Origin of the sequence: Reichenbachiella agariperforans, from assembly GCF_900142205.1 — a bacterium.
Lineage (GTDB): Bacteria > Bacteroidota > Bacteroidia > Cytophagales > Cyclobacteriaceae > Reichenbachiella > Reichenbachiella agariperforans.
Map to the genome: position 1 here is coordinate 1 of NZ_FRAA01000009.1, position 57,671 is coordinate 57,671.

Sequence of the window (57,671 nt, forward strand, 5' to 3'; positions counted from 1 at the left end):
ACTGCTTTCAACGAGTCCTGACGAGCAAAACTTAATCCTTCGGATAAACCACACTTTCAGCCAATATCATTCGACTTCAATCCTCTCTAAAAGCAGCGAAATGTCCTCGCCGATTTTCATATGAACTCTAACGCTTGGCTAAGAAACGTAGGGGAGTTTGAAATGCTGCCCTTTCGGTTTGCTCATTAGCCAAGCCAAATATTTTTATAATTTACTTTATTTTTTCATTATCAAAATTTTGGATTGGCGGACTATCCAAAAGCTCTGAACTTTCGAGCACCACCAAACCCCTATGTTTTCTTAGCCTTTGTTGTATGCCGTGCCATTTTTCCTTTTGTAGTAGTCTGTTTCAGGTTACTAGAGCCATACTCTTTGACAAGTTTTGGTTTTGTGCGGTTGATTTGAGCGACTTGGCAATGTGTATGGCTGTATGTTATAGCAGAAAGCCTTTTTTCAACCCGTATTCAACACCTTTCTCCCAATCCGAACTTAAATGTTCTCGAACTGTATTGAATAAGTGTTCTACTACATCTTCGTGAATTGGGTTCTTTTTATAGTCATCGGCATACCTAAATTCACGGTCGGTATTCTTCTGTTTTCTAAGGACGTAGATTTGGTCAACCTTATATTTTCCTAAGTTTACCTGACTAGTAAGTTTTAACCATTCAGAAACCACTATATAAATACCATTTGGGTTCTTGTTTTTCAGTTGTTCAGCTGCAGTTGATGAGCCTTCAAGCATTGTCTTGTCCAAATAAGTCTTACACTCGATCGCAACAGCTGGTATTTGAAGCGTTACTTCTTCAATGTCTGTGCTGCCATGTACTTGCATCTTAGTATCGATGTTAACGCCAATTACAAAGTCATGGTCTTTCTTTTCAATTTTGGTATAAGGCTTAGTTACCATTTCCCTAAAATTTGGGGCATTAAAGAAAACGTCTTTAAAAGCGTGAGCCTTTCCTAATTGAGCATGCTCAGAGAATTCAAAAACTATGTCTTTGAATAAATAATAAATGAATTCTTCTAAAACACTTGAATGCAGATTCGATCTGGAATCAAATTGTTCTGCATATTTCTGTTCATCAATGAAATCTTTATATTCAGTAAACAACCTAACCCTTTCCTTTATGGTCTCAGAATCTGTTTCTTTTATTTCAATATGAGGACCTTTGAGGTCTTCATTTGCCTTATTCCATTTGTCGTATTCTACACGTATTTCCTTTACATAGGAAACTGATGTCGCATCACGGTATTTAGTGCCGTGATTTTCTTTCTGTTTTAAATTGTCTCCGTGAACGTACATTCCAATTCTTTTATTGGTTCAGATTTAAAAACCTGGTAAATATTTTCTGCGATAGCTTTTGCCATTAATGGAGGTACAGCATTACCGATTTGGTTGTATTGACATAAGTGCTTTTCTTCTGTTCGTCCTTCTCGTGCCAACAGCTTGTGGCTAACAACTGTTGGCTTCCCTTTGAAAACAAACCAATCAGGGAATGATTGAACTCTAGCCCCCTCTCTTGGAGTAAAGTTTCTGTTTTTAAAGGGATGAACAAAATTGGCGTAAAAAGAAGCGGCTATGGTATGACATGGTTTTTCAGGGTATAGTCTTCTATTATTTTGGTCATAAACTTTCGTTGAAATCTCTCCATTTCCATTTCTCTTGTGAGGTTTCAGGTGGTCAGGTACATCAGAAACCGAATGACCCCAAGACATTGATTCAAATCTTTCAACCATACGCTTAGAGTGGTTCATAGCTTTGTTATTATATACCTTTTCAGAGCCTTTTCTAAGTAAAACCTGATAATCATTTGTTGGGGTTTTGTCATATGGCATTTCCTCAGAACCTTCTCTAGCTTCAATATCTGGTAAATCAGATATCGCATCCCATAAAGTAGGGCATTTTTTTAATCCTTCACCAAATAGACTTGGGGCAGTATCTGATACAGAATGCGTAGGGGAAGGGTGCGGATTTTCCAAGGGCGTCTTTGTTGCAATTACAACCAAACGCTTTCTGATTTGTGGTACACCATAATCCGTAGCACTTAGAATTTTATCATAAGTAAAATATCCAAGTTCTTCGAGTTCTTTTTTGATAATATCTATCACAAATTCCTTATCCGCAGTTTTTGCCTTTGTTATGTTAGGAACATTCTCCATAATCATAACCTCAGGATTAAATATTCTACCAAGTCGCACGAATTCTTGAAAAAGTGAATTTCTAGGATCTTTTGGGTCGCCTGCATTTCGATTGCAAATTGAGTACCCTTGACATGGAGGACCACCTAAGATAATATCAGGCTTTTCCTGAAAAGCCCTTAACAAATCTTCATCGCTATATTGCTGTATATCACCTACCAAAACATTAGCACCTTTATGATTGTGTTTAAAAGTATCAGCTGCCCATTGGTCATATTCAATTCCCCCAATTATTTCATAATCTCCTGTCAGTTCAAATCCAAGACTAAATCCACCTGCACCTGAAAAACTGTCTAATACTTTAATTTTCCTTTTAGTCATGTGCGTTCGATTTAGTTGTTTTTAAATATTTAATTTGCTCTTCAGCCACTTTTAAGGCTTCTATTCCTAACTCCTCATCTTTTAATTCATAAGTGATTTTGTCACTTAAAAATCGAATAGTTAGTTGGTTGCAGTCAAGTTGAAATACTTCAGATAATATGGAAACCATTTCTTTAACTGGATGTCGTTCATTCCTCTCTATTTTGCTCAATGTGGATTGATCAATGTCAAGAAAAGCCGCAAGTTTTCTTAAAGGCATTCTATGCTCTTCTCTTAAACCTCTTATATACTCACCGAACGTTTCCATAATTGTTTAGAAATATTATTCTTGACAAATTTGTCAAATAAATTTATGGTATACTAATTATTTGAGTATAATTTGATAGTAATATTCTGAGCGTGGGGAGATTTTAGCTCTTTTGGTTTTTGGGGTGGGTTTTGTGCGTTGGCAAAAACCAAATGTGCTAAAATGTGCGGTGGGTTTTTCTCCGTTCTCGAATGGCATACAACGTCGACTGTATGTTTAGCTTTAGCGTCGTTGATTATTTGTAAGCTGACCATTCAGTCATCTAATTAAAACAGCTTACAAGTTAATCAATGAAATATACGCAGTGTTATTGTTCGTTTGAAAATTGGAATCTACCGCTGCATTTCGCTGTTTTGTTCTGAAAAAATATGAATTATAGACGGGGCTATGAATCGTCTTTTTGAAGAAGAGAGGTGCCTTTTTAACTGCTTATCCCTTGAAATTGTGGTGATTTTCGCCTAACTTCAATCTCAAGTTTTGTCAACGTGTCCACGTTTTGAAAGACTGCTTTCAACGAGTCCTGACGAGCAAAACTTAATCCTTCGGATAAACCACACTTTCAGCCAATATCATTCGACTTCAATCCTCTCTAAAAGCACCGAAATGTCCTCGCCAATTTTCTTATGAACTCTAACAATTCAATAAACACACCTTTGTGGTGTTTACTTCGGTTGTATCAAAGCGAATCTAATGGATTTTTGATATCTCGCAAACTTGAGGTGGCAGCATAGGTATACATTTGGGTGGTTTCTAGAGAGTTGTGTCCCAATAATGTTTGAATAGTGCGTAAATCTGTGCCTGCTTCTAACAGATGTGTTGCAAAACTGTGACGCAGCATATGTGGTGTAACGACCTTTAATATTTTTGCATTTCTTGCAGCGACTTTTATAATTTTAGCCAGGCTAGTAGCGCTGTATTGAATAAACAACAATCTTAAAGACAACTGATTTCAGATTCTAATCCACGCAAATAGTGCATTAATATTTTCTTAGGAAGTACCCATAGGATACCTAAAAACCCCTCCAATATCTATCGATTATGAGGCACCAAAAAAAGCCTGTTTTTGTCTTTTCAAAAACCCGTGCAGGCTTGTCTCAAAGTCTGCACGGGTTTGACCTAAAGTCTGCGCAGATTCGGAGCAAAGTCTGCGCGGGTTTGATCTAAAGTCTGCGCGGGTTCAGAGCAAAGTCTGCACGGGTTTTCTAGCAAACCTGTACAGGTTTAGCATAAAGTCACAGCAGGTTTGTGGCAAAGTATCAGTAGGTTTTTGGTAAAGCTTCAGTAGGTTTAGGACAAAGTCTGCGCAGACAGATCAAAAAAGGTGTAACTATAAAAATCTGAAATCCATATTATACGTAGATGCCCGTCTTGAGCTCAACGAATTTAACAGTAGGTATGCCGCCCCTCTGACTCCTCTGGTCGTAGTGTCCGCTACGACCCTTTTATAAAGTAGAGCGTCTGCTCGATTATAAGTAGCTGAACACCAAGTCCCCTTCCTCTCCTGTATACTGTCTGGCAACCCACTTTCTGCATTTGCTTTATCCTGCAAAGTCTCCTTGATCTATCTAGATCTGAAACGCTTAAAATCTCTAATCACATCTGACAGCTCTCCCTCAGACACACTAATAATCAAATGATCATAACAATGCTTCAGACTTGACAATAGGCTTTCTTTGAATCGTCTCGTATAAATATATCTACCCAATTCACAACAGTAAAAGTCACACTGTGAACCGATGACCACTGATCACGAATTGCATATTGTCTATCCATCAATACAAGATAAATGCATTCTACAAAACGTCAACAACGGGCGAACGCCCTTGTCTGTATTGGATCTCAGCGGACGAATTATTAGGTTTGTTCGGAAAGCAATGGATTATAACTCCTCCAATTAGTCTGTAATGATGAGTTTCGAATAATGATGTCCAAAACCCAAATGATTGTTCAGATATGACCTTTCCTGAAGAAAGAGAAGCTTATAGTTGATATTATACTTTTTAAGTATTTGTTCTATTCGTTCAAAGGTGGAAGCAAATTCACCCTCCTGAAGTTTTTTTTTGGAAAAGTAGACAGTGTTATTTTCTTTGCCTGTAATCATCTAAGTCTGTTTTTCCAGATTCCCTTAATTACTTTTCCGACTTCTAAAAATTCCTCTTTAGTAAAAGTGTCCGTTTTAGCGTTGTTACACCAGTAACAGGAATAAACTAGATTCGATACATTTGAATATGGAAGATTAGGCTCTAAACGTTCAATTTCTAGCTTTCTACCTCTGTTTCTTTTTGTCAGTTGTGGGTGTTTATTCCATAAATGTTCAATCTCTTTTTCCGAGATTTCGCAGTAATAGCACTTTTTGTCTGTGGACTCATGCCAGTTTCGGAAGTCTTTAAAATCAACTTCTTTACATTTTTTTAGCCACTTATCACGGATTGAGGTTAGGTAGGTTCGTTTGTCTTTTAATTCATCCCACCATGGTGCAAATTCGCTTCGAGAGATTTCCATTCGTTTTTCAATTTCGGAATAGGTGAGTCGGTCAATAACCGCTAACTGTAAAAACTCTTTTTGCTTATCTGTCATTTAAAAAAATTATTCACCACAACGGTCTCGGCTATGAGTAGTTGCGTGGGTTAGCACTTAACTTTACAAGTACACACCAAGTTGGAAATTCCGCAGGAATTTCCAAAGTAGGCGAGAACAAGCAATTACTTATAGCCATTGTTACCTGCTGGCTTTTTTTATTAAGAAAATACTTCTTTATCGTCAGAGAATGATTTGAATTCCAATGGATTTCCACTAAAATCAAAAACGAACATTGTCATTTGCTCACCAACTTTTCCTTTGTATCTCGTTTGAGGTTTAACCACAAATTCAATGTTTTCGGATTCCAATTTCTTTTGAATCTTTATAAATTCACTTTTCTCAAGTAAACATCCGAAGTGAGGAATTGGGACGCTGATTCCGTCTACTTTCCCACAGTAATCCAATTCAGGAATTCTATCACTCACGTGTGCAGATAGTTGATTGTCAAAAAAATTAAAGTCAATCCAAGATTCAGTCGACCTTCCTTCTTTACAACCCAAAATATCCACATAAAATTTTCGGGTAGATTCAATGTCTTTTACTTTAAAAGCGTAATGAAAAGCACTCATAGTTTCTTTATGTTATTTTTTTCGTTCATTTTTTTCAGCTTGCAGGTAACGCCCCTGTATCAATCGTGGCGTGTGATTTAGTTTAAGTTTCGACTACAAGATAGCCAAATCTCTGATTTGCGTTATCCCTTTTTGATTCCATAGTGCTAATCTGAGATATGGCGGAGCTTCTAGAATGCAGAGAGTTTTCATTTACAACTGAACCACCATGATTTGATCACAGCATGTTGTGAGTCGTTTTTTAGGCTGTTCCAACATGAAGATTACTTCCAATAGCTCTCAAAACTTTTAGAACAGTTTCGAACTGTGGTTTAGCTCCTTTTGAAAGAGCTTTATAGAGGCTTGGTCTGCTTAATCCCGTTTCTGCAGCTATTTTAGACATTCCTTGCGCCTTCGCAATATGGCCGATCGCAGTTAATATATCTGCGGAATCACCATCTTCCAGAACGGAGTTAAGGTATTCAGCAATCATTTCGTTATCGTCTAAATACTCTGCAATATCGAATTTTGATATTTTGTTAGTCGCCATGATTATTCAATTTCGTTTTTGTAATCCAACCAAAGTTGTTTCGCTTTATCAATGTCCTTTTGTTGGGATGATTTTTCACCACCGTTCAAAAGAAACACAATTCTACCGTTCACATCTTTTAAATACACTCGGTATCCCTTTGCATAGTGAATTCGAAGTTCACTAATTCCTTGTCCAACTGGTTCACAGTCTCCAAAGTTGCCATGTTCTTGTATTCGCTGAATTCTGAAAAGTATTTTAGCCTTGGCTCGTTTGTCTTTGAGCTTTCTTAGCCATTTATCGAATTCACCCGTCTTTTCTATAGAATACATACGCAAATGTATTCACTTGGATACAGCTATGCAATTGATTTATTGAAATGTAACGAATGAAAATCGATGACTCACCACACCCTAGTATGTGACACCATGTCGCATATCCGCAATGTATCTTTAACTAATCTAGTAGATTTTTAATGGTTGCCAAACCTTTGACTGCTACATGGGTGTAAATTTCTGTGGTTCGTAACGAATTATGCCCCAGCAAGGTCTGAATGTAGCGCAAGCCTGTGCCAGACTCTAGCAAATGCCTGAAGAAGGGGGGAAAGTATGGGGCGCGAATTCTAGCTATTGAAGCTGCTCTTGCCAACTGCCAACTCCCCCACCGCGCTCAATGTCGAATATTAATTTTAATCCCCAGTCATACAGACTGCCCCGAAGAGACTCCCCTATTTGCTAATTGTCCAAAGCCCCGTCATCTACCCAGCAGGCGAGCATGGCGATCTCTTCGTCTGATATTTCGCCATTGCGTGGCATGGTCTTGCTCTGTGTGAGGCTTTTGATATCCGCTGCTTTTTCCTGAATGTTGTCAAACTGCCCAAAGTCTACGATCCCCGTACCCGCTACATGACAACCACTGATCGCGCAGTTGTTTTGGATGATCGCGCTAATACTCGTCGCATAACTAATCCCCGAGGGGACGTAGACACTTTGTTCGGTGCTGCAGCCCGCTGCATCTGTGACACCCAGTATGTGTTCGCCATTGGCTAAGCCAGTCAGTTGGGGATCGATCCCTCTGTCCACGCCATCCCATGCGTACGTCAGCTGACCCGTACCTCCACTAGCTGTGACCGAGATCGCTCCGTCACTCCCTCCACAGCCTGCATTTTGTGCTACTGTCATGGATATCTCAAATGAAGGCAGGTCAGAGGCCACAGTCAGGGACAGCATCTTGGTACATTGGTTGTCATCACGGACGATGGCGGTGTATGCTCCTGCGCTCAGCCCAGTAAAATCTGTCGTCTCTCTAAAAGACACGCCATCCAGACTGTATTCGTATGGAGCACTCCCTCCACTCGCGAGTAGCGAGACAGTCCCTGCCTCCGTACAGCTCACTGCGCGCTGTGATACTACGGCTAGACCTAGGTCAGATACGGCACAGTCCACAGCTTCCTCCTCTTTGTCGCATGCGCTAAAAAGCACTGCAAGAACTGGAACTAATAATCTTAATTTCATAAGTATCGATTCTAGTATAATTAATCAATATAGGTATTCAACTTTTGTCATTCATGATGCCAACAGCAGTGCTATTGGCCAGACACCAACTGCATCAGTACACCACAGGTATAGGCACCATAGGTACCCAGTGCATAGCCCAGTACGGCCAGTAACACCCCCACTGGCGCCAGCGACGGATGAAAAGCCGACGCTACGACGGGTGCAGAAGCTGCGCCACCGACATTGGCCTGACTCCCCACTGCCACGAAAAAGAAGGGAGCTTTGATGAGTTTAGCCACGACCAGTAGCAATAGGATATGCACCAGCATCCAAACAATCCCTACGAGGAATAGCCCCGGAGAGTCTACGATCGCGATGACATTCATTTGCATCCCGATAGTCGCCACCAATATATAGATAAACAAACTCCCTACTTTGGAAGCGCCTACCCCTTCGAGCTGTCTACATTTGGTAAAAGACAAGCCCAAACCTATGGTGGTCGCAATCACTACCAGCCAAAAGAAGCTACTCGTCAAACTATACTTTGCCAACTCAGGAAAGTTAGCCCCGATCCATGGCCCTATCCAATCCGCCAAAGCATGCGAGATACCCGTCACGCCAAACCCTACTGCCAAAACGATCATCAGATCCGTCATGGTAGGGATTTTGGATATACTAAGTTGATAATCCTCGATTTTATTTTTCACCCCCTCGATCGCCGAAGCATCAGCCTTCAAAAAGGCATCTATCTGCTTAGACTTACCTGCCCCGATCAATAGTACAGCCAGCCACAGGTTCGCTACGATCACATCCACAGTCACCATCTTAGAGAACAACTCCTCGTCTACCTGAAAAACCTCAATCATCGCTGCCTGATTGGCACTACCACCGATCCAGCTCCCCGCGATGGTGGTCATGCCACGCCAGATGTCATGAATATCACCTCCCACTACATCGGGGGCTACCCACGCAAAAAACATGATAGACAAAGGGCCACCTATCATAATACCCACCGTTCCTGTCAAGAACATAATGATCGCCTTGCTACCCAGTTTCATCACCTCTTTGAAGTCCGTGCTCAGTGTCAGCAATACCAAACTCGCTGGCAACAGATAGCGTGATGCCACAAAATACAACTGAGAGTCCTCTCCCGATATGATGCCCATGGAATTAAAAATGGAAGGCAAAAAGTAGCACAGCAGTACCGACGGTACGTAGGTGTAGAACTTTTTCCAAAAGGGAATTTTCGAGTTGTTTGTCACAAAAATAACTCCCAATAATATCATTAGTAAGCCAAAGACCACTGCGTCATTGGTGATCAAAGGTTGCGTATCATTCATTTCCATAAGTTGTTTTCTTTATTAATTCGGACAGTTCACTTAGTATCATCGCCGTAGCACCCCACACCACTCGTTCTTGGATATCAAAATAGGGTGCTTCGATCTGTACCCCCTCATAAGGCTTGATCCACATTTTCTTTCTCAAATCGGCATTCTGAATATCAGCCAGATCCACTTCTAGTATCTCCTCCACCTCTATTTGATCCTTGACGAAAACGGGTTTTTCGGTCACATAACCTAGATAAGGTTCGATGTTAAAATTGCTCGGAGGGATGTAGTGACGGCTCAGTTTGCCAATCATCTTGACCTGCTGTGCAGGTACGCCTATCTCCTCGTGGGTTTCTCGCAGTGCCGTCACCGCTAGGTCGCCATCTTCCTCCTCTTGCTTGCCTCCGGGCAGTGCGATCTGCCCGCTATGGACGCCCTGGTAGACTGGACGGACGATCAGCGGGAACTTGACCTGCCCATCCTCAGGGTAGAACAGGATCAAAACAGCACTCTCTCTCGGCGGTGTCTTGTGTGCAAAAGTCCGCTTGACCTCTGACATCCGCGCAGGTGCCATGATATGCTGTGCCTTTATCCCCGGCAGCCCTACTTCCAATACTTCACGTAACGAACTAACAAATCTCTCGATCAAACTAGACTCCTTTTTGGGTTATTGCGACTCTTTTATGAGTGGTGAGAACAAACCTATTAAATATAATTATTAAATTAGGTCGGGCTACCTTCAAAAACATGTCAGACCATCTCCCCTACTACATCTATATCGTCTTTCTACTGACGACTCTTGCGACCTTTGCCTTCCTTCACTTCGGTTTTAAAAGTGCCGAACCCAAAAAATCTAATGTCGCACTGATCATTTCCATTTGTCTGGTTGTGTGGCTATTTATCATTGGCACCTTGTCGCTCAATGCGTTTTTTGTGGATTATGAAACGATCCCGCCCAAATTCGTACTGGCGATAATGCCTCCCAACTTGTTCGTGATGCTGCTCTTTATCAGTAGGAGAAGTCGAAACTTCATTCGCCAAATCCCCATCACCACGCTCACTTACCTGCATCTGGTGAGAGTCCCCGTCGAGATCGTCCTATGGTGGCTGGCACTCGAACACTGGCTACCGATGCTCATGACTTTTGAAGGTAGCAACTATGATATCCTGTCTGGTATCACTGCACCGTTCGTCGCGATATTCATGGTTGGTCTCCGTAGCAAGGTCAAAATCGGTGCTATCATTTGGAACTTTCTCGCACTAGGACTCCTCGTCACCATCGTCTACCATGCTTTGTTTTCTACGCCATTCCCTTTTCAGAAATTCGCGTTCGACCAGCCCAACATTGCGGTATTCTACTTTCCGTTTATTTGGCTGCCCGCCTTTATAGTACCTGCAGTTTTATTTTCTCATCTCGCAGCACTATACCAATTGTTTTCTAAAAGCGAAGAGTCAATATAAATGCATAATTTTCCGCATGGCGCTTGACAAACAATATATCAAACTCATTTTTGGGATCAAACTAAAACAGTACCGTCAGAGACTAAGCATGTCCCTGCAAAACCTGTCTGACCTTTCAGGCGTTTCGGTCTCCTATCTCAACGAGATAGAGAAAGGGAAAAAGTACCCCAAAACAGATAAAATCCTTTCGCTCGCTCAGGCGTTAAAAGTTCATCCTGTAGACCTAAAGTCTGAAAACCTAGACAAGACCCTCGCACCTATCACGCAGCTGATTCACTCGGGTATCCTATCTGAACTACCGCTAGAACTCTTTGGGCTAGAAGCATCCCGCCTCTTGGACCTCCTATCTAATGCCCCCTCCAAGCTCAATGCCTTCATCGGTACGCTACTAGAGGTCAGCAGAAACTATGACGTACGTGTGGAGACCTTCTACTTCTCCGTACTCCGTTCGTATCAGGAAATCCACGAGAACTACTTCGAAGCGATCGAGCAAAAAGCGGAAGAGTTCATCAAAGAGGTTAGTGCCATTCGCCAAAAGCACTTTCAGGCGAAACTATTCGAAGACTACCTCACCGAAGAATACAACTACAAGATCGTGATGGATGACTTTGACTCCCACGAATCCCTCAATGACATGCGGACGCTGACAGTCGTCAAACGCAGGAAAAAGCATTTTATCCTCAATAGTAAATTAAGCTCAAGACAACAAGCCTTTTACCTAGCCAAAGAAGTGGGTTACAACTACCTAGGCTATAAAGAAAGAAACCATGCCATGCCTTGGGTCAAAATTGACTCCTTTGATCAGGTACTCAATGACTTTCGCGCATCCTACTTCGCCACTGCAGTACTCATCAACAAGCATGACTTCACACGAGATTTGAAAACATTCTTTGAGAGCGAATCATGGAACCAAAACATCCTCATCGACACCATGAGAGAGTACAATGCAACGCCCGAGATGGTCATGCAGCGTATGACCAATCTGCTACCAGCGTCTTTCGGACTCAAAGAATTGTTCTTTTTCAAGTTCAATCACCGACCAGACACAGACAACTACCACCTCAGCAAAGAGCTACATCTCTCTAGGCAACACCAGCCACGTGGCACGGTACTACAGGAGCACTTCTGCCGCAGATGGGAATTTATCCAAATGCTGCAAGACCTCTCCGACATACATAAGGAAAAACCTGACCACATCATCGGGGGAGCACACATCGCCCAATACCTCGATACCAAAGATGAGTTTCTACTGCTATCGCTGGCAAAACCCTTTAATCCTACCCCGGGTATCAACAACAGTCTGTCCCTTGGTATTCGTATCAACAACAAGACACGCGAAACGATCAAATTCCTCCAAGACCCTAGCATCAAAACACGACTCGTACATGACACCTGCGAGCGCTGCCCCGCGACCAATTGCAAAAAACGTGTAGCTCCAGCTATCATATTCGAACGTACCAAAAAAGAAGGAGAGCGCATCGAACTACTCCGAGAATATGGCCTAGACTAACCACATAATTACTCCAATAGGAAAGCGGTATCACATGATTTATGTCTAATTTTGTAAGCTTATTTATAGCAAAATTATAAGATAAATCACACTATGTTCTCAGACTGGTTCGGTCATTTCAGCAATTACACCCTCATACAGATCGCAGGGTCAGTGCTCATTATCATCTTCTATTTAATACTGAAGGCTATCTTACAAAAAACGATACTCAATCGTTCTATTCAACAAAATTTTGACCCTGCCCGATCGATCTATGTCCGTAAGCTCGTAGGCTTCATCACCTTGATTCTTTGCTTAGTACTCGCTGGGATAGTCTGGGAGGTATCTCTCAAAGGACTCTCTGTCTACATCGCATCAGTTCTGACGGTCGTTGGTGTTGGCTTGTTTGCGACTTGGTCTATTGTCAGCAACATCACCGCATCCTTGATTCTTTTCTTTTTCTTCCCGCTCAAAATCGGGTCTAAAGTCAAGATCGTAGATGGCGCCAACTCGATAGAAGGCGAAGTGCTCAACCTCTCCCTCTTCTCTATCAAAATACTGGTAGCAGATGGACAGCACGCCTACTACCCGAACAACCTAGCCATACAACGCTATATCATCCACCTAGACGGAGGCTCTGCCAAATAACCAAACTACTGGCAGGGAGAAGCTACGTCGAGCAACTCGGCGTGGCGTTGATAGAGTTTACACGCATCTTCTCTCTGTCCATTGGCTATATAAGCCTTGATCAATGCTTGATAACTCTCATAATTAGTAGAATCCAAGGCAATCGACTGGTGAAATGCGGCTATGCCAGCCTCCCTTTGATCCACGGTAGTTTTGAGACGCCCTAGATTGAGATAAGCATAAGTATTCTCCGCATCGAGCTGAATGCTCTTAGCGATCAATGAATCAGCCATCTCGTATTCCTCCTGTAGCAGTTTGATGTAGCCCGCATTGTTGATAAAGTAGGGCTGGCCCCCTACCATGTTCATCGCCACAGAGATCACAGAATCTGCTTGCTCTAACTCTCCCTGCTCTGCTAATACCAAAGCCAAAGAGTTGAGTGCATAGGGTTCATTTTGGTGAATCACCAAGGCTTGTTCCAGATCAGACTGAGCAGATGCATAGTTTCCTAAATTGTAATGCATAATCCCACGGTTAGAGTACGCGTCGAAATTATCCCCATCCTTGGCTATAGCTGCTGAAAAACTCTCCAATGCTTTGGCGTAATCTCTTTGCTTTTCGAATACCAATCCACTCACCACATCCACCAAAGCAGTATCTGGATAGAGCTTACGAAGGTATGACAGATCCTCAAAGGCATTGTCCATCCGCTCTAGTTCTAGATACGCATAGGCACGGTTAAAAAGCACATCATGGTAATCTGGTTTTAGGCGATAGACCTCATTGTAATCAGCCAAAGCGAGTACATACTTACCCATTTCATAGTATGCCACGCCACGGTTGAGATAGGCGTCCGTGGTTTCAGCATCCTTTTCGAGTACTTGCGAGTACAGTACGACAGCATCTGAATAATACCCCTCATTGAGTTTCTTGTTGGCAGTTTCGAAAGTGTATTTGATGCGGTTCTTACGATTAGCAGGACTACAAGCCACTATGAGAACCAATAAAGAAAGAAATATCAACCATGATTTTTGCATGGCGCAAATCTCATCAGATGCGCGGATAATCAAAAGCGAATGTTAGAATTCTAGTACATGATCATTCTCATGATAAGCAATACGTACTGAGATCTACTCCAAGTGTACAAGCATTCGATAACTACATTAACTTCAACCCTCCTTCTTCACCATGTACTTAATCAAATCAGTAGTCGTCACGATACCAACCAATTCGTTGCTGTCCGTCACTGGCAAAGCATGAAAATGCCCTTGTAGAAAGATATCTGCTGCTTGTTTGATCGTATGACTCACGGGTACTGTCACAGGATTGGCCTTCATCAGTTGCTTGACGGTCATCACATCGAGGAGTGAGTCACTACCCGAAGAATCCTTAAATTTCGCACATTGTTTTACACCATTGATATCCGTCAAACTGATAATCCCAACCAATGTACTATCTGCCAATACAGGAATATGCCGAATCTTGATTTGTTCGAATACATTGAATACATCTCTAATGGTATCTGATACATCTACTGTGATGATATCTCGGGTCATGATGGTTGATATGGGCTCGTTTATGGACATAGTGTGTATTGAGTAGTGTTTAACATGCTAAAACTAAAGCATTATGAATTGTCGCCTTTGATTTTTTGTACAAAAGATGAGTTTTCAGACCATAAGACCAGCCCTATTTATGAAAAAAAACGTCCCCCGCAAATACTAATGCGAGTGCTTCTCGGTCTTGACCTGCCTCCAACAGCGCTTGCACTTCGTGATGCATGGCCTTGAGTCTCGCCTCTCTAGTCGTGTGCTTTGCGAGCGCTGATTGTACTGATGCAGTACGCTGAGAATCCTCGATCTCTGCTGCATTCGGGAGTCTCTCTTGGTTGCCCAGTCTCCCCAGGTTGTTGCCGGTCAGCACCGTACTGTTCCGCGCACTGGCAGGCAACTGATCTACACCTATCCCCTGTCGCTGCAGTGGTTTGGGGATTTCGAAGAGCGCTTCTGGGCTCATACGCCCGTACCAACTGCCTCCCATCCGAGCCACCAGATCCAATCTGGGTGTGTCAAGTTGACGGTTTTCATCCAAGTACTCTTCCCTTACATGCACATGTACCACTTCGGCAAAAACGAGGTTTCCAGCACCGGGACCATCACCCAGCGCCTTGACCTCCGTCACACGACACTCGAATGCCACAGGAGCCTCTCCCACTCTCGGTGGCTGGACCTGCACGCTAGGCCGCTGCGTCAACCCCGCCTTGACGAACTCATTGACTCCCTCTGCATACTCTGTGCTCGACAGAGACATCTGCTCCACGATGGGGTGATTGACAATATTAATCACTACCTCTGGTACAGCGAGCACATTCTCCAGCGTGTGCTTGGTCGTATTGTCTCGTCCTCTCCTAGAGGGAGAAAAAATCATAACGGGCGGATTGGAACTAAACACATTGAAAAAACTGAAAGGACTCAGATTGACTCGCCCCGTTGCATCTACCGTGCTGGCAAAACAGATCGGTCGTGGCGCCACGGCCGACAGCAAATAGTGATGCAATTCGACCTGTGACAAATCCTTAGGGTCAAAACTCAAATCAGCCATCTAATACACTTTAGCAGGTAAAACCTGTGCAGACACTTCCCCAAAACCAACACGTACACCGTCCTTGTCCGCATATCCGCGCATCGTGACGGTATCTCCATCCTCGATGAAGCGACGCACCGTGCCGTCTCGCATTTCTAGGGGTTTCGTTCCTGCCCATGCCAATTCCAACATGGATCCATAAGCATCTGGTGTAGGACCTGAGATCGTCCCAGACGCCATCATATCACCGACATGCACATCACAGCCATTCACCGTATGGTGCGCAAGCTGCTGCGCCATGTTCCAGTACATGTGTTTGAAATTGGATCGACTGACTACCTGCTCTTCGCTCCCTTCGGGGCTAATCGCCACTTCCAACTGGATATCGAAGTTGCGATCACCCGTCGCTTCAAGATACGGCAGAACTTTCGTTTCTTGCTTTGGTCCAGCCACCCGAAATGGCTCCAGTGCTTCCATCGTCACTACCCAAGGCGAAACAGACGAGCCAAAATTCTTGGCCAAAAATGGCCCCAGCGGCACGTACTCCCATTTCTGTATGTCACGCGCCGACCAGTCGTTGAATAGCACCTTCCCAAAAATATACTCCTCTGCCTCAGCAGTCGACACCCGATCTCCCAGCGACGTATCTTTCCCGATGATGTAGCCCATCTCTAATTCAAAATCCACTCGTGACGATGCGGCAAACACCGGTTCGGTAGCATCCTTGGGCAGCACCTGCCCCATCGGTCTGTGAATCGGCACCCCGCTCACCACGATGGATGAAGCCCTGCCGTGATAGCCCACTGGGATGTGCTTCCAATTGGGCAGCAAAGCATGCTCAGGATCACGAAACATCACCCCAACGTTGGTAGCATGTTCGATGCTAGAGTAGAAGTCCGTATAGTCACCTATGCGCACTGGCAAGTGCATCTGCACCTCCGATTGATCAATCAGCAACTCTGGAGATGCTCGCAATGGAGAGTCCTCCTCACACAGCAAGCGCTGTACATCAAGACGCACTTTCCTTGTTACGTTTTTTCCTAGTCGGATAAAATCGTTGAGATAGTCTTGCGCAAAAAAAGCAGACGCTACATCCAGCATCTGATTTTCAGACAGACCGAATAGGTTCACCACTTTGTCTCCTATGGCAATTCCTACATGCTTTTTCCCTCCTTTCTGAGAGTAGATCCCGAAAGGTAAATTGTATATACTAAAATCTGACTCTGCCGCTATTGGCAACCAGCTTTTCATTTCTATCATATGGTATTGTTGTTTTTCATTCGAGTTAAATCTAATAGCCTATCGGCCTCCGATTAAATGTTCATCTCGGGGATATCTCCTGTCACAATCAACTTGCCTGCTGTAGCAGCCTCGATCTCTGCAACTGTCACTCCAGGTGCTCGTTCGATCAGTACAAAGCCCTCTCCTGTCACCTCTAGCACCGCTAGATTCGTCACGATTCGCTTCACACAACCTACTCCCGTGAGTGGCAGACTACACTGCGGCAAGAGTTTCGATTCCCCTGACTTACTCGTGTGCATCATCGCGACGATGATGTTTTCGGCCGATGCGACGAGATCCATCGCTCCGCCCATTCCCTTGACCATCTTGCCAGGGATCTTCCAGTTGGCAATATCTCCCGTCTCGGACACCTCCATCGCACCTAGTACCGTCAACTGCACGTGTCTCCCGCGTATCATAGCAAAAGATGTCGCTGAGTCAAACAATACCGCTCCCGGCTTCAGCGTCACGGTTTGCTTGCCAGCATTGATGAGGTCGGCATCCTCTTCGCCTTCATAGGGGAAATTACCCATCCCCAAGATTCCATTCTCGGACTGAAACTCCACCGCAATATCATCTGGCACATAGTTGGCGACTAACGTTGGGATACCGATCCCGAGATTGACATACCACCCGTCTTGCAGTTCTTGCGCGATGCGCTTGGCTATTCCATGTTTGTCTAGCATACCTATCGGGTTCTAAGGGTTCGTTGTTCGATTCTTTTTTCATAGTCCTTGCCCTCAAATATCCGCTGCACGAATATCCCCGGCGTATGAATGTAATTCGGGTCTAGTTCGCCCGGCTCGACCAGATGTTCGACCTCTGCGATTGTGACCCGTCCAGCCATCGCCATTGGCGGATTGAAGTTTCGCGCTGTGCCTTTGTAGATCAGGTTGCCCAGTCTATCCCCCTTCCACGCCTTGACAATTGCAAAATCAGCCTTCAGTGCCGTCTCCAAGATATGCGGCTTCCCGTCGAAGACACGGACTTCCTTGCCTTCTCCCACCTCTGTCCCATAGCCAGCGGGCGTATAAAATGCCGGTATGCCTGCCCCTCCTGCTCTACAGCGCTCGGCCAGCGAACCTTGAGGGATCAAGTCTACTTCGAGCTCTCCATTGAGAAGCTGTCGTTCGAATTCCGCATTTTCCCCGACGTAGGAGGAGATCATCTTTTTAATTTGTTTTTGCTGCAAAAGCAGCCCCAGGCCAAAGTCATCCACTCCAGCGTTGTTGGAGATGCAGGTCAGCTCCTTGACTCCTGACTTCACCAGAGCGGCAATCGCATTTTCGGGTATCCCACACAGTCCAAACCCTCCCAGCATGAGCGTCATCCCGTCATGGATATCTGCGATGGCTTCCTGCGCATTGTTTACTATTTTATTCATCGTCTTTCGGTGTTCATCTGCTATTCTATCCAAGATTTATAATACTGCCTGTCATCGATACGCATGGCATTTTCGGTGAGCATCAGTGGCCGAAACGTATCGATCATGACTGCCAATTCTAGCGTTTCTTTTTGTCCGATACTCTTCTCGTAGGTACCCGGATGAGGCCCATGCGGTATCCCTGCAGGGTGCAGGCTGATGTTGCCAGGCGCGACTCCCGTACGACTCATGAAATCTCCATCCACATAGTAGAGCATCTCATCCGAGTCGATGTTGGAGTGATTGTAAGGCGCAGGAATGGCCTGTGGGTGGTAGTCGTAGAGTCGCGGACAAAACGAGCACACCACAAAAGCCGAGGTCTCAAAAGTCTCATGCACTGGCGGGGGCTGATGCACCCGCCCTGTGATCGGTTCGAAGTTGTGAATCGAAAACCCGTACGGGTAATTGTAACCATCCCAACCTACCACATCGAATGGATGCGCTTGATAATGCAAGTGATGCAACATGCCCTGCTTTTTGATTTTGAGAAGGAAGTCTCCCGTCTCGTCATGTGTCTCCAGATCCTGTGGCAATTTGTAATCTCGCTCACAGTAGGGTGAGTGCTCCAGTAGCTGCCCAAACCAATTGCGGTATTTCTTCGGAGTATAAATCGGCGTGAAGGACTCAACGTAGAGCAGCCGGTTGTCGGTCGTATCAAATTCGATCTGATAGATCATTCCCCGAGGGATCACCAAATAATCCCCATACTCAAAAGGGATACTCCCTACGAGCGTACGCAGCGTACCCGATCCTCGGTGCACAAACAGCAGTTCGTCTGCCGAAGCATTCTTGTAGAAATAGTCACGCATCGACTGTTGTGGAGCAGCTACTCCGATGATCAAATCACCATTGACCATCAGTGGTTCGCGTGCCTCTAGATAGTCCCTTTTCGGAGCGACATCAAAAGTCAACAACTTTTTGGAGTGAATGTTTTTGTCCACAGCAATCCGTGGACTTGCATCGATGGACTCAGCAATATCCGTCACCATCGTAGGTCGACGGTGGTGGTAGAGCAGCGAGGACATACCGTCAAATCCGATCGTTCCAAACAACTGCTCAAAAAACAGCGAATCATCGGGCTTTCGAAATTGGGTATGCCGCTTAGGAGGTATCCTACCAAGTTTATGATAAATGGGCATATGTCTGTTGTTTTGGGTGTACACCTCTAGCCCTACTAGCGTGAAGTGTAGCTAATTCTAATCATTTTTTCTGACAATATAAATGGCAACCAGACGCTTATCACAGTCCATTAGTCTCAAGACATGATGCTGTTTAGAGTAGTCGGTATATCTGACTCATGACACTATATTCTCCAAAGAATCAACAAGCGAATTTTCGTTCACATGACAGAGCATTTATATAATTGGGCTTTGAGTGTCCTACTCAGTTGAAAATATTTATATTGATGCCAACAACCACGCATGTATGAAATTTTACGAATCCCTCAACTTCTCTGCTCTCAAGCATTCTTATATCTATAAGTTCCTATTCATTGCCTTTATAGGTACACATATTCCATTGGTAGCCAGTATCGCCTACATACTATACAGTCCAGTAGACCAAATCAACAAGTACCTGATGCTCCTTTTGATCTTAGGGTTTACAGTTGTGGCATTGATAGTCACGGTCATCTTGGGCAAGAAACTCCTAAAGCCCGTCAAACTTGCTTCAATGGCAATGGATCAATTCAAAGAAACACTTCAGATCATGCCATTACCCATCCATTATCAAGATGAAATAGGACAGCTACTACTCAACATCAATTTGACCCTCAATCAAGTCAAGCAACTCTCAGAGGAAAAACAAAATTATGCCAGTCTCATCACGCATGACCTGAGAAGTCCCATCACCTCTATAGTCGGCATTGCTGAACTAATCAAAGAGAGTGATGAACTCGACGAAATCTATGAGTTCACTGATATGATCTCTAATTCTGGAAATCAATCTTTGACGCTCATCAATGAGACCATGCAACTCATCAAGTCGACGCACTTCAACATAGAAGTGGGAGAGAAAAAAAACACCAATGCTAAAAAATTCATAGCGGGTGAAATTGCTTCGTTGGCCGGAAGCAACCTGCTTAAAAAAATTAATTTCTCCATCGCAATCGATCCTGAACTAAGTATATGGGTTCAACCAAGATTGTTTTCGCATGTCGCGCAAAACTTACTAAACAATGCCATCAAGTACTCTCATGAAAATGGCTTGGTAAAAATATCGGCCATAGAAAAGGAAGAATACTGTGAAATAAGCATCAAGGACCAAGGCATAGGTTTCGATCCAGAAAAAGAAGATATACTATTCGACAAATTCACAAGTGCAAAAAGAAAGGGTACACAAAATGAACCAACTACAGGACTCGGACTCTATCTAACCAAACTACTCATAGAAAAGCATCAGGGACAAATCAAAGCACATAGCGAAGGGAAAGATAAAGGGGCAATCTTCACCATCCATATTCCGAAAGAGAAAACAATAGGTTAATTGGGTAATTCAGGGGATAAAAATCAATATTCGACATTGAGCATTCGACATTCATTATTCCAATCATTTAAATATTACCTCCAAGACTCATAATAGGTGATTGTTTTTTTATAAAACAATCACAAATTTCGAACAATGAATCTTGAATCACGAAGGGATCTACTACCTCTCCCCCAGAAATACAGGACGATCCTAATTCAGGAGTTAAGCACCCTAATAAAAACACAAAGTCCCGTCTAAACTAGACGGGACTTTGTGTTTTATCGCATCGAAACGCGCCTTACAACCCGCTCACTTCTGCTTCTCTGTGTATTTTTTTAACCAATCCCTGAAGCACTTTTCCAGGACCACACTCTACGAATGAAGCTCCACCATCTGCTACCATAGCTTGAACCGATTGTGTCCAACGCACAGGTGCCGTCAACTGAGAGATCAAATTATTTTTAATCTCTATGATATCACTATGCGGCTTAGCATCGTAGTTTTGATACACCGGGCAGATAGGACTACTAAAAGTAGTCGCTTCGATAGCTGAGGCTAACTCTTCTCTAGCAGGCTCCATGAGTGGACTATGAAACGCCCCTCCTACTGGCAGTGGCAATGCTCGTTTAGCTCCTGCTTCTTTCATCTTTTCGCAAGCTGCTTCTATGCCGTCGTTGGTTCCTGAAATTACCAATTGCCCTGGACAATTGTAGTTCGCTGGAACGACTCCCTCAATCGATTGACATATCTCCTCTACGACCGAATCCTCTAATCCCAAAATAGCTGCCATAGTTGATGGATTCATTTCACAGGCTTTTTGCATCGCTAGGGCACGTTGTGAGACCAATCTTAATGCATCCTCAAAGCTTAACGCTTTGTTAGCAACCAAAGCAGAAAACTCACCCAAAGAGTGACCCGCCACCATATCTGGCTTGAAATCCGCACTAACTAATGCTGTGACCGCAGAATGAATAAATACCGCTGGCTGTGTCACCTTGGTTTCTTTCAATTCTTCCGCACTACCCTCGAACATCACTTTGGTGATATCGAACCCGAGTATATCGTTGGCACTATCAAAATATGATTTGGCTGCTGCAGAACTATCGTATAAGTCCTTGCCCATACCTGAAAATTGAGCTCCCTGACCTGGGAATACGTATGCTTTCATTTACTTTTTTAATTTGCGAGGCGCAAACTTAAAGCAATTCCCTTCATTCTAAAAACCGCTCCTTGTGATTCGCAGGCGGTAGCATACAAGCATCCGTCATCCCAAACCACTTGTATCGATTCTTAGCGATGACATCATAAAAGACATTAGAAACAAAGGAAGGTACAACCAAAAACACCTGCCCTAGTGACCATGGCGCTTTCAAAAATTTGGAAATCTTAAACGCTGCCTTAGATTTAGCATACAGCTTATCTTTGGACAAGAACAAAATACTATCCGTGTAATCCTTAGGAAGACCATGCTCAGACAGTATCTTTTCTCCTAGTGGAGATTGGAGCGGTGTAAACTTCAGCTGATCATTCTTTTCATGATCCAGTACAAAACTCACGGAGCTATTACAAAACTTACAAACCCCATCATAAAGCACCAAATTATCCAACTGACTTATCTTATTATGTTCACCCATCCTTTGTAATTCTTCACCGATTCATCTGGGTCAAGTGCATCAAATGTCACCTCTAGACTAAAATAATACACACCAGACTCAAGCATACGGCCATTTTTATTTTTCCCATCCCACATGATCAATATACCTGGATCACTCTCTGCGGGTCTGTCGTCTTCGGAGTTGTACGTGAACAATACTCCTCCAGTTCTATCAAAAACAGTAAAATTAACTGCCAATACAAAGCGAGGGCAATCCGCATTATCAAAATCTGGAATACCACCACTGCCACCTTCTGAACCTCCCGTTAAAACCTGATCCCAGAACGGGGTAAACGTGTCGTTTACGCCATCACCATTTGGCGTAAACACGTTAGGCATTTTGATGAATGGGCAGTTGTCATGGCATATACGTGCAGAACGCTCGCTTTCATTGCCTGATCGATCCACAGATGTAATTTCGTAGCAGCCCTTGAAAGAAGACAACCCTTCATGTAAGTATGAAGTACCTTCTACATTGGCCAAAAACGGCAACTCTTCTGCAGTATCTTCATCTGAGAAATAGATGTTATAACTATTGATATCATTGTCACATTGAGATGCTCCATCTTGATTCCATTCGAGCAAATTCTCGAACTGATCAAAGTCACACCCCCGAGTCGACAAGAACGTCTGACAATCAAAGCTGTCATCAAAGGCAAAATCAACTGGTGTACAAGGCGGTATGGTATCGTTCGGCTGGGCTGACAGAATCTGTGACTTGTTCAGTAACGGGTCATAACTACTCAATGAAGGATTCCCATAGCTTCCTTTGGTCTCCACATAGTAGCGGTACATCGTCTCATCGCTCAGCGCTACACCGTTGTGTGATCCATCATCTATATAGCGAAACCCATCTACTGTCACCTCTACTGAATCGATCAACATCAACTGATCGGGAAAGAAATCATCGACATTGTCTCGCCACACACGATGATAGGGCAAAGAATCCATCACATTAGACCATGGCACGAGTGCTTCCCATTCTATCATAATAGATTTCACATCTGTCGTTGCTTTGAGGCGTACTGATGAGGCGGGAAAAGATGAGTCAATATAGGTACCATCATTTTGATATGCATGAATCAAATAATGATAAGGGAGCTGATCAGTATTCAATCCAGTATCTGTAAACTCTCTATTGGTAATCCCCAGCGCAACCGTATCTCCATTCGCTAAGCCCGAAAGCCCCTCATAACGAACCACATCGTAGGTATAAGGCCCTGGAAACAAAACAGGATCCAAATCAAATGGTTCTTCCCACCTTACATAGATTTCACCATTGGCTTCACTCGTTTGTAACACATCTACATTGAGCACTACAGGTGCTTCTACTCCTATTTGAGCACAAGCCTCTTCAGAGACATAGCTCTCTCCTCCTGCTGGTGCAGGAAACTGTGCGACAATACGATAACAATAATTAGCACCTGGTGCTAACCCAGTTCCTTCATTATCATCTATATAATTTGTCACTTGTTGACCTGCAAGATTGCTATTATTGACTACATCAATGAGTTCATAGCCTGCATTGGCGGGCATACCCACCACACAGTCTTCTGCTACGATATCAAAGCTATCCACCCTTCGCCAAATCTCAATCTTATCAGCATTGCCGCAAGTGTACATGTCCCAATTAAGTTCTACCCGTCTTCCTGACAACTTATTGGTCACTAGTCCTGTGGGCGCTGGAGCTACTACACGTATCAGCCATGTTTTAAAATCTACCAGTCGAGTTCCTAGCGGTGGTTCATCCTTCGCTTTGATCTGCACTTCATACGGTCTCTCACGAATATGATCACAGGTAGTCTCCCATCTAAAAGCAATTTGCGCAGGCGTCGGCTGTACCGTTGGTGGATCGGGACTAAACGTTGCGGGGTTAATAAATGACTGCAAAGGACCACCAAACACTTCCAAAGTCAATGGGTCTCCATCAGGATCCGTCGCAATGATTATCTCTTCTATCGTTTCCCCCGCCTCTACACATATCTCCATGGGTTGGATAATTTCTGGTGGATTGTTATCTGTTTCCTCTATAATGATCTGCATGTCACGAGTTACAGAACCTATATTAAACCATTGATCATCAAGCTTTCTCCATTCCCTTACTTCAAAGGCTACATTATACTCTCCCATCAACCCAGGTGCATCCCATGTCAAATCTCCGTTGATAGAGTCAATTGAGAAAGTAGGTGGCCCATCTCGTTCTTGATTTCCTTCTAAGTAGTTCGTATAAAAGCTTGGGTCATTAGGCTCTTTATATCCGTTGACTTCACGATCAAAAAACTGCTGAGGAATTTTTAAATGATAAGACAAACTATCCCCGTCCGAATCGTAAGCTCCAGGGTTGTGCAAAAAAATAGCGCCTTCTGCTCCTTTATCTATTGGCGGGACTAGAAAAACAGGTGTATTGTTGATTCCAAAAATAGGGTCGATGGATATCTCAGTTTCTATATAAAATGGCGTGTCCACCGAACTAGACATATTGACCACTCCAGCATTTCTATTCTGTTCGTTATATCTGACCACATAGCGACCATTCCCTTGAAAAGTATGTGTGATAGTGAAGACGTTATAGGCTACTTCATCACCGAGCAGTATGGTTTGGTTGCTTTCGGCATTCTCTCCTAAATTGACATTCACTCCATCCCCGAAATCAATATCTCCACTACCAAACAAAACAGTAGAACCCGTGTCGGTATAGCCAATCACGGAGAACCGATAGGTCAACGTAGAACTAGAAATACGTCGTGCGACGATTTCTCCTGCACGTATATGTGTCGCCTGTGATACCACCACCGATAACATCATGAGTGTGGCTATCAATAAAAGAACCTTTTTGTCGAGCAATCTAATCATCGCGTGTCTACTTGTGTGTGATCATCGAGTAGCTAGTCGGAAAACTACCGCATAGCAACTGTCAAATATAAACTGATTGTAATTCAAATATAGGGTTATTGATAAAGCAACGATTCTCTATAAGAGGAAAATTCGCAGGCATCTTTGCTCCTAAATGACAATCACACCAATAAAACTGCTTAAGCCTCACTCAAATCAACAATCGCTATTCATGCTAATTTATACCCAGTATAAATACTTATTGTCATTGTCAGATTAGCCCCCCGAATATATCTTTACAGAAATTTATTCTACTTATTCAAAAACTAAATCATGAGTTGGTTTACACAATCGATTTCCGGCACGATAGGCAAAAAACTGCTAATGTCGCTGACTGGATTATTTCTAATTCTTTTCCTGGTGATTCATCTCGCTGGAAACCTACAGTTGCTCGCAGGTGATGGAGGCAAAGCCTTTAACATCTATGCCTACAACATGGCGCACAATCCATTGATCAAGTTCGTCTCGTATGGAAACTTCTTTTTCATATTGGTACACATCATCGATGGGATCATCCTGACCAGACAAAACAAGTCTGCGAGGAAAGTAAAGTATGCTGTTAGCACCAATGACTCCAAGAGTAGCTGGGCCTCTAAAAACATGGCACTACTAGGGATCATCATTTTGGTCTTTATCATCGCTCACCTCGCGGGCTTTTGGTACAAGTTCAAAAACGGTTCGTTGGCAGACGTAGTGTACGATGGCGTCACTTACCCCAACGGGTACGAAGTGGTCTCCTTCGCTTTTTCACAGCCACTGTACGCAGGTTTCTATGTCATTTGCATGGTCTTCTTAGGCTTTCACTTGTCACACGGGTTTTCTAGTGCATTTCAGACTTTGGGTTTGAATCACAAGAAATACACCCCTTTCATCAAAAAACTGGGCGTGCTCTACTCTATTTTGGTAGCCGCTGGTTTCGCAATCATTCCGATTGTTATGTACCTGAAAGGATAATTTAAAGAATTAAGAAAACTAAGAAATTAAAGAAATGGCTTTAGATTCAAAAATACCTGAGGGACCGTTAGCAGATAAGTGGACTAGCCACAAATTCAAAAGCAAACTGGTCAACCCAGCCAACAAAAGAAAATACGACATCATCGTAGTAGGGACTGGACTAGCAGGCGCATCAGCTGCCGCTTCGTTTGGCGAACTGGGCTACAATGTCAAGTCGTTTTGCTTTCAAGATAGCCCTCGTCGTGCACACAGTATCGCGGCGCAAGGAGGTATCAACGCGGCAAAAAACTATCAAAACGATGGAGATTCGGTCTTCCGTCTCTTCTATGACACCATCAAAGGTGGTGACTACAGAGGTAGAGAAGCCAACATCCACCGTCTCGCAGAAGTATCTGTCAACATCATCGACCAGTGCGTCGCGCAAGGTGTACCCTTCGCCCGTGACTATGGTGGGCTACTAGACAACCGATCGTTCGGGGGCGCGCAAGTATCGCGTACCTTCTACGCGAGAGGCCAAACGGGACAGCAGTTACTACTCGGTGCCTACTCTGCACTCAGCAGACAAGTCGCTACGGGCAAAGTAAAACTCTACGCTAGAACAGAAATGCTCGACGTAGTGATCATCGATGGTCAGGCCAGAGGTATCGTCACCAGAAACCTCATTACAGGCGAGATCGAATCACACTCAGCACATGCCGTAGTATTGGCGACTGGCGGATACGGTAATGTATTCTTCCTCTCTACCAATGCCATGGGCTCGAACGTGACGGCCGCTTGGAGAGCACACAAGAAGGGGGCGTTCTTTGGTAACCCATGTTACACGCAGATTCACCCAACATGTATCCCTGTATCAGGCGACCACCAGTCCAAACTGACCCTCATGTCAGAGTCACTCAGAAACGACGGACGTATCTGGGTACCTAAAGAGGCAGTCAAAGGATTGAAAGCAGCAGATGCTGCCAAAATCGCTGAAGAAGACAGAGATTACTACTTGGAAAGAAAATACCCTGCATTTGGTAACCTCGTCCCTCGTGATGTGGCTTCTCGAAATGCCAAGCAAATGTGTGATGCTGGCAAAGGTGTCGGCGCAACAGGCTTAGCGGTATTCCTAGATTTCTCTGACGCGATCAAAAGAGATGGACTAGAAACCATCAAAGGGAAATACGGCAACTTGTTTGACATGTATCAGCAGATCACGGGTGACAATCCCTACGAAATGCCGATGATGATCTATCCAGCCGTACACTATACCATGGGTGGTCTATGGGTAGATTACAACTTGATGACTTCTGTCCCTGGGCTATATGCTGCAGGTGAGGCCAACTTCTCAGATCACGGAGCAAACCGTCTCGGAGCAAGTGCCTTGATGCAAGGGCTAGCGGATGGATACTTCGTCTTGCCGTATACGATTGGTGACTACCTCGCCAACATGCCATACGACAAGATCCCTACGGATCATGAGGCATTCCAAACGGCAGAAAAAGAAGTCAAAGACAGGATTCAAAAACTCCTCAGCATCAACGGAACCAAAACCGTAGATGACTTCCACAAAGAGCTCGGACACATCATGTGGGAACACTGTGGTATGGCCAGAAATGCGGAAGGGCTGAAACTCGCCAAGGAGAAGATCAAAGCACTCCGCGAAGAGTTCTGGAAAAACGTCAAAGTGCTCGGAGACAACGAGGAGATGAACATGTCTCTCGAAAAAGCCAATAGAGTGGCTGACTTCATCGAACTCGGCGAATTGATGGTCGATGATGCCTTCAACAGAAGAGAATCATGTGGCGGTCACTTCAGAGAGGAATCTCAAACTCCAGAGGGAGAAGCACTCCGTATCGATGATGAATTTTCTTATGTAGCGGCTTGGGAATACCAAGGAGAAGGCCAAGATGCCAAACTACACAAGGAAGAGCTAGAATTCGAAAATGTTAAATTGACTCAAAGAAGCTATAAATAAGAATTGACATGAATCTGAAATTAAAAATCTGGAGACAGAAAAACGCTAACGACAAAGGTGCTTTCGAATCATACGATGTTTCGGACGTATCCCCAGACATGTCATTTCTTGAAATGCTTGACGTGTTGAACGAAGACCTATCGAGAGATGGCAAAGACCCTGTACACTTCGATCATGACTGTAGAGAAGGTATCTGTGGCATGTGCTCGCTGTATATCAACGGCAAACCACACGGACCAAAGGATGCTGTCACGACGTGCCAGCTACACATGAGATCGTTCAAGGATGGTGACATCATCGTGATCGAGCCTTGGAGAGCGTCTGCTTTCCCAGTGCACAAAGATTTGGTGGTAGACAGAAGTTCTTTTGATCGAATCATCCAAGCGGGTGGCTATGTCAATGTCAACACTGGAGGTGTACCAGACGCCAACGAAATCGCGATCCCTAAAACGATCGCTGATCAGGCCATGGATGCTGCCCAGTGTATCGGTTGTGGTGCTTGTGTTGCAGCGTGCAAAAACGCTTCTGCTATGCTATTCACCGCGGCGAAGGTTTCTCAACTGGCCTTGTTGCCACAGGGACAAACCGAGAGACACACACGCGTCGAAAGAATGGTCGCGCAGATGGAAGAAGAAGGTTTTGGTAACTGTACCAATACTGGCGCTTGTTCTGCAGTCTGTCCAAAGGAAATCGGTCAAGAGCACATTGCTCGCTTGAACAGAGAATACATCGGAGCAAAAGCAGCTTCTGATAACGTATAGTCTAGCGCTATCTTAAATATTCAAAGCCACTCTTTTTCGAGTGGCTTTTTTTATGCTTAACCGACCATTTTAAAACTTTTATGCTATCTTCAAACTTTTAAGAAATAGCACGTAACGCTACTTCATTTAACTAACCATTTTTAAATATTAATTATGAATTTAATTTCAAAATCATTCCTATCTGCAGCTCTTTTAGCTTCTGTTCTTTTTGTTTCTTCTTGTGACAAAGACGATGACGGTGGATCCTCTACTTGGACGGATGCGCAAATTGCTGAATTAAGAGAGGAATCTTGTGAAGGGACTAGCGACGATGCTTGCGACTGTTATGTAGATAAAATAACTGAAGAGTACAGTTACAAAGAATATTCAAATCTAGGGTTTGACGATTTAGAAAAACTCATTGAAATTTCTACAAGCTGTGCAGGATAAGATTTAAATACATTTAAAAACAAAAAGAGCGGCTCTCAGGAGTGGCTCTTTTTGTTTTTAACCATCCACTCCTAAACCGCTGCACCCCTCTAAATCTGTTTAAAAGGGGGCAATCCGTATTTCTGGGGAGAGATCAAGAGTTACTTCGTGATTCAAGATTCATTGTTCGAAATTTATGATTGTTTTTCGTGAATAACCATCTCTTATAAGTCTTTGAGGTTAATTTGAATGATTGGAATAAAAATATCGAACCTGTCTACCGAGTCCCCTCCAACTTTACAGACTGATCCTTTAAAAGGAGCTAAATACGCCTTGTATTTTTTGTTCTACGCTCCGAGGAAGGTGTCGTGTAATTCCGCTTGCTACTAATAGTATTACCGTCATAAGACTAGGCTCTCCGCAAGTGAGGAAGCTAAGATTGACTGTGGTGAGTATTCTGCCAGAACTGAGAGATCGCTCCTCCTCCCAAATGATGTAAAAAGGGTTCTCACAAGTACAATTCACAGTACTACCCCTGCTGTAGTAGGTAGCAATGATCATCCCTCCAAACATAGTCTATGCGTATAAATAATTAAGACAATATGTCAGCAGCATATCACAAAAAGCTCAATTTAACTCCTGTCAAGATGAAAAAGAAAGGGCTTCAAATGAACGTCAAAACAAACACGTGTGTTTGAACGTCGAAACACGTGTCTTTGGCGCTCGAAACACACGTGTTTGTCGCCCGAAACACCTGTAGTTCCAGCGCCAAAGACACGTGTTTAAAAAAGACAACTAAAACCCCCCTTCAGGCCATCAAAATAGCACTTTTAATAAAAACTCTGACTACCAATCACAAGGTATAAGACGCTCAATTGTTGTATATTCTCTATCGATTGAGAGAAATCAAAAAAGAAGACATTTTGTCTGAGTGAAGCGAATTTAAAAAAACACCTCGAACGATTTAAACCCAACCCTATAGCACTCCAGGTCGCACCCAAGCGATGCTTACACACCATCTCGGTCTTGTGTGGAAAACTTCCCCTTCACTCCTCTCCTTTCCATCCACATAAATCACTAATTTTAAGGCGCGCTTTTCAAAGTGCAAAGCCAGACGTGTAACTACCTAAAGCTTTGTACTTTTCACTTTCAACTCGACAGTATGTACCTGATTTTTGATACCGAGACCACGGGTTTACCCAAGAACTACAATGCACCGCTCGAAGACCTAGACAACTGGCCTAGACTGGTACAGCTCGCATGGCAACTCCACGCCAACGACGGTTCGCTGATCGATAGACAAAATTTCATCGTCAAGCCAGAAGGGTACACGATTCCTTTCAATGCGCAAAAAGTACACGGTATCTCTACGGAGCGTGCCGAAGCGGAAGGACACGATCTCAATGAAGTCCTCAGTATATTCAGCGAAGACCTCAAAAGAACAGAATCAGTCGTCGGTCACAACGTCGAGTTTGACCTGAACATCGTCGGCGCAGAATATCTGCGCAAAGAACGAAACAATGACCTCAATGGCATCAAAGCCATCGATACCAAGGACGAATCCACAGACTATGTCGCCATACCCGGTCGTGGCGGTCGCTTCAAGTGGCCCACCCTGACCGAGCTGCACACCAAGCTCTTTGGCGAAGGCTTTGATGATGCCCATGATGCGGCTTATGATGTAGATGCGACAGCCAAGTGTTTCTTTGGTCTGATCACGGAGGGGGTCATCCCTCCCTTGGACGATACGGCCAAGGAGCAGGTCATCTACGAAGCACCTAAACTCGAAGCGGCCAATTTCGCTGCAACAGAAGAGCAAAGCATCGAGATGCCGCCCAAAGCTACTGCCGAAGAAATCAAGGCACTCGAGGACCTCCCCTTCTCCCACCTTCACGTCCACTCGCAGTACTCCGTACTACAGGCAGTCTCCGAAGTAGACTCCATCGTACAGACAGCCAAACAACACAACATGCCCGCCATTGCCCTGACAGACCATGGCAACATGATGGCGGCTTTCCACTTCGTACGCGCCGCACTGGCTGCTGACATCAAACCTATCCTAGGTTGTGAGTTCAACGTCACCGATGATCGCACCTCGAAGAGCAAACAAAACAACGGTTACCAACAGGTACTCATCGCCAAGAACAAAAAAGGCTACCACAACCTCGCCAAGATGGCCTCCATTGCCTTCGTCGAGGGGTTCTACTATGTGCCTCGTATAGACAAGTCAGTCATCGAGCAATACAAGGAAGACATCATCGCAACGACGGGTGGGCTTTGGGGGGAGATTCCATTTACGATCCTAAACATCGGCGAAGAACAAGCCGAAGAAGTGTTCCTCTGGTACAAGGAACTGTTTGGAGAGGACTTCTATGTCGAACTGACGCGTCACGGTGTGGAAGAAGAAGAAGTCGTCAACCAAGTGTTGCTGCGCTTCGCTGAGAAACATGGCGTCAAGTACTTCGCCTCCAACAACACCTACTACACCGACAAGTCACAGGCCAATGCCCATGACATCCTGCTCTGTGTCAAAGATGGCGAACAGCAATCCAAACCAAAAAAATACATCGGCAAACGAGGCAGAGAGTTTCGCTACGGCTTCCCCAACGAGGAATTCTACATCAAGTCACCGGCAGAGATGAAAAAACTCTTTGCGGATCTGCCAGACGCCATCAGTACCACCAACGAGATCGTAGACAAAATCGAGAGCTACGTACTCGAGCGCGACATTCTCCTCCCAGCCTTTGACATACCGGAGGAGTTTCAAGACGAGCGAGACAAAGACGATGCTTCCCTCAAACTGGGCGAAAACAATCTGCTGCGCCACCTCACCTACGAAGGTGCCAAAAAGCGCTACGACGAGATCACCCCAGACATCGAGGAGCGACTGGACTTTGAGCTGGATGTCATCCGAAACACCGGCTACCCTGGTTACTTCTTGATTGTACAGGACTTTTGCCAAGCGGCACGTGACATGGGCGTATCGGTAGGCCCAGGCCGTGGGTCAGCCGCTGGATCAGCAGTCGCCTACTGCATCGGGATCACCAACGTAGACCCGATCAAGTACGATCTACTTTTTGAGCGTTTCTTGAATCCAGAAAGGGTGTCCATGCCCGATATCGATATTGACTTTGACGATGAGGGTCGTCAGAGCGTGATTGACTATGTGATCAACAAATACGGGGCAAATCAAGTCGCCCAGATCATCACCTACGGTACGATGGCAGCCAAGTCAGCCATCCGGGACACCTCACGTGTACTGGAGCTCAATTTGGCAGATGCCGACCGACTCGCCAAATTGGTCCCGGACATCAAACTCAAGAAGCTGTTTAGCCTCAGCGACAAAGACCTAGCGGACAAACTCAAAAACAACCCCGAAGCGATCACACAAGCCAACGAACTGAAGCGTATCGCGACAGAATCTACGCCAGAATCCAAGGTCGTCAACCAAGCCAAAATGCTCGAAGGATCGGTGCGAAACACAGGGATTCATGCCTGTGGGGTCATCATCACACCAGACGACATCACCAAGTTCGTCCCTGTAGCACTGGCCAAGGATTCGGAGATGTACTGTACGCAGTTTGACAACTCCGTCGTAGAAGATGCTGGTCTACTCAAGATGGATTTTTTGGGTCTCAAAACCCTCACCTTGATCAAAGATGCTTGCCGTCTGGTCAAGCAACGACACGACATCACGCTCGACCCTGATGAGTTCCCCATCGACGATCAAGCGACCTACGAGCTCTTCCAGCGTGGAGAAACCGTCGGAATATTCCAATATGAATCCCCCGGTATGCAGAAGTATATGCGGGAGCTCAAGCCTACGGTATTTGCCGATTTGATTGCAATGAACGCACTCTATCGTCCGGGACCGATCGAGTACATCCCCTCATTTATCAAGCGTAAGCATGGCGATGAAGAGATCCAGTATGATCTGGACGACATGCAAGAGTACCTAGAGGAAACCTACGGAATCACCGTCTATCAGGAGCAGGTTATGCGACTTTCTCAGAAACTGGCGGACTTCACCAAGGGGGAAGCCGATGTACTGCGTAAGGCCATGGGTAAAAAGCAAATGGCAGTACTGGATAAGATGAAACCTAAATTCATCGAACAAGCTTCTGCCAAAGGGCATGATGCCAAAATACTCGAAAAAGTATGGAAGGATTGGGAAGCTTTTGCATCCTATGCCTTCAACAAGTCTCACTCGACGTGCTACGCATGGGTGGCCTACCAGACGGCCTACCTCAAAGCCAACTACCCTGCCGAGTACATGGCTGCCGTACTCTCCAACAACATGAACGACATCAAGCAGGTAAGTTTCTTCATGGAAGAATGCCAGCGGATGGGACTCGAAGTACTCGGGCCAGATGTCAACGAATCCATCACGAAATTCAACGTGAACGACCAAGGCCAGGTACGATTTGGACTCGCAGCGATGAAAGGTGCCGGTGATGCAGCAGTGAAGGCACTCATCGAAGAGCGAGAAGCCAACGGGATATACAAAGACATCTTCGATCTAGCGATACGTGTCAACCTGCGTCAGGTCAACAAGAAAACACTGGAAGTCATGGCACAGGCGGGGGCATTTGACTGCTTCGAATCCTACCACAGACGGCAGTACCTCGCAGCAGTGGGCAATGAAACCAACCTCATCGACAAGGTCGTCAAATATGCCAACCGCATGGAAGCACAAGCTGCCAGTGCACAGGCATCCCTATTCGGTGGAGACTCAGGCGTGTCTGAACCCATCCCTACCGTCGCGGATGTAGAGCCGTTTACGAACTTGGAACAGCTCCGACTGGAAAAAGAAGTCGTGGGACTATACATCTCTGGTCATCCATTGGATCAGTTCAAGTTCGAGATCGATAAGTTCTGCAACACCTCCGTCGGTGAGCTCAACAACATGCCCGAACTGCAAAAGAAAGGAGCCAACATCCGCATGGCCGGCATGGTCACGGCAGTAGGCCATCGGCAAACCAAAAATGGAAAACCATTTGGAACACTGGAGATCCAAGACTACACAGACACCTATACCTTCTTCTTGTTTTCGGAGGACTATGTCAAGTTCAAGGAGTACTTCGAAGTGGGGTGGTTTCTCTACCTCCAAGGCGCAATCAAGCTCAAATGGCAAGGCCCTGATCTAGAGTTCAAAATCAACTCCGTATCCCTACTCACCGACATCCGTGCAGAGAAGACCAAAGGCATCACGCTCAACCTGAGGCTCCAAGACATCTCCGACGAGCTGATCAAAGACATCAACGAGCTGACTGCAGCCCACGAAGGGGACGGCCTACTCAAAGTCAACATCTTCGATCCAGAAGCAGGCATGAAAGTCAACCTCATGTCTCGCAAGATCAAAGTCAGTCCCGATGACGAACTCATCAAAAAACTAGACACCTACGAGCACATTAAATATGATGTGATTGTATAACTCTATACCCAAAAATCGAACTAACAATGACCACCAGTCATACTACTATAGCGGTTTTCCTAACAACTATTCTGCATAAATGTAGCATATCGATACGCTAGGCTATATCTTGGATTTCAACTTCTGAGATCAAACCTCTGCTCGAAGTTCTGACAACCTATGCAAAACAAGCCATACGCTTCCTTCTCAACCACTGACGATCACACGGGGTTCGACCATGTCATCATCGGCTCGGGTATGGGAGCCATGACCCTAGGCACTTGGCTCGCCAAGGCAGGTAAAAAAGTCGCCCTCTTCGAGCAGCACTATGTACCGGGTGGGTTCACCCACTCATTCAAACGGAAAGATGGCATGAAATGGGACGTGGGTGTCCACTACATGGGCAACATGCAGGAAGGACACGGTCTACGCAAACTCATGGATTTCCTCACCAACCATGAACTGAATTGGGCTTATATGGGAGAGGTCTACGATGTGGTCATGATCGGCAAAGACCGCTACGAAATCCCCGCAGGAGAAGAGAACTTTAGGCAACAAATGAAGCATTACTTCCCTGACGATCATCAAGCCATCGATGACTATCTGACCTTACTCAAGAAAACCAACAAATGGGGCAGTGCTTTCTTCTTTGAGAAAAGCTTTGAACCCTTCTTGAGCCAAACACTAGGCAGATTGATTCGACGGGCATACGCCAAATACTACCGCTCTACGACGCTAGAGACACTTCAAACCCTCACGACAAACCGGCGTCTCATCGCAGTACTCTGTGGGCAATGTGGCAATTATGGCCTACCTCCGAAGGAAAGTAGTTTTGCAGCACATGCCATGGTGATCGGGCATTTCATGGAAGGAGGATACTACCCTCATGGAGGCAGTGAACAGATCGCCAATCGCACTTTAGATACTTTTCGTCGACTAGGAGGCAAAACCTACATCAACGCCCCCGTCTCTGAAATCGTCACCGAAAAAGGGAAAGCCACAGGCATCCGTATCAAAGGAAAATTCATCCCCTGTCGCAGTGTCATCAGCAACATAGGCATCAAAAACACTTTCGGAAAACTCCTCGATGAAACAGCTCGAAAACGACAAGCCATGTCACCAAACGACACCAAACCATCGAGTGCTCATCTGTGTCTCTATGTTGGACTCGATCGATCCGACGAGCAATTGAAACTGCCCAAACACAACATCTGGAGTTACGAAACGGAAGATTACTCAGCGGATATCAATAGTATCACCGAACATAATACGGCAAATAAGTTTTCCTATGTGTCTTTCCCCTCTGCCAAAGACGCACTATGGGCCGAGCAGCACCCTAACAGATCAACAATTCAAGCCATCTCCGTAGGCCGATACGAATGGTACGAATCATATGCTGAGCAACCCTGGCGCAACAGAGAAACTGCCTACCAACAAAAGAAGGAACATTTCAAAAACACCATGCTGGAAAAACTCTACGAACTCGTTCCTCAGATCAAAGGGCACGTGATCTATGCAGAAGTCAGCACACCACTATCTACACGTCATTTCACGGACTACCAAACTGGAGAGATCTACGGACTAGCACACACGCCAAAACGATTTGCCCTACCCTACCTCAGACCTCAGACCAAAATCAAAGGACTCAAACTCGTCGGCCAAGACATCACCCTCGTCGGCGTAGCAGGCGCCATGCTTTCGGGTATGCTATGTGCCATCGTCATTCTCAAATTTCGCGTTTGGAAAATATTCAAAGACATGAATAACCCTGTAGGGTGATAATGACCTTTGAAATGATTTACTTGATACAATCAAACAATCCATTTAGAATTGTTCTTTGTCTTCAAGCCAGACAGACCATGCTTCCGGCAGGTAAACGCTTCTTTTTTACCGCCAAAAAAGGAAGCAAAAAGGCTAGAAAATTATAAACTCGCTATCGCTCAGACAGTATAATTTATATCCTTTATTAATCGAACTCAGGTAACTACGTTATAGCGAAAAGACTTTCAAAAATAAAAGGTCATTCCTCTTGCGAAGAATGACCTTTTGTATTTTCATAAGTGATCTAACCTTAGTCCTTTTTCTCAGGCTTAGGCAGAATCGCTTTTCTAGACAATCTAAATTTGCCAGTCTTCTTGTCGATCTCGATCAATTTGACTTTCACTTGCTCTCCTACTTCCATGACGCCATCCATTTTCTCGACGCGTTCCCATTTGATCTCAGAGATGTGTAGCAATCCGTCTTTGCCAGGCATGAATTCGATGAATGCACCGAAAGGCTGAATCGACTTCACTTTACCGACATAGATTTCGCCTTCTTCTGGCATTGCTACGATGTTGTTGACACGTCTAACCGCATCCTCCATCGCATTGCCATCTGTAGCGAATATGCTCACGATACCATTCTTGTCATCCTCGTCCACTACGATGGTCGCACCAGATTCTTTTTGGATTTCCTGAATGATCTTACCGCCAGGTCCGATCACAGCACCGATCAATTCTTTCGGTATTCTGATGACCTTAGATCTAGGCGCGTGAGATTTCAAGTCCGCTCTAGGCTCAGACAATGTCTCGGTAATTTTGCCCAAGATATGCTCTCTACCCGCTTTGGCTTGCATCAACGCTTCGGTCAATACTTCGTAAGACAACCCGTCTACTTTGATATCCATCTGACAAGCAGTGATACCATCCGCAGTACCGGTTACTTTGAAGTCCATGTCACCCAAGTGATCTTCATCACCCAAGATATCCGATAGGATGGCATACTTTCCAGTCACAGGATCAGAAATCATACCCATCGCAATACCTGATACAGGCTTCTTCAACGGCACACCAGCATCCATGAGTGCCAACGCACCCGCACATACAGTCGCCATAGATGACGAACCGTTTGATTCCAAGATATCAGAAACTACACGGATCGTGTATGGATTTTCATCGTCTGGTGGCAACATTGGCTTCAATGCTCTCCAAGCGAGGTTACCATGACCTACTTCTCTACGTCCAGGACCTCTATTAGGTCTTACTTCACCCGTTGAGAAACCAGGGAAGTTGTAGTGTAGGATGAATTTGTTGTATCCAGAGTGTACCGCTCCATCGATCATTTGCTGATCCATCTTGGTACCCAATGTCACAGATGTCAACGACTGGGTCTCCCCTCTCGTAAACACCGCAGAACCATGTGCTGACGGCAAGTAATCTACTTCACTCCAGATCGGTCTGATCTCGTCCAATTGACGACCATCAAGACGTACTCTAGTGTCTAGCACTACGTTTCTGATGGCTTCTTTTTCCACATCGTGGTAATATTTCTTTAGCAAGAATTTGCTGTACTCTTCGCCTTCTGGCAATTCTGGAAGCGCCTCTACATACTCGTCATAGATTGCTCCGAATTTTTGCTTTCTCAAGTTTTTGTCCGCCAGACCTTCTTTGGCTACTGCGTACACTTTGTCGTAGGTCTTCGCTTTGATATCGGCAGCAAGTGCTTCATCATGCGTTTCGTGGTTGTATTCTCTTTTGACAGATGCTCCGACCGCCTCAGCCAACTCTGACTGCAATGCACACTGGTCTTTGATCGCCTCGTGTCCTGCTTTGATCGCTCCGATCATCACGTCTTCAGACACCTCTTGCAATTCGCCCTCCACCATCATGATCTCTGTAGCAGAACCTGCTATAATCATGTCTAGCTCAGCGCCTTCCATTTGTGTTTTCGTTGGGTTGATGTGGTAATCTCCGTCTTTGAAGATCACGCGTACTTCTGAAATAGGCCCGTTGAACGGAATGTCAGAAACAGCGATCGCGGCAGAAGCAGCAAATGCAGCCAATGCATCTGGAAGATCATCCTCTCCCAAAGAGATCAACTGGATGAAAACTTGTGTATCCGCGTGATAATCACCTGGGAACAAAGGTCTCAAAGCTCTATCTACCAATCTACAAATCAATACTTCTTGGTCAGAAAGTCTACCTTCTCTTTTCAAAAATCCTCCTGGGATTTTACCAGCAGAAGCAAACTTCTCTTGATAATCTACAGACAATGGGAGGAAATCCACGTCTTCTTTAGCGTCTGGAGCAGACACTACAGTTGCGAGCAACATGGTGTTGCCCATTTTCAAAACTACAGAACCATCAGCCTGCTTGGCCAATTTACCGGTTTCAATCGTAATTTCTCTGCCGTCCTTTAACTTAACGGACTTGTTTACTACGTTTAATGACATAAAATATGTTTTAAATTTTGACTAATGATTGAGTGTGAGTGATGTCAAAATTTCAATTAACATGGAGTGAGAAAGAACAAGAAAGGGAATCCGTAAGAATTCCCTTTTTGCGCATAATATTATTTTCTAATGCCTAGATCAGCAATTGTTGCTCTATAGCGTTCGATATCGTTTTTCATAAGGTAATCTAAAAGTTTTCTTCTCTTACCTACCAACTTCAAAAGACCTTTTCTAGTAGAGTGATCTTTTTTGTGCGTTTTCAAGTGCTCCGTCAAATGTGTGATTCGGTAAGTGAAGAGCGCTACTTGTGATTCTGGAGAGCCAGTATCTGTTTTCGCTTTCAACCGACCATGATTTGCAAACAACTCTTGTTTCTTTTCTGTTTCTAAATACATGACTAGTAAAATTTTAATAAACTAAGCGGCAAAGTTAGACAAATATACCCCAATAACCTACCGTCTTTTCAAAGTAAATTTGGCCATCAGCTCTTGCCTATTACCCCAAACACGCATCGCTCTCTCTATGATCACGTTGTAGAAATCGGTATCAAATAGTTTAGCATCTTTCCACGCCTGTATCAAAAAGAACACGCCAAAGGGCAACAGTACTGCGTCAGCCATCCATGCAGCATATAACCCATCGACTATACCTCCCTTGGCCCACTTGTCGCTGGCACTCGTGAACACATAGAAAATGATAAAAAATACCACCCCGACGATGACAGGCATCCCCAGCCCTCCTCGCTTGATAATCGCACCAAGTGGAGCACCTATCAAAAACATAACAATACAGGCAAACGACTGAGCATACTTCTTATATCGCTCCACAGTATGAGAGTCTATCGCTCGTTTGAAATAAGTCGTTCGGTTGATTGAACTATTGATAGAGGATTTGATCCCTCTAGCTATACTCAACGCCTTGGTTGCTACTTGCTTATTTTTCGTGACGGGCAAGAAAAAAGTATCTACACGAGCCTTGACTGTATCCAATTCGGCCATAGTCAGCATTAGCGAATCATTCTTGAGTTTCTTTTCTTTTTTGTTCTCCAAAAAACTCATAACACTACTGATACTCTGTTCTTTGTTCATCTCCCGTTCTTGAACAACACTACCTCCAGCCGCCACAGAAGGCCGTGCAACATATTTCTTTGGTGCTTTTTTCCCTTTGAGAGAGTCTAACTCTGTCGTATCTAAGGCTACTCTACCAATAGTAGAGTCTACATTTGGCGCCTCCGACACCTCAGGCAACTCGGCTACTTTGGACAAACTATCCCGCTCAGTCCGCAAACGCGACAGAGAATCTTTTTTGTACTGCATGGCTACCAACTCCTCTGATGGTGGTATATACCCGCCCATAATCAACCGATAACTTGTCGCTACGGAGCTGTATAGCTTAAAATGCACTTCTGACTGATCAATCTTCATCGAGTCTATACTCTGCCCCAGCTCCTTAACACTCTTCATATATCTATTCCCCGAAAATAAATCCATGTCCGTTCTGTCCAAGTCAAAGGAAGACAAACTGAATACAATATCCATCCGGTCAAATTTGGTTCGAACCAACTGAGGAATATCTGACTGGCGGGACGATTTGGTTTCCTCCTCGACATAGTGGTTGCCCCGGTAGAGTTCCATCATTAGGTACCGATCGTTGATGAAAGTGTACATCCGGCAAGAGTCCGCCAAAATCACTTTCTTGTTTCCATTCGAATTGGTATGATCATAAATCACCACGTCAGACATGGCGATTCCGTCTTTGTGCTTCTCACGAATCTTGATACTGTAATCTGGGATACCCGCATAGAACTGACCTTCTTTTAGATCAAGAGCCGGCTTTTGCTGCTTAATATCATAGAGCAAACTATAAGCGCGCAAATTAGCATGTGGCACGAGGTAGTTGTTGAGGAAAAATGCTCCAATAGAAATAAAAATGACCAAAATAAATGTTGGAAGCAGTACTCTCGGTAAAGAAATTCCTGCACTCTTTATTGCAGTGAGTTCAAAGTGTTCACCGAGCTTACCATAGGTCATTAATGAAGAAATCAATATCGCCAGTGGCAGTGCCATCGGCACCATATTGATACTGAAATACATCATTAGCTCTCCAAAAACCCCAAAACCTAAATCCTTTCCTATGAAGTCATCAAAGTACTTGAGCATATATTGGATTAGCAGTATAAATACAGCGACCAAAAACGTCAGGATAAAAGGTCCAATAAAGGATTGTAATATGAGCTTGTCCAGCTTTTTCATGTACAGAGACTTATTGCGTCAAAGAAATCAAACTAGTAGCCCGTCTAAAGGTTGTCCGTTTGGCAAAATCCATCACAAAAAAGATTAGAATAATCAAAAAGAGCAGTGCGATTAGCAAAAATATTTTCTTTGAACGATTCATTCAGTTTCCAAATGGTCTACGCTGCAAAGCTCACATTAAATCCTTGAAATCAAAACATCCCGCTGGCATTTGCATTCACCAGTAACTCTCCCACCCTTCCCTCAATTGTATTTTTCTTTTAAAACCTTGGGGTATAACTAGATGAAAGCAATGCTTTCAATCAATAATAGTTCAAAATTCAAATAGCTGATTATATTTGAGACTGTTATTAGCCTAATTCGAGAAAAATTAACTTTTGTATCTGAATGACTGCCATTTCTTTAAATAAGAAACTAGACACGTTATTAAAAAAATCATTTGAGCAACGCGTCAGTGATTTGCCTGGAGCTATTCAGATAGCGCACAAAGTCATCAATAGATGTGCGCTCAACTACGACGACTATCACCAAGCGTTTGCCAATTGCTACCTAGGATACTACTACATGATCCTAAGCGACAACCTACAAAGTGATATCTACACACAAAAGGCCCTTAAGTATTTTGAGAAAAACCATATCGACGGAGGCATGGCGATGTGCTACTATACCCTCGGTAGCACACTATACAAGACGGACAACTACCATAAAGCACTCAAATACCTATTAGAAAGCTATGAATTGTTCAAGAAAGAAGAAGACCTATTTGGACAATCCAGATCTCTGCGAGCCATCGCCTCGATCTATGAATTATTCAACGATTACACCAAGGCTGAAGAGACCTACCTAAAGTGTATTGAAATCTCTAAACTCAACAAGGATGACAATGGCATGTCAAATGCCTACAATCCACTGTCGGGGATTTATCTCAAAAGAGGTGATATTGGTTTAGCAGAAAAAACGATCCTTAAAAGCATCCGTCTTAAAAAGAAAACAAAGGACAAGCGAGGACTGGCATTTGCCTACTACGGAGAAGGAAAAGTCGCTCTAGCTAAAAATGAATATGAACGTACGGAAACATTGCTCCTACAAAGCAAGGAGATTCATATTGAGATAGGCGATCAGCTAGGGCAGATGATGACGCTCAACAAGTTGGGTATATTGTACTTTCGTCTCGGCAACAATGAACAAGCCAAATCTATACTGCAAGAAAGCTTGCAAATCGGAAAATCTCACAAACACTACCTCCTACTATACAAAGCATACAATGTCCTCTATCAGATCGCTAAATCTGAAGGAAAACCTGAAGATGCACTCTCCTATTTGGAATCCTACACCGAGTTCAAAAATTTAGTTGAGAGCAAAGAGACCCAAAATGTAATCAGCAGCATCAAGTCACTATCCGAAATGGAACTCCTTGAAAAAGAAGCTGGTTGGCAAAAAGCTATCAATGAAAATATAGAAAAGAAGAATCAGGAACTAGACACCTTTGTTTATAAGGTAGCACATGACCTGAGGGGACCTATTTCTTCGCTGATGGGGCTATTTACTATCGTAGAGCATGACATCAAAGACCCCAAACCACTGGAGTACTTTGAAATCTACAATAAAGAAATCAATCGCCTCAATAACATCGTACTGGACTTTATCAATGTCACACAGATCAAGGAAAAAAGACTGGAAAAGATTAGAATCAATTTCGAAGCAATCCTAGCAGATGTAATTGATTCGTATCGCTACATGGAGAACTTCTCCGAGTTAGATGTTCAAATCAAAATCGATGAAAACTTAGATATGTACTCTGATGTAAGTACAATCACAACCATCATCCAAAACCTGATAGAAAATGCCATCAAGTACTCCAAACCACAAGAAAGCGGTCGAGTCAATATCAAAATCTATGGCAGAAAGCGTGACATGGTCATCCAGGTACATGACACAGGAATAGGAATCGAAGAAAGAAATCAAGCCAAAATATTCGATATGTTCTTCCGAGCCAATAACGAAACCAAAGGCACTGGTCTCGGACTCTACCTTTTGAAATCAGCCGTAGAAAAACTAGGTGGTAAAATATCCTTTGAAAGCTTCCTTAATATCGGCACTACTTTCAAAGTCATTATCCCCTACTGATAACCTTTGTATTGCTTTTTCTTACCCCTCCTGTTGTATTGATACCACACGCCCGTTTCCTTTCCTGATTGGTAGTTTCCCTCAAAACTAAGATTACCCTCCCCATCATAAAACTGCCAAAACCCGCCTTCCTTGCCTTGATTATAATAACCCGTCTGTAGCAAAGACCCATCGTCTTCATAGACTTCCCAGTAGCCATGCGGGAGGCCCAAATGATACATACCGCTACTTTTGAGGGTAGCATTCTCATGATAGGTCAACCACTCTCCCTCGTACAACCCTGATTCAAACCGCCCCTTTCTTCTGAGTTGTCCATTATCATAATAGTAATAGCCACTATCTACTGGGACGTCTAGTTCATACCTCTCTTGACTTAACATTTCACCCGACGGGTAATAGAGGATCACCTCTCCATCTAGCATTCCGTCTTTGTAATTTTCCACAGCATTTAATTGTCCATCGGGATAGTAAAAACGCCACTCCCCTTGCTTTTTCTGATCATTCCAATCCCCTTGAGACTTCAATTGATTATTAGAATAATAAACCTTTTGCATCTGAGCCGTTCCCTCCTCAGTTACCAAAAAACACACGCCTAACACAATCAACCAAACACTCCTACTCCATATATTTTGTATCATATCAATCACTAGTTGTCCAAAGAAGAAATTCCACTATTCATCCACAAAAAAGCGTAAGAACTCCACCAAATAAAACATGCCAGTACTTTATTACTTTACAAAAATGCGTTAAAATTGGAGCTAGGAAAATTCATAACTAACAATGATCAACATAAGACACATACTGAACATTTCTGCAGTAGGCGCTATCGCTATATTAGCTACTGCCTGTGGAGGTGAAAAGAAAAAATCACAAGGAGAGCTAGACGCACAAGCTGAGGTTTTCGAAAAAGCAGAGCACGAACTCATCGAAGAGATCGACAAAGTAGTGCACGATATGCCCCCTCCATCTGAAGTGCCTTATTTACTCATGGCAACAGGTGCAGATTTCAACGGAGACATCATCAACTCTACTGACAATGCCTCTAAATACTTTAACTCCGCTGACAAAGCGGCAATGAACCTAGGTGCTTATGCAACAGACATTGGGTACCTTTCTTCTTATGATCAGGTTCAGGATGCATTGACCTACATGGAAACTAGCCAAAAACTAGCAGATCAAATTGGTATTTCTTCAGCGTTCGAATTGGACCTAATGGAAAGATTTGAAAAAAATCTTGGCAACAAGGATTCACTAGCGAACCTCATCAACTACTCTATGGAAGTCGCTGAGAAAAAACTAGAAGAAACCGATAGATTGCAAATGGTTGCTTTGGTATTGTCTGGTAGCTACATCGAAGGCCTATACCTTTCTGTGATGGTGCTAGACACTTATCCTGAAGACCTACTACCTGCAGCACAAAGAGATTTGATCCTAGAGCCCATCGTAAGAGTGATTATAGATCAAAAGAAATCTTTGGATGATATCATTCACTTGCTCAAAGACCTAGAAAGTGACCCGATCATTGCAGATGTAATCGCTGAGTTTGACATCTTAAAGGAACTTTATAAAGAAGACGTAGGTGATATCGATCAAAGAATTGCAGATCAAGATCCTACCTTAAAGCTTGACAAAGCACTACTTATAGACATCATTACAGAAGTAAAAAGAATTAGAGGTGACATGGTGAAATAAGCCACATCATTTTCGTCCTAAAAAAGCATTGGATTCTTATTCAATGCTTTTTTTATATGCAGATCATAATAACTTATCTTTAGCCTTAATATCCTACACCAATACTACGCCTAGATTATGAGTGAACAACTACTAAGAGCCATCATCCACCTATTAGCTATAGTAGCAAAAGAAGACGATGTAACGGCTGATGAGCGAAAAGCCATCGAAGACTTTCTATTAGAAAATCTCAACCAGAAAGATAGCCTTCGCTTTTTGAGATTATTCGATGAAATGACTACTAACATGGCCAATGGTCGAAATGTATCATTCAGTGAAGAGAAAGAAATAAGCATCCTTGCCAAGCAGGTTAATCAGGAGTTCACCCAGCAACAAAAGATCGTAGTAGTACTCAAAGTAATCGAGCTAATCGTAGCAGATGGAGAAGTCTCAGAAAGAGAGACAATCCTGCTCAATCAAATCGGTATAGCCTTTCATTTTACACATGAAGAAATCGACGAAATCAAATCTTACGTGATGAGTCGTGAACGTGCAGACCTAGATCGTGACAACATCCTACTCATCGACCATGAAACCAAAGACGATCTCACGCATGCCAAGCACCTCTACAGAGAGAACCTGAGCGCCCCCATAGCATTCTATAGGATACCAAAATTAGACATCTATTTTGCCAAGGCACTAGGAGACGACCCTTTGACCAACAATGGTGTCCCTATCCGAACCAACAAAACCATAGTATTCTCAGCAGGCAGCTCTATTAGAGGCACGAAAATCACTCCAATTTTCTACAGTGACATCATCTCACACTACCGAAAGGAAACCAACGAGACAAAAATCTCCTTCGTTGCTGAAAAAGTAGAATTCGAATTCCCCAATGGACACAAGGGACTAAGAGGCATAGACATAGCCGAATCATCAGGCAAGCTCATCGGGCTCATGGGAGGCAGTGGTGCAGGAAAATCCACCCTACTCAATGTCCTCAATGGCAATGACGCCCCCTCTTCTGGCTCTGTCCGTATCAACGGAATTGATATCCATCGAGAACACGAAAAAATAGAAGGAATCATCGGTTATGTCCCACAGGATGACCTACTCATCGAGGAACTCACCGTCTATGACAATCTACACTACGCTGCACAACTATGCTTCAAGGATAGAAGCTCAGAAGAACTAAATGAACTCGTAGAAGGGACACTATCCTCTCTCGGCCTCTTGGCTACTCGCAACCTCAAAGTAGGCTCTGTCCTAGAAAAAACCATCAGTGGCGGACAGCGCAAAAGACTCAACATTGGACTAGAACTCCTTCGTGAACCTTCGGTCATGTTCGTAGATGAACCTACTTCTGGCCTATCATCACGAGACTCAGAAAACATCATGGATCTGCTCAAAGAGCTTTCCCTCCGTGGAAAAATGATCTTCGTCGTGATCCACCAGCCCTCATCGGATATCTTCAAGATGTTTGACAAACTGGTCATTCTGGATGTCGGCGGTTATCAAATCTACTATGGCAATCCTGTAGAGGGAGTCATCTATTTCAAGAAGATCGTAAAACTCATGGACAAAGATGATGGGTCCTGCGTGGAGTGTGGTAATGTCAACTCCGAGCAGATTTTCAACATCATCGAAACCAAAGTCGTCGATGAATACGGTCAGCTCACGGACACCCGAAAACTAAGTCCAAAGGACTGGAACATGCTCTTCAACGTAAAGATCAAAGTACCAAAGGCAGAAGAAGCTACAGAAAAGCCAGAAAAAACACTCAATATCCCGAACAAGATCAAGCAGCTGATGATCTTCTCCAAACGAGATCTAGCCGCTAAATTGAGCAACAAACAATATCTGATTATCAACCTTTTAGAAGCACCTATACTTGCGCTTCTATTGGCATTCATCATTCGGTATTCTGCCAAAGGCCAAGATTACTCCTTTGCGCAGAATCCAAACATTCCTGCGTTCTTTTTCATGTCCATCATCGTGGCACTGTTCATGGGACTAACCGTCAGTGCTGAGGAGATATTCAAGGACAGAAAAATTCTGAAACGAGAATCCTTCCTCAACCTCAGTCGTAGCAGTTACCTAGTTTCTAAGATGTCCATACTCTTTGTACTATCCGCTGTGCAGACTTTGATGTTTGTCATTATAGGTGACTGGGTATTAGAGATACAAAGCATGTCCATCTCATTTTGGCTAGTATTATTCTCCATTTCATGCTTTGCCAACATACTAGGACTCAATATATCGTCTGCCTTCAACTCTGCCGTCACGATCTATATTTTAATCCCCTTATTATTGATTCCTCAGTTGATTCTGAGTGGTGTGGTAGTCAACTTCGACAAACTCAACCCTCTACTGAGCAATGACAACAAAGTACCGATCATCGGAGAAATGATGGCTTCTAAATGGGGCTATGAAGCACTCGTAGTGAGCCAGTTCAAAGACAATGCTTTCAAAAAACACTTTTTCGAATACGATCAAACTATTGCCAATTCAGAATTTAAGAGTGTATATTTCTACCCTGCCATCGAAAATGCTGTGGACTATGCACTGAAAAACCACAAAACTGAAGACAAAGCCATACAGAACAAAGTCAGTCAACAACTAGCTCTCGCTCAAAAAGAGCTTTCTCAAGAAATGAAAGCCTTTAACGTCCCTGATGGAAAATTCAAAGCCATTGATGGTTTGACCATAGACAGGTTTGATCAAGACGTATATGACGAAACGATACACTTCATCAAAATCATGAAAAAAGTGCATAACCAACGTATGAAAACAGCGTCACAAGAGAGAGATGGACTGTCTCAATCCATGTCCGATACGCCAGAGAAAGCCAAAGCTTTGATCAAACTGCGTAGCGAAAATGAAAATGAGTCTATCAGTTTCTTTCTCAAAAACACCACGACTAAAAATAGACTCTTGGTCACTGACGATGCACTCATCCAAAAGATCTACCCTATCTATAAACGTCCTTCCGCCAATGGGCCATTGGATTTCAGATCTCACTTTTACGCACCAGAAAAGCACTTTATGGGACAGTACTACGACACATTACCTTTCAATGTAATTATCATCTGGATTATGTCACATATTCTCTTTTTGACGCTATATTTCGATGTATTGAAGAAAATCGTCAACAGTTTCGGTAGATAAGCCCGTATGCTTTTTGTCTTATCCAAAATCGTGTACTGGCTCATCATGCCCTTGAGTATTAGCATGATACTCTTGCTTAGCTCATGGTGCGTTAGGAATACAAAAACGAAAAAGAGACTGTTCCTGTTAGGGATAGTCTCTTTACTATTCTTCTCTAATCCACTCCTCTCCAAATGGATGATCAATCTCTGGGAACCCACCCCAGTGTTGTACACCGAAATTACGAAGCACTACGACTGGGCTATCGTACTGGCAGGCATCACCGAGCCCAATCGTCCGCCCTATGATCGAGTGCAGTTCAACAAAGGTGCTGACCGTATCGTACATGCGATCCAACTCTACAAACTCGGAAAAGTGAAAAAGATTTTAATATCTGGTGGCTCAGGAGTGGTGGGCTATGATGGCAAAAAGGAAAGTCATGCTCTGGCAGGTTTTGCTCAGATGTGCGGTGTAGATAGTACGGCCATTTTCATCGAGGATCAATCTCGAAACACCCATGAAAACGCACTCTACTCGACCCAACAAATAACTACAAACGAAACCACAATACTCTTCACCTCAGCCTTTCATATCAGACGAGCAAAAGGATGCTTTCAAAAATTAGGTGTCACCGCAGATACCTTCCCTACAGACTATTACGGTGGGGAGATTCATTGGACTCCTGATGCGCTTTTCATCCCAAAAACCGAAAGTATTCAAACTTGGTCTATGCTCATCAAAGAATGGGTTGGATTGGGTTCGTATAAACTACTAGGGTATATCTAGCCTTTCACTGGACAGTTCAACTGAGGGTAGAAATCATTACCCAATGTATCTACTTTGCCCCAAATTAAGTCACTGCAATCTTTCGTACGATGCGAGAAAATAAACCTGGAAAAAAACGCTTGACGTAGATACCCATCACTTCTTTGAATCCTCCTATATAGACCTCTTCTTTTTCAGCTGCAATGGCCTTGGTAGCGATCTCACAAAACTGCTCTACCGACAGACCATTGGCTTGCGCATTATCCAGTTTCTGCTGCTGAGATCCATCACCCATAAGCGCATTATAGGAAATATTGGTGTGCACATACCCAGGGCAGAGCAATGTAACTTTAACATTATTTTGATGTTGTTCTGCTCGTAGTGCATCATAGAATCCATGGAGGGCGTGTTTAGAAGCAGAATACCCAGACCGGAACGGCGTGCTAATGATCCCGACAGCACTAGTCACGACGACATGCATCCCTGACTGGCGCTCGACCATCTTAGGCAAGACAGCTCTGGATAGGTGTATCGCACCAAAGTAGTTGACCTCCATGATCTGGCGCTGTACCTCCATCGATGTATTGAGTACCGTATCACGCTGACTAATCCCGCCACTCTGAATCATGATATCAATGTAGCCAATCTGTTCTTCTACTTCTGCAACGCACTGATCAATCCTTTCTGGTTGGGCCAGATCTAACGGAGCTATGACGAACTTCGCCTTTTTATCTTTGTTGGCCTCCCGCACACGGATCAACTCTTCTTCTCTCCGTGCTGACAACACCAAAGTACAATCTACATCACTCAAAAAATGAGTTAATCCTTCACCTAAGCCGCTAGATGCTCCTACGATCCAGATATGTTTTCCTTCAAAGTATTTCATGTGATCCAGTTATTATAGTGCTTAATCAGCCTCTTTCGTAGGTTACAAAATCAAAAGCGTATTTGTGTCGCTCATCTGCCGCATGATGTGTTCGAGATTGCTCCACCCAGTCATTAGTCAATTCAGGAAAGAACACCTCTCCCCCTTCGATATGTGCATCTATCTCCGTCAGATATATCCTATCGGCCAGTGGTTGCCCCAATTCATAAATCTGCCCGCCTCCGATGATGAACAACTCTTCTTCGCCTGCCTTTCGGGCATACTCCACAGCAGCCTCTATACTATCAAATCGCTCACAACCTGGTGCACTGTATTCATCTTGTCGGGTCACGACGAGATTGGTACGGTCTGGCAATGGACGAAATTTTGGAGGCAAAGACTCATAATTTTTTCGTCCCATGATGACACAATGATGCTTAGTCGTCTCCATAAAATATTTCATATCATCTGGTAGATGCCAAGGTAAATCATTGTTGATGCCAATCACTCGGTTGCTCGACATGGCTGCTATCATCGAAATCTTCATACTATTCGAATTTATATCCTCGGAGTAAATCTGCAGTTTCCATTCGCTTCTTACCCTCCATTTGCAATTCCACTATATCCAAAAATCCATCTTGTGTTTTGACGCTTAAATACTTCTTACCATCCGTTATGTACGCCCCAACCTCTACATCTCCATGCTCACGCTCTTCTGCATGAACCGTTTTATAGATCTTAAACACTTTATCATTCCACATCGTCCAGGCAGCTGGATATGGAGAGAGCCCTCTAATAAAATTGCGTACTGATTCCGCTGATTGACTCCAGTTGATCTGACACGTTTCCTTATGAATTTTGGGAGCTGATTTCAACTCAGAAGAGTCCTCTTGCGGTTTAGTAACTACCGTATCTGCATCGATTTTCTTCACCGTATCCAAAACCAACTGAGCACCGTTGTTCATCAGTCTACCATAGACATCTCCTACATTATCATCAGTATGTATCGGTTCATGAATTTGATCGATGATATGACCTGTATCGATTTCATGCTGTAAAAAAAAAGTGGTAGCACCCGTCTCGGTCTCTCCGTTCATAATCGCCCAGTTGATTGGCGCTGCACCTCTATATTGTGGCAAAAGAGATGCATGGAGATTAAAGGTTCCTCCAGCCGGCATATTCCACACGATCTCTGGCAGCATACGAAAGGCTACCACGATCTGTAGATCTGCCTGTAGCGCCTGTAGCTCTGTGATGAATTCTGTAGATTTCAGATTGGTAGGTTGAAGCACATTCAAGCCTACGCTCACCGCATAATCCTTGATAGGAGTGCCTTGAAGCTTCTTACCACGTCCCTTAGGCTTATCAGGTGCTGTAACTACTCCGACGACATCCCAGCCATTCTCCACCAATATTTGCAAACTAGGCACCGCAAACTCTGGTGTACCCATAAAAATTATCTTCATATCTATTCGGAGGATTATCTGTGTCTTTTCACTCGACTCCCTAAACTAATCTTAGGGTTGGCGATGAACTGAATAATAACCTTTGACCAGGACTTATGTGTAAACAAATGGTCATAAAAATCAGGTGCAGTTTTCTTTAGTTCAGGTAGTCGTGTCCCTGGTACATTAGGAAAATCATGGTGTTCGTTGTGATAGCCTACATTCAGAGCAAGTACATTGAGCGGCCCATAATAAGAATAAGTCTCCTGTCCTTCCTTAAACACATAGTGCTCTGCAATGAAGTGTCCTGCCAATGGATGCAAACTACCCGCTAAAAACACGCTCAAAAGCAAATACAAAACAGCTCCTGTACCTACAAAATACCAATAGATAGCTAATGCAGACAGTTGAAATACGATATTAATCTTGTGCCACTTCTCATACTTGATAGGATAGACAAACATGGGTCTCAATGCGTAAAACAAGATTTGGTTAGTAGCCCAAAGCAGCTTACCAAGAAAGCCTTGGAATATGCGACGCTCTCCATCAGTAGGTAGGTCAGTATCGTGTTTCACATCACCTTGCTCCCAGTGGTGCTTGAGGTGATAGGTCCGAAAAGACATAGCATATGGGAACAAAATTGGAATATTCGCCACCAGTGCCAACCAGTTGTTCGACACGCGGTTCTTAAATGCCAAATCATGACTAATCTCATGGATAGCCAAAAACAAGGTATGACTCACAGAAGCTCCAAAAATGTAAGCCAAAGGTATATACCAATACCAAGCCAGTTCAGCGATAAATGGCGCAGTAGCCAATTGAAACACAACCAGAGCCAAAGTCTTAAATTTCAACCCCTTATCAATACCAAACAAGTCTCGTACCTGAGGGTATTTAGCCAGTATATCCTTCCGTCTATTAAAATGCGGTTCACGCTCGTCAGACCAATAAAAACCGTTTTTCTTTTCCACAGTATTTCCCGTTTTATTCAGCCGCAAAGATAGGTTGTAAATGGCAGCTTACGAAAAGGGGTAAGGCAATTATTGCCTAGGGGACAGGATCATAGCCACTACCTCCCCATGGGTGACATTTCCCTATTCTTTTCAATCCCAATCTCACCCCTCGCCAAACTCCATGTTTCATAATGGCCTCTTTCATATACTGCGAGCATGTCGGCGAATAGCGACATGAAGATGGAAACATCGGAGAAATACTGTATTGATAAATCAGGATTGGAAATATGGCAATTTTCTTTAAAAACTTCTTCATAGGCTGATCATGGTAACAATGAAATCAAAAAACTAATTCCCATAAACTGGCCACAAAATCTAGTACACGCCTTTTTCGGGGTACTTGCCTTTCACATCCTTATAGAGAGACTTTATGTATGCAATATCCTCCTCCATCTGCCCAGTAGGGGCAAATTCCTCTATGAACTTGACTAGTCTCTTCGAGTAATCAAACCCTACAATAACGATCGGAACTTTAGCTCGGAGTGCTATTCTGTAAAAACCTGTTTTCCATTCTTTTACATGAGATCGTGTCCCCTCTGGAGTAATCGTGAGCACCAGGGAGTCACGAGAATTGAACTTATCTACCACTCCACCAACCACATCGATTTTTTTACTCTTACGATCAACGGGGATACCTCCCGTAAAATCAAAGAACCAAGCCAAAGCTCGGTTCTTAAAAAACTCTTTCTTAATGAGATAGTTAGCTTGAAAGCCACAAATCCTTCTAGAAACTACTCCTATTACAAAGTCCCAGTTACTGGTATGTGGCGCGATAATCAGCACACATTTCTTTAGACCTTCGGATATATTACCTTCTATCCGCCAGCCCAACAACTTGAAAACAAATATAAATAGGACACGAAGCATAATCTAAGAGGCGTATGCACCCATAGCACTAAACTTCTCAATACGCTGATCTATACGATCTTCAACAGAGACTTTATTCAAGTCCTTGATATATTTAAGTATCTCCTTTTTCAATTCCTTGGACGCTCCTTTCATGTCAGTATGCGCACCACCTAAAGGTTCTTTGATGATCCCATCGATCAACTTGTTCCCTATCATATCGTTAGCCGTAAGTTTAAGTGCCTCTGCAGCTTGCTCCTTATACTCCCAGCTTCTCCATAGAATAGACGAACAAGATTCTGGTGAAATCACAGAATACCAAGTATTCTCCATCATCAACACCCTATCTCCAATACCAATACCGATCGCACCTCCTGAAGCACCTTCACCAATGATCACACAGATCACAGGTACTTTCAACATAAACATCTCTTTGATATTTCGCGCAATCGCTTCACCTTGACCTCTCTCTTCAGCTTCTAGCCCTGGATAAGCACCTGGTGTATCTATCAGACAAACGATAGGCTTATTAAACTTTTCGGCCATTCTCATCAAACGTAGGGCCTTTCGGTATCCTTCTGGGTTGGCCATTCCGAAGTTTCGTGTTTGGCGTTGTTTCGTATTACGACCCTTCTGTTGACCGATCATCATGACAGTTTGCCCATCTATAGATGCAAAACCACCCACCATAGCTTTATCGTCCTTTACATTTCGATCTCCGTGAATTTCGATAAACTCATCTGTGATCTCGTAAATATAATCGAGCGTATAAGGTCTCTCTGGATGACGTGAGAGCTGTACCCTCTGCCACCTCGTCAGATTCTGGAAAGTTTCTTTTTTTAATTTTTCGATTTTCTGCTGCAATGATTTTACAGTTTCAGATACGTCCACGTCATTGGTCTGAGCAAGTTGCTTCATATCGTGCAACTTTTCTTCCAGCTCAGCAATAGGTTTTTCGAATTCTAATAGCATAAATCTTATGTGAATTGAACTGCAAACCTAAGAATAAAAATGATTTAGAATAGAAAAAAAAGTAGAGATATCTCAGGTAACTACTATAGCCTACAATCACCTAATAGTACCAAAGAGAATGGCGCCTCCGGAGGTGCTTCCTAAAATTCATCACAAAAGCCAGACTAAGATAAACAATCAAAGGACTGCCAAAGGCCAAAAAAGACGCATATATAAAAAACAAACGAATGCTCGAAGAAGGCAACCTCAGCTTCTCCCCTAGCCTAGCACAAACGCCAAATGCATGTTTCTCAAAATAATCCTGTATTCCTTTCATAGCATCGCAAATTTAAGCGAATTCAACCAATTTAATTGTTTTTATTAATCTTAGGATATATTTATTTTTTCCGTATTATTGCACTTATTTCGAAGATAAGTACAAAAAGTTATATCAATTTTCAAAAAAACAATTTTTCAAATGAGAAAATCGAATATTGTGATAGCCCTTGTTTTAGGCTTGACTGTATTTTCAGCATGTAGTTCATTGAACAACATGGTCAAACTTGCAGAAAACCAACAAGTGGATATAGTTCCCAATCCATTAGAATTACACGGTGATTCAGTAAAGTATGACATGGCGGTAGTATTGCCTGCCAAAATGCTCCCAGAAAAGTATCAGTATAAAATGACTTCATTTTATAAAGCTGGTGAATCAGATGTTGAAGTCGGTACAATGACTTTTGATGCGGCTGACTTCCCAGATAGCAAAACAACTACATCAAGAAAATCAGAATCTTTTGCATTCCTTTATGATCCATCAATGGATCAAGGCAACCTAGAAGTAATAGGTACTGCAGTAGATGAGAAAGGTGAAAACAAGTCAACTCCAAGAGTAGCAGTGGCGCAAGGTCTTATCACAACTTCTACATTGGTAGAGGACGTATACTACACTGCATTCGCAGATCCAGGGTACACAGATGAAGAAGAATTGACTCCTACTAATGTGAGTATCTTTTTCGATAGAGGTAGCTCTGTATTGAAAAGATCAGAAACTAGAAGTTCTAAAGGAAAAGAATTCTCTGCTTTCATCGCGGACAAAAACGTAACCAAAACTGTAACAATCACTGGTACTCACTCACCAGAAGGTTTGGAAACTGTAAACTCTAAATTATCAGAGAACAGAGCCAAAGCGATCGAAGATTTCTACAGAGGTCAAATGAGAAAGTACGACTACAAGGACATGGCTGACTCAATCAAGTTCATCTTGAAGCCAGTTGTAGAAGATTGGACTGAGTTCAAAGACTCTCTAGACGTATACGAAGGCGTAACTGCTGATCAAAAGTCAGAGATTCTAAAGATCGTAAACGGAGCTGGTACTTTCGAAGACAAAGAGAAAGCGCTACAGAAGCTAGATTCATACAGTGCCATCTTCAAAGATATCTATCCAGGTTTAAGAGCTGCTAGAACTGAAGCACTTACTGTGAAAGAGAAAAAATCAAACGCAGAAATCACTGTCATTGCTAAGCAAATTGTAGATCAAGATTCTACTGCAACAGATTCATTGTCTATCAATGAACTATTATTTGCTGCTACATTAACTCCTTCTTTGGAAGAAAAAGAAGCGATTTATCTCGCTGCTACTAAGCAAGAAGGTGTCTGGCAAGCACACAACAACTTGGGTGCAACTTATTTGGCACAAGCAATCGAAGCTGAAGGTGATGCGAAAAACCAAAAAATTGAATTGGCACTAACGCAATTGGAAATCGCAGCAAACAAGAAAAATGCTGCTGAAGTACAAGCAAACATGGCTACTGCTTATGCATTGCAAGGAAACGCTGCTCAAGCATTTGATGCTGCCACAGCTGCCTTGGCTAACAACCCTGGAAACCATAAAGGTGGAATCTACGGTGTAAAAGGAGCTATTGAAGTAAAGAAAGGCGATTATGAGGCTGCTGTTGCTAGCTTAGGATCTGCTGACGAAACTACTGCTGTAGCTTTCGATAAAGGTTTAGCTCTATTGCTTCTAAAAGAATTCGAAAATGCAGAAACTGGTTTCGATAGCGCGATCGAGCTAGATGCGGATTTTGCTAAAGCTCACTACGCTTTAGCTATAACTGCAGCTAGACAAGGTAATGCTGACGATGTATTGTCTAACTTGAAAACTGCTGTTGAGAAAGATCCTTCATTGAAGGAGAAAGCATTAGCAGACCTAGAATTCAGAACTTTCGCTACTCAGGTAACAGAAGCTTTGAACTAAGAAAAAATCACATTTGAAAAGAGACCCTGACTTAGTAAGTCAGGGTTTTTTTTATGTCCTGTCGCATAGAACTAAGTATCTATTTATGTGAAATAGATTGGGATATTGGCAGTCATGACATAATTTAGCAGCTTTAAAATCATAGGACAATACACCCTCCCTTTGGAAGTAATTATTAAATAAGAAAAGAATGAAAGTTTTACAATTTAGAGAAGCCCTCAGAGAAGCGATGAACGAAGAGATGCGTAGAGACGAATCTGTTTATCTCATGGGTGAAGAAGTTGCAGAATACAATGGCGCATATAAAGTAAGCCAAGGCATGCTTGACGAATTCGGCGCAAAAAGAGTAATCGATACGCCTATTGCTGAGCTTGGTTTTGCGGGTGTAGGTGTAGGGTCTGCTATGAACGGTCTACGTCCTATCATTGAATTCATGACTTTCAATTTTTCATTGGTAGCTATCGATCAGGTAATCAACGGAGCTGCTAAAGTGATGTCTATGTCTGGGGGACAATTTACTGTACCTATCGTATTTAGAGGCCCAACAGGTAACGCTGGACAGCTAAGCTCTCAGCACTCTCAAAATTTCGAAAACTGGTATGCTAACGTCCCAGGATTAAAAGTAGTGGTACCTTCTAATCCTGCTGATGCCAAAGGTCTATTGAAAGCTTCTATTAGAGACAATGACCCTACTATATTCATGGAGTCAGAATTGATGTATGGAGACAAAGGTGAGGTACCAGAAGGTGAATACATCATCCCAATCGGCGTAGCTGATGTTGTCAGAAAAGGATCAGATGTAACCATCGTATCTTTCGGTAAATTTATGAAAGTCGCTAATGAGTCCGCTGACGAACTAGCAAAAGAAGGAATCAATGCTGAGGTCATAGACCTAAGAACTGTGAGACCTATCGATTACGCTACAGTCATCGAATCTGTCAAAAAAACAAACAGACTGGTAATCGTAGAAGAAGCATGGCCACTAGCGTCTATCTCTTCTGAAATCAGTCACTACGTACAAAGAGTTGCTTTTGACTATCTAGATGCTCCTATCCATAGAATCACCAACAGAGATGTGCCGCTACCTTATGCGCCTACTTTGATTCAAGAGATTCTACCTAACGTAGAGCGTACCGTCAAAGCAGTCAAAGAAATCATGTACGTGCAGAAGTAATCTACTCCTCACGTAATTTCGATATCAATATTTCTAAAATCCCCGAAGCAGCTTCGGGGATTTTTGTTCCAGGCCCAAAAACACCTGAGACGCCAGCTTCATACAAGAAATCATAGTCCTGAGGTGGAATCACTCCACCAACCACAACCAACACATCTCCTCGACCAACGTCCTTCAAAGCCGCTATTAGCTCAGGAATTAACGTTTTATGTCCGCCAGCCAAACTAGACACTCCTACCATGTGGACATCATTGTCTGCGGCCTGACG

At 43.6% G+C, this 57,671-nt stretch carries 51 protein-coding genes (1 of these 51 running past the window's edge); 16 read left to right on the forward strand and 35 right to left on the reverse strand.

What is annotated here, in order from left to right; all coding sequences use genetic code 11:
* Positions 1-433 precede the first annotated feature (433 nt).
* The 12 genes from BUB99_RS17650 to BUB99_RS17715 form a co-directional block, all read right to left on the reverse strand.
* Positions 434-1,303 carry a Bpu10I family restriction endonuclease gene (locus BUB99_RS17650; protein ID WP_073124767.1) on the reverse strand — a complete coding sequence of 290 codons (870 nt, stop codon included), beginning with the start codon at positions 1,301-1,303 and terminating at the stop codon, positions 434-436.
* Positions 1,279-2,520 (reverse strand): DNA cytosine methyltransferase, encoded by a 1,242-nt coding sequence (locus BUB99_RS17655; RefSeq protein ID WP_073124769.1) that lies wholly within the window; start codon positions 2,518-2,520, stop codon positions 1,279-1,281. The genes BUB99_RS17650 and BUB99_RS17655 overlap by 25 nt, the downstream gene beginning before the upstream one ends.
* Positions 2,513-2,827 (reverse strand): helix-turn-helix domain-containing protein, encoded by a 315-nt coding sequence (locus tag BUB99_RS17660; RefSeq protein ID WP_073124771.1) that lies wholly within the window; start codon positions 2,825-2,827, stop codon positions 2,513-2,515. The genes BUB99_RS17655 and BUB99_RS17660 overlap by 8 nt, the downstream gene beginning before the upstream one ends.
* Before the next feature lie 676 nt (positions 2,828-3,503).
* Positions 3,504-3,770, reverse strand: a complete 267-nt coding sequence (locus tag BUB99_RS17670) for a tyrosine-type recombinase/integrase (protein ID WP_084190644.1) — start codon at positions 3,768-3,770, stop codon at positions 3,504-3,506.
* A gap of 1,154 nt (positions 3,771-4,924) precedes the next feature.
* Positions 4,925-5,404, reverse strand: a complete 480-nt coding sequence (locus tag BUB99_RS17680; RefSeq protein ID WP_073124779.1) for a hypothetical protein — start codon at positions 5,402-5,404, stop codon at positions 4,925-4,927.
* Between the two features lie 161 nt (positions 5,405-5,565).
* Positions 5,566-5,976, reverse strand: a complete 411-nt coding sequence (locus BUB99_RS17685; RefSeq protein WP_073124781.1) for a VOC family protein — start codon at positions 5,974-5,976, stop codon at positions 5,566-5,568.
* Between the two features lie 241 nt (positions 5,977-6,217).
* Positions 6,218-6,505, reverse strand: a complete 288-nt coding sequence (locus BUB99_RS17690; RefSeq protein WP_073124783.1) for an addiction module antidote protein — start codon at positions 6,503-6,505, stop codon at positions 6,218-6,220.
* Positions 6,506-6,507: 2 nt separating this feature from the next.
* The gene (locus tag BUB99_RS17695; protein WP_073124785.1) at positions 6,508-6,816 is read right to left on the reverse strand and encodes a type II toxin-antitoxin system RelE/ParE family toxin; all 309 of its coding nucleotides are present in this window, start codon (positions 6,814-6,816) and stop codon (positions 6,508-6,510) included.
* 124 nt (positions 6,817-6,940) lie between these two features.
* Positions 6,941-7,132, reverse strand: coding sequence for a tyrosine-type recombinase/integrase (locus BUB99_RS17700; protein WP_084190645.1), 192 nt, complete (start codon positions 7,130-7,132; stop codon positions 6,941-6,943).
* 86 nt (positions 7,133-7,218) lie between these two features.
* Positions 7,219-7,998 (reverse strand): SprB repeat-containing protein, encoded by a 780-nt coding sequence (locus BUB99_RS17705; RefSeq protein WP_073124787.1) that lies wholly within the window; start codon positions 7,996-7,998, stop codon positions 7,219-7,221.
* Between the two features lie 71 nt (positions 7,999-8,069).
* Entirely contained in the window at positions 8,070-9,320 is a 1,251-nt protein-coding gene (locus tag BUB99_RS17710) for a DUF819 family protein (protein WP_073125009.1), read from the reverse strand.
* Complete coding sequence (locus BUB99_RS17715; RefSeq protein WP_139281088.1) at positions 9,313-9,957, reverse strand: NUDIX hydrolase; 645 nt, start codon at positions 9,955-9,957, stop codon at positions 9,313-9,315. Before BUB99_RS17715 ends, BUB99_RS17710 begins: the two co-directional genes overlap by 8 nt.
* A gap of 98 nt (positions 9,958-10,055) precedes the next feature.
* Here BUB99_RS17715 and BUB99_RS17720 point away from each other — a divergent pair, with 98 nt between their 5' ends.
* The 3 genes from BUB99_RS17720 to BUB99_RS17730 all read left to right on the forward strand — a co-directional run bounded on the left by BUB99_RS17720 (position 10,056) and on the right by BUB99_RS17730 (position 12,906).
* Positions 10,056-10,769 carry a hypothetical protein gene (locus BUB99_RS17720; protein ID WP_073124789.1) on the forward strand — a complete coding sequence of 238 codons (714 nt, stop codon included), beginning with the start codon at positions 10,056-10,058 and terminating at the stop codon, positions 10,767-10,769.
* Positions 10,770-10,785: 16 nt separating this feature from the next.
* Positions 10,786-12,279, forward strand: a complete 1,494-nt coding sequence (locus tag BUB99_RS17725) for a helix-turn-helix domain-containing protein (protein WP_073124791.1) — start codon at positions 10,786-10,788, stop codon at positions 12,277-12,279.
* Between the two features lie 93 nt (positions 12,280-12,372).
* Entirely contained in the window at positions 12,373-12,906 is a 534-nt protein-coding gene (locus BUB99_RS17730; protein ID WP_073124793.1) for a mechanosensitive ion channel domain-containing protein, read from the forward strand.
* 5 nt (positions 12,907-12,911) lie between these two features.
* Here the strand turns inward: BUB99_RS17730 and BUB99_RS17735 are convergent, their stop codons facing one another.
* From BUB99_RS17735 to BUB99_RS17765, 7 genes are all read right to left on the reverse strand, one after another.
* Complete coding sequence (locus BUB99_RS17735; RefSeq protein WP_139281089.1) at positions 12,912-13,955, reverse strand: tetratricopeptide repeat protein; 1,044 nt, start codon at positions 13,953-13,955, stop codon at positions 12,912-12,914.
* Between the two features lie 99 nt (positions 13,956-14,054).
* Positions 14,055-14,471, reverse strand: coding sequence for a CBS domain-containing protein (locus tag BUB99_RS17740; protein ID WP_073124797.1), 417 nt, complete (start codon positions 14,469-14,471; stop codon positions 14,055-14,057).
* Positions 14,472-14,574: 103 nt separating this feature from the next.
* Positions 14,575-15,486 (reverse strand): flavin reductase family protein, encoded by a 912-nt coding sequence (locus BUB99_RS17745; RefSeq protein WP_073124799.1) that lies wholly within the window; start codon positions 15,484-15,486, stop codon positions 14,575-14,577.
* Complete coding sequence (gene fahA, locus BUB99_RS17750; protein ID WP_073125013.1) at positions 15,487-16,719, reverse strand: fumarylacetoacetase; 1,233 nt, start codon at positions 16,717-16,719, stop codon at positions 15,487-15,489.
* Positions 16,720-16,781: 62 nt separating this feature from the next.
* Positions 16,782-17,435 (reverse strand): 3-oxoacid CoA-transferase subunit B, encoded by a 654-nt coding sequence (locus BUB99_RS17755; protein ID WP_073124801.1) that lies wholly within the window; start codon positions 17,433-17,435, stop codon positions 16,782-16,784.
* Between the two features lie 2 nt (positions 17,436-17,437).
* On the reverse strand, positions 17,438-18,133 hold the full coding sequence (locus BUB99_RS17760; RefSeq protein WP_073125015.1) for a CoA transferase subunit A: 696 nt from the start codon (positions 18,131-18,133) through the stop codon (positions 17,438-17,440).
* Between the two features lie 20 nt (positions 18,134-18,153).
* Positions 18,154-19,311, reverse strand: coding sequence for a homogentisate 1,2-dioxygenase (locus tag BUB99_RS17765; RefSeq protein WP_073125017.1), 1,158 nt, complete (start codon positions 19,309-19,311; stop codon positions 18,154-18,156).
* A gap of 286 nt (positions 19,312-19,597) precedes the next feature.
* Here BUB99_RS17765 and BUB99_RS17770 point away from each other — a divergent pair, with 286 nt between their 5' ends.
* Positions 19,598-20,656 carry a sensor histidine kinase gene (locus BUB99_RS17770; protein WP_073124802.1) on the forward strand — a complete coding sequence of 353 codons (1,059 nt, stop codon included), beginning with the start codon at positions 19,598-19,600 and terminating at the stop codon, positions 20,654-20,656.
* Between the two features lie 280 nt (positions 20,657-20,936).
* Here BUB99_RS17770 and fabD read toward each other — a convergent pair whose 3' ends face one another.
* The 3 genes from fabD to BUB99_RS17785 are packed head-to-tail and all read right to left on the reverse strand — an operon-like array spanning position 20,937 to position 25,145.
* Positions 20,937-21,806, reverse strand: a complete 870-nt coding sequence (gene fabD / locus BUB99_RS17775; RefSeq protein WP_073124804.1) for an ACP S-malonyltransferase — start codon at positions 21,804-21,806, stop codon at positions 20,937-20,939.
* 43 nt (positions 21,807-21,849) lie between these two features.
* Positions 21,850-22,272 carry a thiol-disulfide oxidoreductase DCC family protein gene (locus tag BUB99_RS17780; protein WP_073124806.1) on the reverse strand — a complete coding sequence of 141 codons (423 nt, stop codon included), beginning with the start codon at positions 22,270-22,272 and terminating at the stop codon, positions 21,850-21,852.
* A complete protein-coding gene (locus tag BUB99_RS17785; RefSeq protein WP_139281090.1) occupies positions 22,251-25,145 on the reverse strand; it encodes a gliding motility-associated C-terminal domain-containing protein in 2,895 nt (964 codons plus the stop codon). Before BUB99_RS17785 ends, BUB99_RS17780 begins: the two co-directional genes overlap by 22 nt.
* Positions 25,146-25,457: 312 nt before the next feature.
* On the opposite strand from BUB99_RS17785, the gene BUB99_RS17790 reads away from it, so the two are divergent.
* From BUB99_RS17790 to BUB99_RS17815, 6 genes are all read left to right on the forward strand, one after another.
* A complete protein-coding gene (locus BUB99_RS17790) occupies positions 25,458-26,138 on the forward strand; it encodes a succinate dehydrogenase cytochrome b subunit (protein ID WP_073124809.1) in 681 nt (226 codons plus the stop codon).
* A 34-nt stretch (positions 26,139-26,172) separates the two neighbouring features.
* Positions 26,173-28,095: a fumarate reductase/succinate dehydrogenase flavoprotein subunit gene (locus BUB99_RS17795; protein WP_073124811.1), complete on the forward strand. Its 1,923-nt coding sequence runs from the start codon at positions 26,173-26,175 to the stop codon at positions 28,093-28,095.
* Between the two features lie 8 nt (positions 28,096-28,103).
* Positions 28,104-28,856, forward strand: coding sequence for a succinate dehydrogenase/fumarate reductase iron-sulfur subunit (locus BUB99_RS17800; protein ID WP_073124813.1), 753 nt, complete (start codon positions 28,104-28,106; stop codon positions 28,854-28,856).
* A gap of 153 nt (positions 28,857-29,009) precedes the next feature.
* The gene (locus BUB99_RS17805) at positions 29,010-29,285 is read left to right on the forward strand and encodes a hypothetical protein (RefSeq protein WP_073124814.1); all 276 of its coding nucleotides are present in this window, start codon (positions 29,010-29,012) and stop codon (positions 29,283-29,285) included.
* A gap of 1,141 nt (positions 29,286-30,426) precedes the next feature.
* Positions 30,427-34,698: a DNA polymerase III subunit alpha gene (gene dnaE / locus BUB99_RS17810; RefSeq protein WP_073124816.1), complete on the forward strand. Its 4,272-nt coding sequence runs from the start codon at positions 30,427-30,429 to the stop codon at positions 34,696-34,698.
* Positions 34,699-34,857: 159 nt separating this feature from the next.
* Positions 34,858-36,456, forward strand: a complete 1,599-nt coding sequence (locus BUB99_RS17815; RefSeq protein WP_073124818.1) for a phytoene desaturase family protein — start codon at positions 34,858-34,860, stop codon at positions 36,454-36,456.
* Between the two features lie 292 nt (positions 36,457-36,748).
* Here BUB99_RS17815 and pnp read toward each other — a convergent pair whose 3' ends face one another.
* The 3 genes from pnp to BUB99_RS17830 form a co-directional block, all read right to left on the reverse strand.
* A complete protein-coding gene (gene pnp / locus BUB99_RS17820; RefSeq protein WP_073124819.1) occupies positions 36,749-38,890 on the reverse strand; it encodes a polyribonucleotide nucleotidyltransferase in 2,142 nt (713 codons plus the stop codon).
* 119 nt (positions 38,891-39,009) lie between these two features.
* The gene (rpsO, locus tag BUB99_RS17825) at positions 39,010-39,285 is read right to left on the reverse strand and encodes a 30S ribosomal protein S15 (RefSeq protein ID WP_073124821.1); all 276 of its coding nucleotides are present in this window, start codon (positions 39,283-39,285) and stop codon (positions 39,010-39,012) included.
* A gap of 57 nt (positions 39,286-39,342) precedes the next feature.
* Complete coding sequence (locus BUB99_RS17830) at positions 39,343-41,142, reverse strand: LptF/LptG family permease (protein WP_073124822.1); 1,800 nt, start codon at positions 41,140-41,142, stop codon at positions 39,343-39,345.
* Between the two features lie 387 nt (positions 41,143-41,529).
* On the opposite strand from BUB99_RS17830, the gene BUB99_RS17835 reads away from it, so the two are divergent.
* Positions 41,530-43,269 (forward strand): tetratricopeptide repeat-containing sensor histidine kinase, encoded by a 1,740-nt coding sequence (locus BUB99_RS17835; protein ID WP_073124824.1) that lies wholly within the window; start codon positions 41,530-41,532, stop codon positions 43,267-43,269.
* Here BUB99_RS17835 and BUB99_RS17840 read toward each other — a convergent pair.
* On the reverse strand, positions 43,263-43,907 hold the full coding sequence (locus tag BUB99_RS17840) for a toxin-antitoxin system YwqK family antitoxin (RefSeq protein ID WP_084190647.1): 645 nt from the start codon (positions 43,905-43,907) through the stop codon (positions 43,263-43,265). The genes BUB99_RS17835 and BUB99_RS17840 overlap by 7 nt on opposite strands.
* Positions 43,908-44,049: 142 nt before the next feature.
* Here BUB99_RS17840 and BUB99_RS17845 point away from each other — a divergent pair, with 142 nt between their 5' ends.
* The 3 genes from BUB99_RS17845 (at position 44,050) to BUB99_RS17855 (ending at position 48,873) form a co-directional block, all read left to right on the forward strand.
* Positions 44,050-44,961 (forward strand): hypothetical protein, encoded by a 912-nt coding sequence (locus tag BUB99_RS17845; RefSeq protein ID WP_073124827.1) that lies wholly within the window; start codon positions 44,050-44,052, stop codon positions 44,959-44,961.
* Between the two features lie 117 nt (positions 44,962-45,078).
* The gene (locus tag BUB99_RS17850; protein ID WP_073124829.1) at positions 45,079-48,108 is read left to right on the forward strand and encodes an ATP-binding cassette domain-containing protein; all 3,030 of its coding nucleotides are present in this window, start codon (positions 45,079-45,081) and stop codon (positions 48,106-48,108) included.
* 177 nt (positions 48,109-48,285) lie between these two features.
* Positions 48,286-48,873 carry a YdcF family protein gene (locus BUB99_RS17855; protein ID WP_170863839.1) on the forward strand — a complete coding sequence of 196 codons (588 nt, stop codon included), beginning with the start codon at positions 48,286-48,288 and terminating at the stop codon, positions 48,871-48,873.
* A gap of 64 nt (positions 48,874-48,937) precedes the next feature.
* Here the strand turns inward: BUB99_RS17855 and BUB99_RS17860 are convergent, their stop codons facing one another.
* The 8 genes from BUB99_RS17860 to BUB99_RS20770 form a co-directional block, all read right to left on the reverse strand.
* Positions 48,938-49,738, reverse strand: coding sequence for an SDR family oxidoreductase (locus BUB99_RS17860; RefSeq protein ID WP_073124833.1), 801 nt, complete (start codon positions 49,736-49,738; stop codon positions 48,938-48,940).
* A 25-nt stretch (positions 49,739-49,763) separates the two neighbouring features.
* Entirely contained in the window at positions 49,764-50,264 is a 501-nt protein-coding gene (locus tag BUB99_RS17865; RefSeq protein WP_073124834.1) for a dihydrofolate reductase, read from the reverse strand.
* Between the two features lies 1 nt (position 50,265).
* Positions 50,266-51,183 carry a methionyl-tRNA formyltransferase gene (fmt, locus tag BUB99_RS17870; RefSeq protein ID WP_073124836.1) on the reverse strand — a complete coding sequence of 306 codons (918 nt, stop codon included), beginning with the start codon at positions 51,181-51,183 and terminating at the stop codon, positions 50,266-50,268.
* Positions 51,184-51,197: 14 nt separating this feature from the next.
* Complete coding sequence (locus BUB99_RS17875; RefSeq protein ID WP_073124838.1) at positions 51,198-52,133, reverse strand: fatty acid desaturase; 936 nt, start codon at positions 52,131-52,133, stop codon at positions 51,198-51,200.
* Positions 52,134-52,209: 76 nt separating this feature from the next.
* Positions 52,210-52,431, reverse strand: a complete 222-nt coding sequence (gene yidD / locus BUB99_RS17880; RefSeq protein ID WP_073124839.1) for a membrane protein insertion efficiency factor YidD — start codon at positions 52,429-52,431, stop codon at positions 52,210-52,212.
* Positions 52,432-52,490: 59 nt separating this feature from the next.
* The gene (locus BUB99_RS17885; RefSeq protein ID WP_073124841.1) at positions 52,491-53,042 is read right to left on the reverse strand and encodes a 1-acyl-sn-glycerol-3-phosphate acyltransferase; all 552 of its coding nucleotides are present in this window, start codon (positions 53,040-53,042) and stop codon (positions 52,491-52,493) included.
* Positions 53,043-53,045: 3 nt separating this feature from the next.
* Entirely contained in the window at positions 53,046-53,993 is a 948-nt protein-coding gene (locus BUB99_RS17890; RefSeq protein WP_073124843.1) for an acetyl-CoA carboxylase carboxyltransferase subunit alpha, read from the reverse strand.
* Between the two features lie 100 nt (positions 53,994-54,093).
* On the reverse strand, positions 54,094-54,309 hold the full coding sequence (locus BUB99_RS20770; RefSeq protein WP_073124845.1) for a PspC domain-containing protein: 216 nt from the start codon (positions 54,307-54,309) through the stop codon (positions 54,094-54,096).
* A gap of 141 nt (positions 54,310-54,450) precedes the next feature.
* Here BUB99_RS20770 and BUB99_RS17900 point away from each other — a divergent pair, with 141 nt between their 5' ends.
* Together BUB99_RS17900 and BUB99_RS17905 are read left to right on the forward strand one after the other, a co-directional pair.
* Positions 54,451-56,229: a TPR end-of-group domain-containing protein gene (locus tag BUB99_RS17900; RefSeq protein WP_073124847.1), complete on the forward strand. Its 1,779-nt coding sequence runs from the start codon at positions 54,451-54,453 to the stop codon at positions 56,227-56,229.
* Between the two features lie 190 nt (positions 56,230-56,419).
* A complete protein-coding gene (locus BUB99_RS17905) occupies positions 56,420-57,403 on the forward strand; it encodes a pyruvate dehydrogenase complex E1 component subunit beta (protein ID WP_073124849.1) in 984 nt (327 codons plus the stop codon).
* Position 57,404: 1 nt separating this feature from the next.
* Here BUB99_RS17905 and scpA read toward each other — a convergent pair whose 3' ends face one another.
* Positions 57,405-57,671 carry the 3' portion of a methylmalonyl-CoA mutase gene (gene scpA, locus BUB99_RS17910; RefSeq protein ID WP_073124851.1) on the reverse strand. The gene runs 1,875 nt beyond the window's last position, so only the last 267 of its 2,142 coding nucleotides appear in the window; its start codon lies off the right edge, out of view; the stop codon is at positions 57,405-57,407.

What these genes read in the sequence shown, in the direction of transcription:
- BUB99_RS17890 (WP_073124843.1), bottom strand. Translation starts at nt 53,993, where the DNA reads ATGCTATTAGAATTCGAAAAACCTATTGCTGAGCTGGAAGAAAAGTTG.
- pnp (WP_073124819.1), bottom strand. Translation starts at nt 38,890, where the DNA reads ATGTCATTAAACGTAGTAAACAAGTCCGTTAAGTTAAAGGACGGCAGA.
- BUB99_RS17725 (WP_073124791.1), top strand. Translation starts at nt 10,786, where the DNA reads ATGGCGCTTGACAAACAATATATCAAACTCATTTTTGGGATCAAACTA.
- rpsO (WP_073124821.1), bottom strand. Translation starts at nt 39,285, where the DNA reads ATGTATTTAGAAACAGAAAAGAAACAAGAGTTGTTTGCAAATCATGGT.
- BUB99_RS17650 (WP_073124767.1), bottom strand. Translation starts at nt 1,303, where the DNA reads ATGTACGTTCACGGAGACAATTTAAAACAGAAAGAAAATCACGGCACT.
- BUB99_RS17655 (WP_073124769.1), bottom strand. Translation starts at nt 2,520, where the DNA reads ATGACTAAAAGGAAAATTAAAGTATTAGACAGTTTTTCAGGTGCAGGT.
- BUB99_RS17795 (WP_073124811.1), top strand. Translation starts at nt 26,173, where the DNA reads ATGGCTTTAGATTCAAAAATACCTGAGGGACCGTTAGCAGATAAGTGG.
- BUB99_RS17830 (WP_073124822.1), bottom strand. Translation starts at nt 41,142, where the DNA reads ATGAAAAAGCTGGACAAGCTCATATTACAATCCTTTATTGGACCTTTT.
- BUB99_RS17815 (WP_073124818.1), top strand. Translation starts at nt 34,858, where the DNA reads ATGCAAAACAAGCCATACGCTTCCTTCTCAACCACTGACGATCACACG.
- fahA (WP_073125013.1), bottom strand. Translation starts at nt 16,719, where the DNA reads ATGAAAAGCTGGTTGCCAATAGCGGCAGAGTCAGATTTTAGTATATAC.
- BUB99_RS17770 (WP_073124802.1), top strand. Translation starts at nt 19,598, where the DNA reads ATGAAATTTTACGAATCCCTCAACTTCTCTGCTCTCAAGCATTCTTAT.
- BUB99_RS17660 (WP_073124771.1), bottom strand. Translation starts at nt 2,827, where the DNA reads ATGGAAACGTTCGGTGAGTATATAAGAGGTTTAAGAGAAGAGCATAGA.
- BUB99_RS17705 (WP_073124787.1), bottom strand. Translation starts at nt 7,998, where the DNA reads ATGAAATTAAGATTATTAGTTCCAGTTCTTGCAGTGCTTTTTAGCGCA.
- BUB99_RS17885 (WP_073124841.1), bottom strand. Translation starts at nt 53,042, where the DNA reads ATGCTTCGTGTCCTATTTATATTTGTTTTCAAGTTGTTGGGCTGGCGG.
- fmt (WP_073124836.1), bottom strand. Translation starts at nt 51,183, where the DNA reads ATGAAGATAATTTTTATGGGTACACCAGAGTTTGCGGTGCCTAGTTTG.
- BUB99_RS17800 (WP_073124813.1), top strand. Translation starts at nt 28,104, where the DNA reads ATGAATCTGAAATTAAAAATCTGGAGACAGAAAAACGCTAACGACAAA.
- BUB99_RS17695 (WP_073124785.1), bottom strand. Translation starts at nt 6,816, where the DNA reads ATGTATTCTATAGAAAAGACGGGTGAATTCGATAAATGGCTAAGAAAG.
- fabD (WP_073124804.1), bottom strand. Translation starts at nt 21,806, where the DNA reads ATGAAAGCATACGTATTCCCAGGTCAGGGAGCTCAATTTTCAGGTATG.
- BUB99_RS17855 (WP_170863839.1), top strand. Translation starts at nt 48,286, where the DNA reads ATGATCAATCTCTGGGAACCCACCCCAGTGTTGTACACCGAAATTACG.
- BUB99_RS17850 (WP_073124829.1), top strand. Translation starts at nt 45,079, where the DNA reads ATGAGTGAACAACTACTAAGAGCCATCATCCACCTATTAGCTATAGTA.
- BUB99_RS17760 (WP_073125015.1), bottom strand. Translation starts at nt 18,133, where the DNA reads ATGAATAAAATAGTAAACAATGCGCAGGAAGCCATCGCAGATATCCAT.
- BUB99_RS17730 (WP_073124793.1), top strand. Translation starts at nt 12,373, where the DNA reads ATGTTCTCAGACTGGTTCGGTCATTTCAGCAATTACACCCTCATACAG.
- BUB99_RS17755 (WP_073124801.1), bottom strand. Translation starts at nt 17,435, where the DNA reads ATGCTAGACAAACATGGAATAGCCAAGCGCATCGCGCAAGAACTGCAA.
- BUB99_RS17780 (WP_073124806.1), bottom strand. Translation starts at nt 22,272, where the DNA reads ATGGGTGAACATAATAAGATAAGTCAGTTGGATAATTTGGTGCTTTAT.
- BUB99_RS17860 (WP_073124833.1), bottom strand. Translation starts at nt 49,738, where the DNA reads ATGAAATACTTTGAAGGAAAACATATCTGGATCGTAGGAGCATCTAGC.
- BUB99_RS17680 (WP_073124779.1), bottom strand. Translation starts at nt 5,404, where the DNA reads ATGACAGATAAGCAAAAAGAGTTTTTACAGTTAGCGGTTATTGACCGA.
- BUB99_RS17840 (WP_084190647.1), bottom strand. Translation starts at nt 43,907, where the DNA reads ATGATACAAAATATATGGAGTAGGAGTGTTTGGTTGATTGTGTTAGGC.
- BUB99_RS17690 (WP_073124783.1), bottom strand. Translation starts at nt 6,505, where the DNA reads ATGGCGACTAACAAAATATCAAAATTCGATATTGCAGAGTATTTAGAC.
- BUB99_RS20770 (WP_073124845.1), bottom strand. Translation starts at nt 54,309, where the DNA reads ATGAAAGGAATACAGGATTATTTTGAGAAACATGCATTTGGCGTTTGT.
- BUB99_RS17900 (WP_073124847.1), top strand. Translation starts at nt 54,451, where the DNA reads ATGAGAAAATCGAATATTGTGATAGCCCTTGTTTTAGGCTTGACTGTA.
- BUB99_RS17720 (WP_073124789.1), top strand. Translation starts at nt 10,056, where the DNA reads ATGTCAGACCATCTCCCCTACTACATCTATATCGTCTTTCTACTGACG.
- BUB99_RS17845 (WP_073124827.1), top strand. Translation starts at nt 44,050, where the DNA reads ATGATCAACATAAGACACATACTGAACATTTCTGCAGTAGGCGCTATC.
- dnaE (WP_073124816.1), top strand. Translation starts at nt 30,427, where the DNA reads ATGTACCTGATTTTTGATACCGAGACCACGGGTTTACCCAAGAACTAC.
- BUB99_RS17745 (WP_073124799.1), bottom strand. Translation starts at nt 15,486, where the DNA reads ATGGCTGATTTGAGTTTTGACCCTAAGGATTTGTCACAGGTCGAATTG.
- BUB99_RS17835 (WP_073124824.1), top strand. Translation starts at nt 41,530, where the DNA reads ATGACTGCCATTTCTTTAAATAAGAAACTAGACACGTTATTAAAAAAA.
- BUB99_RS17790 (WP_073124809.1), top strand. Translation starts at nt 25,458, where the DNA reads ATGAGTTGGTTTACACAATCGATTTCCGGCACGATAGGCAAAAAACTG.
- BUB99_RS17765 (WP_073125017.1), bottom strand. Translation starts at nt 19,311, where the DNA reads ATGCCCATTTATCATAAACTTGGTAGGATACCTCCTAAGCGGCATACC.
- BUB99_RS17805 (WP_073124814.1), top strand. Translation starts at nt 29,010, where the DNA reads ATGAATTTAATTTCAAAATCATTCCTATCTGCAGCTCTTTTAGCTTCT.
- BUB99_RS17865 (WP_073124834.1), bottom strand. Translation starts at nt 50,264, where the DNA reads ATGAAGATTTCGATGATAGCAGCCATGTCGAGCAACCGAGTGATTGGC.
- BUB99_RS17785 (WP_139281090.1), bottom strand. Translation starts at nt 25,145, where the DNA reads ATGATTAGATTGCTCGACAAAAAGGTTCTTTTATTGATAGCCACACTC.
- BUB99_RS17710 (WP_073125009.1), bottom strand. Translation starts at nt 9,320, where the DNA reads ATGAATGATACGCAACCTTTGATCACCAATGACGCAGTGGTCTTTGGC.
- BUB99_RS17905 (WP_073124849.1), top strand. Translation starts at nt 56,420, where the DNA reads ATGAAAGTTTTACAATTTAGAGAAGCCCTCAGAGAAGCGATGAACGAA.
- yidD (WP_073124839.1), bottom strand. Translation starts at nt 52,431, where the DNA reads ATGAAGAAGTTTTTAAAGAAAATTGCCATATTTCCAATCCTGATTTAT.
- BUB99_RS17685 (WP_073124781.1), bottom strand. Translation starts at nt 5,976, where the DNA reads ATGAGTGCTTTTCATTACGCTTTTAAAGTAAAAGACATTGAATCTACC.
- BUB99_RS17740 (WP_073124797.1), bottom strand. Translation starts at nt 14,471, where the DNA reads ATGTCCATAAACGAGCCCATATCAACCATCATGACCCGAGATATCATC.